We start from the raw sequence: 57671 nt of genomic DNA, 5'->3' as shown, positions 1-57671 counted from the left end.
ATAAGGTATATGGACAAGCGTTATTACCCGGCCTTGCTTATATCGATTTGATCTATCAAGTATTCCAAGAACATGGTTTCTCATACCAAGAGCTTGAATTAAAAAACCTGACCATTTTTTACCCTTTGACCGCAGACGAATCGCATGACATCGCCCTGACCATTCACGCGTCTGAAAGCAAGGAGGGGACATGGTCCATCATCATCGACGGACAAAAACAGCATGGCGAGTCGCTAACGGACAAAAGACAATATGTGACGGCTGAAATGCGTCGTAAAGAACGGACTGCTTTTGCCGAAACCATAAACCTTAATCAGTGGAAAAGTACAGCTGACAGGATTCTGAATTTAGATGATCTGTATGAACAATGCCGCTCTCAACAATTAGTTCATACAGGCATGATGAAGGCAGAAGGGCAGATTTATGAAACCAAAGAGGGTGCTTTAATTGATCTATCTGTCGGACAGGAAGCATTGCTTCATTCTGAGGCGTTTCTGTTTCACCCGACTCTCATTGACGGCAGCGGCATAGGTTCAAGCTGCCTGCTCTCAGGACAAACGATGTATCTTCCATTGTGTTATGAATCGTTTTCAGCTTCAGAACGATTACAAAAAGGATGTACAGCCCGGATCCTCTCTTCATCTGTGCGCCAGAAGAAAGAACTCACTTATATGACGGTTGAATATTTTAATTCCTCCGGACAAAAAGTGGCCGAGCTGAAACAGTTTGCAGGCAAGTCTGTACGGGAAGGGTCAGCCTTTCATTCGGCCAAAGAAATTCAAGAAGAAAGACATGCTGTCTCTCAGAATACCGGTCTGGACTATACTGCATTTGAAACGTATTTGCGACAATTGCTTGCTGAACAGCTTGAAAGGCCGGCAGAACAAATGGATATCCACGCTGGATACTATGAGCTTGGGATGGATTCACCATCTTTGCTTAAAGTAGTTCAGGAGATAGGGGCTAAGATTGGAGCGGATCTTTCGCCAACGCTGCTGTTTGAATATACAACGATTGCAGAACTAGCTGCGCATCTTGCTGAACACTATTCAATGGGAGAGGCGGACGAAACAGTCCGCCAGTCTCCTAAACCAATGCAGGATTCTTCAGACGCCGCTCCCTCTTTACGAGAATTTGGGGAAGATATCGCCATTATCGGAATGGCAGGCCGTTATCCTAAGGCAAAAAACATACAGGAATTTTGGGAAAATCTTAAGACAGGTACCGACTGCATCACGGAGATCCCAAACTCGCGCTGGGAATGGAAGGAAGACAATGGGCTGGATTCACCTTCGGGCAAGCCATTGTCAAAATGGGGCGGGTTTATCGAGGATGCTGATTGTTTTGATCCTCAATTTTTCAGGATTTCACCCCGTGAAGCGGAAACCATGGACCCTCAGGAACGCTTATTTTTAGAGACGTGCTGGGAAGCTATTGAAGATGCGGGGTATACACCAGAAACAATTGCTTCACCGCAGGGAGAAAATAAAAGGCAGCATGTCGGCGTATTTGCAGGTGTTATGCATAAGGACTACTCCCTTATAGGAGCGGAGGCTCTATCAGAACAAAATGCATTTCCTTTATCACTGAATTATGCGCAAATTGCCAACAGGGTCTCTTACTATTGTAATTTCCACGGTCCAAGCATGGCGGTGGATACAGTCTGCTCTTCTTCATTAACTGCGGTTCATCTGGCAATAGAGAGCATCCGGAATGGAGAATGTGAGGCCGCGCTTGCCGGAGGTGTTAATTTGTCACTGCATCCGGCTAAATATATCAGCTACGGCAGTGTGGGGATGCACTCAAGTGATGGCTATTGCCATACATTCGGCAAAGGTGGGGATGGCTACGTATCCGGAGAAGGTGTCGGAACAGTGCTGTTAAAGCCGCTGCGAAAAGCTGAACAGGACGGCGACCGGATCTATGCTGTCATCAAAGGCAGTGCAATTAATCATGTAGGAAAAGTAAGCGGAATTACAGTTCCGAGCCCGGTAGCTCAAGCTGATGTTATCGAAGCGTGTTTAGAGAAAACAGGAATTGATCCGCGCACCATCAGCTATGTTGAAGCCCATGGCACTGGCACCTCATTAGGGGATCCGATTGAAATACAAGGATTGGTGAAGGCTTTCAGCCGCAATACGCAGGACAAGCAATTCTGCTCAATCGGTTCTGTGAAATCAAATATTGGTCATGCCGAATCTGCAGCCGGCATCAGCGGTTTAACGAAGACTGTCCTGCAGCTGCATCATAAAACATTGGTGCCGTCATTACACTCAGAAGAGTTGAATCCATATTTGCAGCTCGATCAAACCCCGTTTTTTGTCCAGCATGAAACGAAAAAATGGGAGCAGCCATCATTGACAGAAAACGGGATGGACATCACATATCCCCGCCGTGCCGGTTTAAGTTCGTTTGGCGCTTCAGGATCAAATGCACATCTTATTTTGGAGGAATATATCCCGGCAGAGAGTTTTTCAGAGTCGGTTTTAGCGAAAAATGACCAAATAATGATTCCGTTGTCCGCGAGAAACAAAGACCGTCTGCAGGCTTATGCTCTAAAACTCCTTGATTTTCTTAGCGAGGATATCAATATTATAGCATTAGCTTATACATTGCAGGCAGGACGGGTGGAAATGGAGGAACGGGCAGCCTTCATCGTGAAGGACATAAAGGATTTAACTGCTAAACTTCGGGCGTTTGCAAATGGTGACAAAGAGATCGATGGCTGCTGGACCGGACAAGCCAAGGAGAATCAGGAGGCCGCCGGGCCAACATCGGAGAATGCGCTGAGAAACAACACGATAGCAGACAGCGAATTGAAGAAGATGGCGGAATCATGGGTTCAAGGAAAGCGGGTCATCTGGGATGAGCTATACGGTGATCGCAAGCCGCTTAAAATCAGTGTTCCGACATACCCATTTGCTAAGGAGCGCTACTGGATACCGGCTCCCGAAACAAAAAACAGCACAGTAGATCATACCTTACATCCGCTGGTGCACCGCAATACGTCAGACTTTACTGAGCAGCGCTTTAGCTCTGTTTTTACAGGCAAGGAATTTTTCCTATCTGATCATGTTGTGCAGGGACAAAAAATCTTGCCGGGTGTTGCTTATTTAGAAATGGCAAGGGAAGCAGCCGAAAAAGCTGCGGGGGATCTGGAAGGTGAACAAAGAGTTGTGTCGCTTAAGGACATCGTCTGGATTCGTCCTATCACGATAGGAAGTGAACCAAAAGAAATACATATTGGCCTTTATCCTGAGGATAACGGGGACATTTCCTTTGACATTTACAGCAGCTCTGAAAATAAAGAAGAAACCCCGATGATACACAGTCAAGGTCGTGCAGTCATTTCAGCTGAAGCGGACACTCCTGTTTTAGACCTTGCATCAATACAGACAGAATGCAGCCTGGATACAGTGACGTCAGAACAATGCTATACAGCGTTTCGAAAGATTGGGCTTGACTATGGCAAGGGCTATCAAGGGATTGAAAAAGTGCTTGTCGGACAAGATCGATTGCTTGCAAAAATCTCGTTACCTGCTTTTCTAAAAGACGGCAAGCAGCATTTTACGCTCCACCCGAGTTTGATGGATTCCGCCTTCCATGCCACGGTCGGTTTTATCGTTAGCTCAGTCAAAGCTGACGTGCAAGCCCATCAGCTGTCTCTCCCGTTTGCATTGCAGCAGCTTGACGTTTTCAGCCCGTGTCCTGAGGAGATTTGGTCTTATATTCGATACAGTTTAGACAGTAAAGCGGAGGACAAGGTCAGGAAGTACGATATTGATCTATGTGATGAGAACGGGAACGTTTGCGTTCGAATGAAGGGGGCTTCGATGCGAGCACTTGAGGGAGAACAGCAGACCAAACCTCAAGCAGCAGCTGATTCTCCGCTGACAGGGCATACAATGATGATCCCTGCCTGGGAACCGGTTTCTCCAAATGGTAAAGACAATGCTTCGTTTGTTGGGATGCAGGCTGTTTTATGCGGCGGTACTGAAGGTGAACGGATGTTAATAAAGCAGCATCATCCTCAGGTTTCATTTGTAGATATCCGGCCTGCAGATGACATTGCTGCAATAGCGGACAAGCTGCAAGCGTGCGGAGACATTGACCATGTATTGTGGATTGCCCCGTCACACCCAGAGAATATGGTTAGTGAGGGACAAGGAGAGGCTGTTCTTCAGGCATTTAAGCTTGTGAAGGCATGTCTTCAATTAGGCTATGGTGAGAAAAAGCTAGAATGGTCTTTTGTGACCGTCCAAGCGCAGCCGGTTACTCAACACGAGACAGTACATCCCGCTCATGCAAGCATTCATGGACTCGCCGGCACAATCGCTAAGGAATATCCGCATTGGAACATCCGTCTTCTTGATCTTGAAGAAGGTTGCACATGGCCGGTACATCAAATGTTTACGCTCCCTGCTGACCATCTTGGCCACACTTGGGCTTATCGGAATCAGCAATGGCATCAGCAGCAACTGATCCCATATCGCCATTCACCGTCAAATGACACGCTATATCGAACAGGCGGAGTATATGTGGTCATCGGAGGTGCCGGGTACATCGGGGAGGCATGGAGTGAGTACATGATCCGCCGCTATCAGGCGCAAATCGTTTGGATTGGACGCAGTCAAATCAATGATGCCATTCAGGCGAAAGTAGACCGTCTTTCCGAGCTTGGCCCTGAGCCTTACTATATTTCGGCCGATGCAGCGGACATGCATTCATTGCAGCAGGCTTATGATCAAGTGAAAAAGCGTCATCCTCACATTCACGGGATCGTCCACTCTGCAATGGTTTTATTTGAGCAAAGCCTGGAAAATATGACACTGGAAGAATTTGAAACCGGACTGGCGGCCAAGGTGGATGCCAGTGTCCGTACGGCTCAAGTGTTCCAACATGAACGTTTGGATTTTGTACTATTCTTCTCTTCGCTTGTAGCTCATATCAAAAACGTAAAGCAAAGCCATTATGCCTCTGGCTGTGCATTTGCAGATGCTTTTGCTCACCAGCTCTCCCAAAGCTGGGCTTGCCCTGTAAAAGTCATGAACTGGGGATATTGGGGTAACAGTGAAGCGGCCGAGGATGAACAATATGTACAGCTCATGAATCAAATTGGCTTAGGTTTAATTGAACCTGCGGAAGGTATGAAGGCGCTGGAAGCACTGCTTTCTGGGCCAGTCAGCCAAACGGCTTTCATTCATACGACAAAACCTGTCGCAGTCGAAGGTGTGAATCAGAATGAATTCATCACCCTTTATCCCGAGGACCCTTCAGCAGACGCTGAAAGCCTGAAGGAGCGCCTGCCGAAAACAGGACAAGTTCAAAGAGTTACACATGAAGAGTTGGACGATCTTCTTTACAGGTTGTTATTAGGCCAGCTGCAAACGGCCGGGCTGTTTGATGGTCATAGATTATCAGTTGAGCGCCTTCAACAATACAAGACTCGTGAATTTTATGAAAAATGGCTTCAGCAAAGCAGTGAATTTCTTCAGCAGCATGATTACCTTAAGAGAGATGGAGATTCATTGGTAATGAAGGATCAAGCAGAGGATATCGGGCTGCTTTGGCAAGAATGGAATGCGAAAAAAGAAAAATGGCTCAAAGACAGCAATACAAAGGCAATGGTTGTATTAGCAGAAACCATGCTGAAAGCATTACCGGATATTTTGACAGGGGAAGTGCCTGCCACAGATATCATGTTCCCGCATTCCTCAATGGAATTGGTGGAAGGCATTTATAAGCAAAACCAAGTGGCAGACTATTTTAATAAAGTGCTTGCCGATACGTTAATAGCTTACCTGAATGAACGGCTGAAGCATGATTCTGAGGCATCGATTCGCATTATGGAAATAGGCGCGGGCACAGGCGGCACGAGTGCCGGAATCTTTCAAAAACTGAAAGCCTATCAAAATCATATCGAAGAATACTGTTATACAGATCTGTCGAAAGCATTTTTGCTGCATGCAGAAAAGGAATATGGGGCGGAAAATCCGTACCTGACGTATCAGCTTTTTGACGTAGAAAAACCGATTGACAAGCAGGAGATCGAGGCTGGCGGCTATGATGTCGTCATTGCTGCTAATGTCCTTCATGCGACAAAAAATATCCGTCAAACCCTGCGGCATACAAAAGCAGTGATGAAAAACAACGGAATGCTGCTGCTGAATGAAATGGCGGGAAACAGCCTGTTCCCTCACATCACCTTTGGTCTCTTGGAAGGCTGGTGGCTGTATGAAGATCCTGCAGTGCGGATTCCCGGCTGCCCAGGCTTATATCCTAACAGCTGGAAAGCGGCACTAGAAAGCGAAGGCTTTGAATCTGTCTTCTTCCCGGCCGAAGCGGCCCATGATCTCAGTCACCAGATCGTTGCAGCCTCAAGCAATGGACTGGTTCGCCGTATGATGATGAAAAGTGTGGTCTCGCCAGAGAAGGATGTTTCCCCCGCGTCTAATAAAGAGCAAGCCTATACACAAAACATAGATACGCAGAAAGATGGACAATCAAATACTGCCGCTCTCAGAGAAAAAAGCACAGAATATATGAAAAAACTAATTGGAGAAACATTGAAAATTCCTGCAGGCAAGATTGAGTCATCTGAACCGCTTGAAAAGTACGGTATTGATTCTATCGTCGTTGTCCAGCTGACAAATACATTGCGTAAAGAATTTGACCATGTAAGCAGCACTTTATTTTTCGAGTATCAGACCATTGACGCGTTAGTGGAACACTTAATCAAAACAAAATCAGAAGCGCTCATGAAACTGACTGGTCTTGACCGTCAAGTTCAACAAAAGACACCAGCCGCAAGCAAAAATGAATCTTTACAAAAGTCTGGACAGGCCGCTAAAAGATCGCGGCGCTTTCGCAAGCTCGGCTTCAGCAGGGAGAAAGAAATGCCAACACACGCTCTTGCCAGCCGTGACGTTGCCGTTATCGGCATTTCCGGACGTTATCCTCAGGCTGAAACAGCAGAAGATTTTTGGAACAACTTAAAAGAAGGAAGAAATTGTATTGAGGAAATTCCGAAAGAACGCTGGGTTTGGAAAGCCTATTACGATAAAGAAAAAGGAAAAGAAGGGTCGATTTATACAAAATGGGGCGGATTTATCAAGGATATGGACAAGTTTGATCCTTTATTCTTTCAGATTTCTCCGCTCGAAGCAGAAAGAATGGACCCTCAGGAGCGATTATTTCTGCAAACCGCTTATGCAAGTATAGAAGATGCGGGATACACGCCTGACACGCTCTGTACAAGCAGAAAAATCGGCGTCTTTGCCGGAGTCATGAACAAAAATTATCCGACCGGCTACGGCTATTGGTCTATCGCCAACAGAATATCCTATTTGCTGAATTTCCAAGGCCCGAGTCTTGCCGTCGATACTGCCTGCTCATCCTCTCTGACAGCGATTCATTTAGCGCTGGAAAGCATTTATAGCGGATCGAGTGATTGCGCCATTGCCGGCGGTGTTAATTTAGTTGTCGATCCGGTCCATTATCAGAACTTATCTGTCATGAATATGCTCTCTGCAAGTGATACATGTAAATCATTCGGCGATGACGCAGATGGATTTGTCGACGGAGAAGGAGTAGGAGCTATTGTGTTAAAGCCGTTGCAGCAAGCAATAGCAGACGGCGACCATATTTACGGTGTGATAAAGGCCAGTGCGATTAACAGCGGAGGAAAAACGAATGGCTATACCGTTCCTAATCCTCATGCACAGGCACAGGTGATTAAAGAAGCGATTGAGCGCGCCAACATTCCTGCCCGAACCATCAGTTATGTGGAAGCGCACGGAACAGGCACCGCGTTAGGAGATCCGATTGAGATAGCGGGATTAACAAAAGCGTTTGAGGAAGATACGCAAGAGAAACAGTTTTGCGCGATTGGCTCCAGCAAGTCAAATATCGGCCATTGTGAAAGTGCAGCTGGAATCGCAGGGCTGACAAAAATACTTTTTCAGTTTAAATACGGCCAAATTGCGCCATCATTGCATTCTCAGCGATTGAATCCAAACATTGAATTCAACCATACGCCGTTTGTCGTTCAGCAGGATCTTGGTGAATGGAAGCGCCCGGTGATTGACGGGCAGGAGGTGCCGAGACGTGCCGGATTGAGCAGTTTTGGCGCCGGAGGGTCCAATGCCCATATGATCCTGGAAGAATATATTCCGAGAACAGAATCGCAAACTGCTGAAGCTCATCCTCCTGCGCTGATTGTGCTGTCAGCTAAAAACATGGAACGGCTTCAAGAAAAAGCGGAGCAGCTGCTCACAGCCATTCAAGAAAAAAGGTACAGCGAAACAGATCTGATCCGGATCGCCTATACCTTACAAACGGGCCGTGAAGCAATGGAGGAACGGCTGGGCTTTATAGCAGAATCATTAGAGGATCTTGAAAGAAAACTAAACGATTTTATCGAAAACAAAACAGACAGCCTCTACTTGGATCACATTGATGATAACAAAAAAGCATTAGCGGTCTTATCAGCTGATGAAGATACGGAAAAAATTATAGAGGCATGGATGAGTAAAGGGAAATACACGAAACTGCTGGATCTTTGGGTGAAAGGCTTGTCTTTTGACTGGGATAAGCTGTACGAAACCCATAAGCCGATCCGGATCAGTCTTCCGGCATATCCATTTGCAAAAGAACGTTACTGGGCACCAGGCACGGCAAAGGCCCCGGCGTCTATAGAACAGCATCGTGAACAGCAAACAGAAGAACATTTCGAGGTGATGACTTTTAAAGAAGTGTGGAAAGAAGAGCCTGCATCTCTCACATCGAAACGCTTCAAAACGCTCATCTGTTTTCTGACTGATAGAGAAAAACAAAACGCATTTGCTGCATCTGTGAAAAATGTTGATCAAGACACCAAGGTCATTTTTATTTCGCAGGGTGAGGTGTACAGCAAACAATCTCAAAACAGCTATCAGATTGTACGGCAACAACCCGCCACTTTTGAAAAAGCCTTCCAGAGCATTCAGGAAGAACATGGAGAGCCAGATGCAATCCTTTATATGTGGCCTGCGGAAGACGCGAGCTGTATAAAGGACCATTCCTTGATTGTCTATCTATTACAAGGTATGTCCGCGGCAAAGCTTCATCCTTCACGGCTTCTGCTGGCAGGACGTTTTGAAAATGGTCTTGACCGGAGCTATCTGGAATCATGGATTGGCTTCGAACGTTCACTCGGGCTTGTCCTTCCACATACAAAAGTGACTGGAATCTTTCAGCCGGCAGATCAAAAATCAATGGATGATTGGGCACGAAAGATCTGGACGGAATTACAGGCTTCAACTGAACAAACTGTTTTGTATCAGAATGGCAAACGATATGTAAGTCACATTGAACAGACAGCGATACAACCGAACAACAGCAAATTGAAGTCTGGCGGTACTTACCTGATTACAGGCGGTTTAGGAGGGCTCGGTTATTTATTCGCCAAGCATTTGGCTAAACACTATGCCGCAAACGTTATTTTGACAGGGCGGTCGCCTTTCAATGAAGAAAAGCAAAAGAAAATAAAAGAAGTAAAGGATCTAGGCGGCGAAGCCATGTATGCAGAAGCAGATGTCTCTGATCCTATCGCGATGGGAGACTGCGTGAAACGAGGGAAAGACCGATTCGGCGCTATAAATGGCGTTATTCATGCAGCAGGAGTCGAGAGCGATTCTGCTATTTTTGACAAAGAGATCGAAAGCTTCCGGCGCATCATTGAACCGAAAATCAACGGTACGATAGCGCTTGATGAATGGCTTAAAAATGAAAATCTTGATTTTGTTTGTTATTTTTCTTCATCTTCTGCGATTTTAGGAGATTTTGGCTGTTGTGATTATGCAATCGGGAATCGGTTCCAAATGGCTTATGCACAATACAGAAACGAGCTTCATAGCGGCAAAACGTTTGTCATCAACTGGCCTGTATGGAAAGATGGCGGAATGAAAATCGGTGATGAAGAAACAACTGATATGTATCTGAAATCTAGCGGCCAGCGCTTCTTAGAAGCGGATGAAGGCATCCGTATGTTTGAACACATCCTGTCTCAGCAGGATGCTCAGCATCTCGTGATAGCCGGCCAGCCCAGCCGGGTCAGCCGCTTTTTAGGAATGACTGAACCTATTCAGGAACCGGCCATTCAAGCCCCTGCTGCACAAGAAAAAAGGGACGAGATCAAAACGCTAAGCATTGAAAAGCGTTTAGAACACGATTTGAAAGAGCATATTCACGCATTACTTAAAATCTCAAAGGACAAGCTGAATTTGAACAAAAATTGGGCCGACTTCGGATTTGATTCGATCTATTTGGCTAAATTCTCGAATGTATTATCAAAGCATTTCAACATTGAAGTGACACCGGCTTTATTTTTTGGCTATTCGACTTTACAAGAATTGATCCGCTTCTTCTTAACGGATCACAAAGAGCTGATCGAAGCATTTTACCGGGATGATGCATCTGAGGCACAAAAGCCTTCTGAAGCTGATGCTCCTGTTTCTGTAGAACCAGAAACCAATAAAAAAAGCGTCCGGCAGTCTCACGCTGAGCCAATCGCCATTATCGGCATGAGCGGCAGGTTTCCTCAAGCTGATTCGGTTCATGAGCTATGGGACAATCTGAAAAACGGGAAAGATTGTATCTCTGAGATTCCGAAAGAACGCTGGGACTGGGGAAGAGCTAACAGAGATCCAGAAAAAGCAGTGCCGAGATGGGGCGCATTTTTGAAGGACATAGACCGGTTTGATCCGCTGTTTTTTCAAATATCGCCTAAAGAAGCTGAAAGCATGGATCCGCGCCAGCGCATTTTTCTAGAGGAAGCATGGCACACATTTGAAGACGCTGGCTATATGGGACATCGGATAAAAGGAAAATCCTGTGGTGTTTATGTAGGTGTGGAAGAAGGAGAATATGCGCATTTAACCGGAGATACGGATTACATTAATGGAACGCAAAACGCCACATTATCTGCGCGAATCGCATACGCATTAGATTTAAAAGGGCCTAATATGGCGTTGACAGCAGCATGTTCATCTGGACTTGTAGCGATTCATCAGGCGTGTTCAGCCCTGCGTCAAGGAGATTGTGAAATGGCTTTAGCCGGCGGCGTCAGCCTGAATATTTCTCAAATGTCTTTTGAGGCGCTGACAAGAGCCGAAATGCTTTCTCCGAACGGACAATGCAAAGTGTTTGACCAGGATGCCAATGGTTTGGTGCCAGGTGAAGCAGTAGCTGCTGTTCTCCTGAAACCATTATCAAAGGCAATTGAAGATAAAGATCATATTTATGGCTGCATAAAGGCCAGCGGTGTGAATTACGATGGCAAAACCAATGGCATTACTGCACCAAATCCTTTCAGCCAGGCGGAATTGATCGAAAACATTTATGAAAAAAATGAAATCAACCCGCTCGATATTCAATATGTGATGGCACACAGTACCGGCTCAAATCTTGGAGATCCGCTTGAGGTCCAAGCATTAACGAGCGTGTTCAGCAAATATACGAAGCAGAAGCAATTCTGCATGATGAGCTCGATTAAACCTTTAATCGGTCACACATTTGCAGCGTCAGGGGTGGTTGCTTTAATCAGTATGCTGATGGCAATGAAAAACCAGACCATTCCGGCTACTCATCACTGTGAATCGGACAACCCGTATATTCAGTTTAAAGAAAGCCCGTTCGTGCTTTGTAAAGAGAACCGTCCATGGATCAGGGAAAATCAGAAGCCGAGGATGGGAACAATCAGCACGACAGGAATCAGCGGCACCAATGCGCATGCAGTCATTGAAGAATACATCCCGGATGAGCAGCCGTTCACACAGCCACATAAAGAGCCGGCTGAATGTCCGCAGGTCATCGTGCTCTCAGCCCAAAATGACAATCGGCTTCAGGATGCTGTCAGCCGCATGATTGTGTATCTTGAGCAGAATCATAACCTTTCTTTACCTGATATTGCATATACACTTCAGGTGGGGAGAAAAGCCATGGAAGCAAGGCTCGCGATCGTTGTAAACAATCAGGAGCAATTGGTGCGAAAATTGAAGGAATATGCGGAAGCGATGAAGAATGGTGGGGTATCAGGCCAACAGGCATTCCTTTATACAGGACATACGGAAGGGATGTTAGAAGAACAAGATGAAGCTTTCCTGCAAGCTTTTGCAAAAGAGAGAAATTTGGAAAACATTGCGGAATGTTGGGTGAAAGGATATCAGATCCCTTGGGAACTCCTTCATGAAGGTGATGACGTTCGGATGCTCCCTTTACCTGGCTATCCATTTGCAAGGGAGCGATATTGGGTTTCATCAGGCAATCACCAATCAGAGTCCGTCAAACCGCATACACAAGACATGAAAACAGAGATTGACGAGCCAAATAGGAAGACACACATTCAAAAGATCATTGTTCAATTTTTAGCACGAGAGTTGGGCATATCTGAGGATCGAATCAATTTCAAAAGAAACTTTCTGGATTATGGGATGGATTCAATTCTTGGCCGAAAATTGATGCGTCATATCGAAAAAACCACGCAGATGAAGATGACTGGCCGGGAAATCCTTGAATGTCAGACTGTCCAAGCTCTATCCGCTCATTTGGCCTCGAAAGCGGAAAGACACAATCAAAGCGCGGCAGCACATCAAACAAAGGGCACGTATACAGACGAACAGATCATCGGATTAATGCAAGAGGTGGCGCAAGGAAAATTGGATTTTAAGAGTGTGCAAAACATCATAGAAGGGAGTAAATCGTATGAATCATAAAGAAATTCTCGATGCCTTCAGATCAGGAGAATTAACCATTACTGAGGTAGAAGAACATCTTCAAGGCATGAAGCGGCAGTTCAAAAGCCCGCTATCAGAAGGGCAAAAAGGGCTGTGGATGCTTCAAAAAATGTCTCCTGATATGAGTGCATATAATCTTCCTTTATGCTTTCGCATCAGCAAACCAATACATGCAGAGACGTTCAAGAAAGCCCTTCTGTTTGTACAGAAACAATATCCTGTTTTAACTAGTGTGATTCAAGAGGAGAATGGCATTCCATTTCAAACGGTTAAGTCATCTGGGGCTCTTTATTTTGAGGAAGAGGATATATCAGCAATGAAATCAGCAGAGGTATTGCCTTTTCTAAAAGAAAAAGCAAAAGAACCTTTTCGTTTGGAAGCTAGCCCGTTATTCCGCACACATCTTTTTCATCGATCAAAAGAAGAATGCATTGTGCTCATAACGATTCACCATATCATATTTGACGGGGTGTCGATGCTGACATTGATATCGGCGCTTTTCGAGGCGTATCAGCAATTGCTGAATGGGATTGAGCCCGTGCTGCAGCCATTAACAGCTGATTATTACGATTTTGTCGAATGGGAAACCCGGATGCTGAACAGCAGAGAAGGGGAAGAGCATCTCGCTTACTGGAAAGAACAGTTGTCTGGGAATCTGCAAGTTCTTGATCTTCCTGCTGACCGTCCGCGGTCTTCAGCACGAAAATTCAAGGGGCAAGCTTATAAAAGCTTGCTCCCTCATAACCTGAGGAATCAAATCAAATCGTTTGCCCGCACCTATCATGTGAATGAATCGGCTGTGTTTCTCTGCATTTACAAGGTACTGCTGCATCACTATACAAAACAAAAGGATATCATTGTCGGCGTTCCGACAATGGGACGGCCTGAAGATAGCTTTGAATCTATTATCGGATACTTTATCAATATGATGGCTGTTCGGAGCAAGAATATCGGATCCCAGCCATTCACAGCATTTATCCAGGAGCTTCAGCTGACAATGGCTGACGGTCTGGACCATGCGGCATATCCGTTCCCTGCATTGGTAAGAGAGCTCAATGTAGACCGCTCGGCTGCGGATTCGCCGGTTTTTCAAACAGCCTTTCTGTACCAAAACTTCTTTCAGACAACAGGTTTACAAAAAGTGCTTGAATCATATCAAACGCTTGGCATTGAATATATGGAGGATATTCGGCAAGAGGGAGAATTTGAGCTGGCACTCGAAATATACGAGCAAGAAAATGAAACGGTGCTTCATATTTTATATAATCCTGATCTATATGAATTGTCCTTCATTGAAAGTATGATGGAGAACTATATGAAGCTCGCGCAACACATGATGGAGGACCCGTCTTTGCCGCTTGAAACCTACTCTTTGCAGTTACATCAAGAGCAAAGCAGTTTACTGGAACAATGGAATGCGACAGGCACAAATACGCCAAATGACAAGTGTATACATCAAATATTCGAGGAAAAAGCGAAACAAACCCCAGATGCGGTTGCTGTGATTTTCGAAGACAGGTCTCTTACATATAAAGAAGTAGATGAAAAAAGCACATCTGTGGCAGTCTACCTTCAACATCAGGGGGTTGGACCTGAACACCCCGTTGCAATTTGTGCAGAGCGTTCGTTTGATATGATTATCGGTATTCTAGGAATATTGAAAGCCGGCGGAGCGTATGTGCCGTTAGATCCAAGCTTCCCGCAAGAACGGTTGGAGTACATGCTCAAAGACAGTCAGGCGTCCATTGTCCTGACCCAATCTAACGTTCATCAAAGGATCAGCGGATTAACTGGCAGCCATATAAAAGCAATCAATATCGATTTGGCTTGCCGAAACGGTTATACAGATCTGCAAAGCAGCGGTTTAAAGCGGAAAGTAAAACCGGAGCATCTCGCTTATATCATTTACACATCGGGAAGCACCGGACAGCCTAAAGGGGTTATGGTAGAACATCGGAGCATCATGAATACCCTGAATTTTCTTGAATCTCACTATCCTGTGACTGCTGAGGATGCATATTTACTGAAGACGAACTATGTTTTCGATGTTTCGATCTCGGAATTATTCGGATGGTTTATCGGAAACGGCCGCCTTGTGATTCTTCCGCCAAACGGAGAGAAATCACCGCAGCAATGCATGGATTATATTGAAACATATCAAGTGACCCACATTAATTTTGTGCCGGCTATGCTGCATGTTTTTTTAGAAACGGCGAAAGACAACAAGCAGTTAACTGATAATGGACCGCTCAAGTATATGATGGTTGCAGGTGAAGCTTTTCCTAAAGAATTAGTGAAAAAGGCGGTATCGATCTTTAAAAACTGCCGTGTTGACAATATTTACGGACCTACCGAAGCCTCCATTTACGCTGCGTATTTTGGGTGCGGAAAAGGAGATATCGCAAGTCACCATACACCGATTGGAAAGCCTCTCTCCAACGTGAAAATTTATATTGTGGACCAGCATTTGAAGCCTGCCCCAATCGGACAGCCTGGTGAACTTTGCATCGCAGGAGCCGGTATGGCAAGAGGCTACTATAATAAGCCAGGGCTTACGGCTGAAAAATTTATTGACAATCCGTTTGAACCAGGGACGAAGCTTTATAAATCGGGTGATTCAGCAAGATGGCTCCCTGACGGCAACATAGAATATTTAGGGCGGATTGACAGCCAAGTCAAAATACGCGGTTTTCGCGTAGAGTTGGGTGCAATAGAAACAAAGCTGAGTGAATATCCGGGCATTTTAGATCAGGCGGTAGTGGTAAAGCAGCTGGAAGGCCATCAACAGCTCGCTGCTTATTATACAGAGGAAAGCGGACATTCCCTTGCAGACCCAAAAGATTTGCGCCGTCATCTAAAATCCAGTCTGCCTGAATATATGATACCATCACACTTTATCCGCTTAGATGAGCTGCCGTTATCCCCTAGCGGGAAAGTGAACCGTAAAGAACTGGAAAAACGAGAGATCGTTTTCAATAGAAAGAAACCAAATCACTTGCAGTTAACGAAAATAGAGGATCAGGTGCTTCGTATTTGGGAGGAAACGCTCAAGGTCAGCGGCTTTGGGACGGAAGACGGATTTTTCGATGCGGGCGGCGATTCGCTTCTGGCTGTAGCTGTGGCTGAACGAATCAAAAAAGAACTGGACTGTGAGTTTAGTGTCACTGAGCTGTTCGAGTATTCCACGATCCGTGCGATCAGCCAATACATTTTGGAGATGAAAAACTCAGATCAAGCTGCGACTCAAAATGAAGGCAATCATGATGTCAAAAGAGATGGAAAATACCCGCAGCAGACGATTCCTCCTTATTTTGATGACAGTGTTGCGATTGTGGGGATATCCTGCCAGTTTCCGGGTACGAAAAATCATCATGATTTTTGGAATCACATCAAAGAAGGCAAAGAAAGCATTCAGTTCTTCTCTAAAGAAGAGCTTCGCGAAAACGGCGTTCCGGAAGAATTGATTCAACATCCTGACTATGTGCCTGTGCAATCGGCGATCGAAGGGAAAGATTTATTCGACCCCGGTTTCTTTCAAATCTCTCCGAAAGATGCTGAGTATATGGACCCTCAGCTCCGCCTCTTATTGCTGCATTCCTGGAAAGCGATTGAGGATGCGGGATATGTGGCAAAGGAGATTCCGGGCACAAGTGTATATATGTCTGCAAGCAACAATTCATACAGAACGTTATTGCCGAAGGAGGCAACAGAAGGGCATGAATCACCGGATGGCTATGTCTCATGGGTTTTAGCTCAAAGCGGAACCATTCCGACGATGATTTCGCATAAGCTCGGATTAAAGGGGCCAAGCTATTTTGTTCATTCTAACTGCTCTTCATCACTAGTCGGCTTGTATCAGGCATACAAAAGCTTGACATCAGGTGAATCTCAATACGCACTTGTCGGAGGCGCAACATTGCACGCGCAATCAGCGATAGGCTACGTGCACCAAAACGGGTTGAATTTTTCAAGCGACGGACATGTTAAGGCGTTCGATGCTTCAGCAGATGGAATGGCCGGAGGTGAAGGCGTAGCGGTCATCCTGCTGAAAAAAGCTGTGGATGCCGTAAAAGATGGAGACCATATTTATGCCATTATGCGCGGAATAGACATTAATAATGATGGCGCAGATAAGGCCGGCTTCTATGCGCCAAGTGTAAAAGGCCAAACAGAAGTGATACAGCAAGTATTGGATAAAACCAACATTCATCCCGAAACGGTCAGTTATATTGAAGCGCACGGAACGGGAACAAAATTAGGCGATCCTATTGAAATGTCTGCTTTAAATAAAGTGTATAGGCAATACACTGACAAAACACAATTTTGTGGAATTGGTTCGGTGAAAACGAATATCGGCCATTTAGATACAGGTGCTGGGTTAGCCGGATGCATTAAAGTTGCGATGAGTTTATACCATAATGAACTTGCACCGACCATCAACTGCACTGAGCCGAATCCGAATATTAACTTTGAAAGCTCTCCCTTTTATGTTGTCCGGGAACGAAAGCCGTTAGAGAAAAGTGAAGGTGTCCATCGGGCGGCTCTGAGCTCATTCGGTCTTGGCGGCACTAACGCCCATGCTATTTTTGAGCAATATGAAAACCACTCTGATGTGAGGGCCGAGAACGAGGGAAATCTGCTCTGCCTCATTCCTGTATCAGCAAAAAACAGAGAGCGGCTCCAAGCATATGTGAAGGAACTGCTGGTCTATATCAGTCATAACGAGCAAGCTCATATCACTTTAAGAGATATTGCATACACCTTCCAGATCGGCCGGGAAGCAATGAACAGCAGGGTCATTTTTATGGCGAACGATCTGGAAGAATGGAAACAGCAGCTGGAAGCTTTTGTGGATGGAAAGCCGCTGGAAGAAGGCTGTATCCAAGGAGAAAAAACGAGAATGACCTCCGCTGAACAGTTGCTTGGAAACGCAGAAGCAAAAGAACTGGCTGCATCACGAATGTCAAAAGGAGAATTGAAAAAGCTTGCCGAGATGTGGGCCAAAGGCTTTCACGTTGAATGGCGCAGACTTTATCAAAATACGAAGCCGCGCCGCATCAGTTTGCCGACATACCCTTTTGCTGAAGAACGGTACTGGCCTGAAAGCAGCACCAGCGAACCAAGAACAGTTGAACCATCGCGTTTACATCCCTTGGTGCACCATAATACATCGGTTCTGTCTGAGCAGCGGTTCAGCTCCATCTTCACAGGACAAGAGTATTTTATTTCCGAGCATATCATTAAAGGCATGGCGATTTTGCCGGCGGCGGTCACGCTTGAAATGGCAAGAGCCGCTATAGAACAAGGAATTGGCGGATTGGAGGATCATGAAACTGGAATCAGGCTGAAAAATGTCGTGTGGATTCGCCCGGTTGTAGCAGGGGATGAGCCGGTTCAAGTAAACATCGGACTTTATGATGAAGACGGCGGACACATTCTTTATCGGATGTATGGTGAGCCGGAATCTGCTGATGCAGAACCAGTTGTATATAACCAGGGTATAGCTGAATTGATTCAGGTAAAGCAAGAAAAATTGCTTGATCTTTCTGAGATCAAAACCCGATGTGATCAAAGCAGAATGGACGCTGCCTCGTTTTATGAAGGAATGATCGGAGCCGATTACGGTCCTGGTTACAAAAGTGTAGAGGCCGTATATAAAGGCAACGGCCAGCTGCTTGCCAAATTATCACTGCCCGAATCTGTGATGCATACGTCAGACGATTATGTTCTTCATCCAAGTGTAATGGACGGGGCGTTACAGGCTGCTGAATATTTGCAAAACGTCATCAGGGCGGAACTTTCAGACAGTGAAGACTTTAAGGCCGCACTGCCATTTGCCCTGGAGGAGCTTGAGGTCTTTCATCAATGCGTTTCTGACATGTGGGTTTATGTTCAATTCAACTCGAAAAACAAACCGGGAGATTTGATACAGAAAGTCGATATTGACCTATGCGATGAGCATGGCACGATTTGCGTGCGGATGAAAGGATTTTCGACGAGAGTGATGGAGGCAGATATACAAACCGAACCATTAAAAATGAACACTGAAACTTTATTGCTTCAGCCCGTTTGGCAAGAAAAAGAAGCTGAAGGCGCGGCAGCAAAAAAATATGCAGAGCATCTCGTGTTCCTATGTGAATATGGCAATGAGGCGAGAGAACAGATTGAAGCAGCAATCGAAGATGTCCATGTATACAGCCTAGAAGCAAGGCCTTCTTCAGTGGATGGGCGTTTCCATTCTTATACGGAACAAGTGTTTAAGAAGGTACAAGAGATCATCCGCAAGAAATCGAAAGGCGACATGCTCATTCAGATCGTAACCTCTGCAGAAGGAGAACAGCAGTTGTTTTCAGGATTGAGTGGACTGCTGAAAACTGCTGAGCAGGAGAATGCCAAGCTAACCGGCCAAATGATTGAAGTCAGCAGTGAAGAAAGCGGAGAAAGCATTGCTGGCAAACTGAAAGAAAATCAAACGAGCCCCGATTCATATATCAAATATCACAACGGTAAACGGTACATTGCTGATTGGAGTGACATCAAAAAGGAAAACTTTGACATCGGCAAGCCGTGGAAAGACGATGGCGTTTATCTCATTACAGGAGGTGCCGGAGGCTTAGGTCTTATTTTTGCAAAAGAAATCGCGGAACAAACGAAGAATGCAACAGTCATTCTGACGGGCCGCTCACCTCTTAGCGAAAGCAAAAGCAAAAAGCTTAAAGAGCTTCACGGCAAGGGGGCTGAGGTCACCTATCAGCAAACAGATGTTACCGATAAGATTGAAGTCTACCAGCTCATTGACGGAATTCAGAAAACATACGGCCGTCTGGACGGCATTCTTCATAGCGCGGGAATCATCAAAGATAGCTACATGGTCAATAAATCAGCCGAAGACCTGCACGACGTACTGGCGCCTAAAGTAAAAGGGCTTGTTTTCCTAGACGAAGCGAGCAAGGATTTTCCATTGGACTTCTTTATTCTTTTTTCATCTCTTTCAGGAAGTTTAGGAAGCATCGGTCAGTCTGACTATGCGGCAGCCAATGTATTTATGGATATGTATGCAGGATATCGAAATAGGCTTGCCGATCTCAGCCAGCGGCACGGGAAGACGCTTTCTGTAAACTGGCCGTTATGGAGAGAGGGCGGAATGAAGGTCGATCAAGAAACAGAAAAAAGGCTTGTGCAAATGGCCGGGATTGTTCCTATGACAGCAGAAAAAGGAATTCAGGCATTATATCAAGCGTTTCATTCCGAGGCAAACCAAGTAATGGTGATCGAAGGCGATGTGCAGAAAATAAAACAACACATGCTGGCAAAAAACGCCTCAGCGCCTATAAAAAAGAAGGAAACAGAAAGCATGACTGAACAAGTAAAGAACATTGATACAGACAGTTTGCTGGATAAAGTAAAGGCGATGTTAAAGCGGGAGGTCGCCAAGATATTAAAGGTCAAGCTTGAAACGATTGATGATCATGCCGAGATGACGGTGTATGGATTTGATTCTATCTCAATGACGGAATTCACGAACCATATCAACCGCACCTATAAACTAGAGCTGACGCCAACCGTCTTTTTTGACCACCCGACGATTCATGCGTTTGGCAAGCATTTGTCAGAAGAATATCAAGCGGTTTTTGCGAACACATTTGCTGTGCGCGCTGCATCGCCCCAGGTTCAGCCTGCTGCCAAACCGGAGCAAGCCTTGCATGTTAATGCTAAAAGACGCCGAAAGCAGCAAGTTATGCTGCCAAACGCCGCACAGAGTGATGCTGGGCATGAGCCAATTGCCATTGTGGGCATAAGCGGGATTTTCCCTATGGCGAAAGATGTTGATGCGTACTGGAAGATCTTAAAAGAGGGCAAAGACTGCATGACGGAAATTCCGAAAGACCGCTGGGATTGGCGTGAATATGAAGGTGATCCAACGAAGGAAGTCAATAAAACGAACGTAAAATGGGGCGGTTTTATTGACGGAATTGCCGATTTTGATCCATTATTTTTCGGCATTTCCCCGCGTGAAGCTGAACAAATGGAACCTCAGCAGCGCTTACTATTGACTTACGCCTGGAAAGCGATCGAAGATGCAGGATATTCGGCGAAAAGTCTATCTGGCACAAAAACAGGCGTCTTCATCGGAACGGGAAATACTGGATACAGCTCCCTTTTGTCGAAAGCCAACTCGGCAATAGAAGGCTCGGCGGCTGCCAATACGAGCCCGTCAGTCGGTCCGAACCGGGTCAGTTATTTTCTGAATCTGCATGGGCCAAGCGAACCGATTGATACAGCGTGTTCAAGCTCATTGGTGGCTATCCACCACGCGATCTCTTCAATTGAGGAAGGCACTTGTGACATGGCATTAGCCGGCGGCGTGAATACGATTATCCTTCCTGAAGTGTATATCAGCTTTGATAAAGCGGGTGCACTAAGTAAAGAAGGAAAATGCAAGACGTTTTCAAATCAAGCCGATGGTTTCGCTCATGGGGAAGGGGCCGGCATACTGTTTCTGAAAAAATTAAAAGCGGCTGAAGAAGCGGGAGACCACATTTACGGAGTCATAAAAGGCAGCGCAATCAATCATGGCGGCCGTGCACAATCTTTAACAACTCCTAATCCGAAGGCGCAGGCGGATGTCGTTCAGTCGGCATACAAAAAAGCGGGAATTGATCCGAAAACCGTGACCTACATTGAAGCGCACGGAACCGGGACGGAGCTTGGTGACCCGGTTGAAATTAACGGATTGAAATCAGCCTTTAAAGCACTGGGTGTGAATGAGGGGGATGCATCAGCCAACCCTTATTGCGGACTGGGGTCTGTAAAGACAAACATTGGCCACTTATCGCTGGCAGCCGGTGCAGCAGGGATCATTAAAATATTATTGCAGCTTAAGCACAGAACCTTAGTGAAAAGTCTTCACTGCGAAACCGTGAACCCGTACATTCAGCTGAAAAACAGTCCGTTCTATATCGTACGGGAAACGGAAAAATGGAAAGCGCTGAAAAATGAACGGGGAGAAGAACTGCCTCGCCGAGCAGGTGTCAGTTCATTTGGAATCGGCGGCGTAAACGCCCACGTGATTATTGAGGAATATATTCCAGAAGCAGCCGATGAGAATATACCGTCCATCACGCCTGAACATCCGGGTATCTTCATTTTATCAGCCAAAAATGAAATGCGGCTAAAAGAGCAAGCACAGCAGCTGGCAGCTGCGCTTGATAAGGAAACATATAGAGATGTAAATCTGACCCATATTGCCTATACACTGCAGGCCGGACGAGACGCGATGGAAGAACGCCTTGGGATTATTTCCGGTTCCATTGAGGATTTGCAGCAAAAATTAGAAGACTTTGCTGCAGGCAAAAACAATGTGGAGGATGTATTCAGAGGCAGGATTGATAAAGGCACACTGCAAATGCTGACAGAGGACGAAGAGATTCAAGAAGCCGTCGAAAAATGGATGGAACGGGGAAAGTACGCAAAACTGCTTGAATTATGGGTAAAGGGGCTTGATGTAGACTGGACGAAACTGTATGGCGAGAATCTACCAAAGCGCATCAGCTTGCCGACGTATCCTTTCGCAAAAGACCGTTATTGGATCTCTGATCATATTGAAAAAAGCGACAGCCCTAAAGCGAACAAAGCAGCCTCCCGACTTGGCGGAACCGTGCTGCATCCATTAATGCATCAAAACACATCGAACCTCTCGGAACAAAGGTTTAGCTCCATCTATACGGGAGAAGAGTTTTTCCTTGCCGATCATGTTGTCAAAGGCCAACGGATCTTGCCGGGGGTGGCGCATCTTGAGTTGGCGCGGGCTGCCGTTGAACAGGCTGCAGAGCTACAAGATGTTCCATGCACCATGAAGCTAAAGAACGCGGTATGGGTGCGGCCTATTGTTGTAGAGGACAAGCCGCAGCAAGTACACATCAGGCTTTTACCGGAGGAAAATGGTGAGATCTCTTATGAAATTTACGGTAATCCAGACACTGCAGGCGAACAGTCAATCGTCTACAGTCAAGGCAGCGCAGTATTGAATCCTGCTGAAAATCTCCCGGTGGTTGATTTGCAATCCTTGCGGGAGCAGTGTCAGGAAAGCCATTTCAGCGTTAACGAAGTATATGACACCTATCAAATGATCGGTTTTGAATATGGTCCTGCTTATCGCGGTGTGGAAAAAATCTATACAGCTGAACATTTTGTTTTGGCAAGATTGTCATTGCATCCGTCTGCTTTAGATACACTCAGCCAATACAAAATGCACCCGGGGCTGATGGACTCTGCTTTGCAGGCGTCAAGCATTTTGACAGGCGCGGGTGATAACCAGCTGACACTGCCTTTTGCGGTACAAGAGCTTGAAGTCTTCGGAGCTTGCTCGTCAGAAATGTGGGTATACGCAAGATACAGTCAAGACAGCAAGGCAACTGATAAGGTACAAAAGCGAGATATTGATATGTTAGATGAGAATGGCAATGTTTGCGTACGGATAAAGGGATTGTCTTTCAGAGCAACGGAAGGCGGCTCTGGATCGGCAGAACCTGATCAAACACTGGAAACCCTGATGTTTGAAGAAAAATGGGTTCCTAAGGATGATGAAAAAGAAAGTCCTGAGCCTCATTATGAACGGCACATTGTCATGCTTTGTAATATGAACGGACTCTCAAAAGACAGTCTTGAATCAAGACTGAAAGGCGCCGAATGCATCGTTTTGGAGTCTGACCGCGAAGGACTTGCAGAGAGGTTCCAAGATTATGCCGAACAAGCGCTTGAGACGGTCCAGGGCCTTCTCAAAAGCAGACCTCAGGGCAATGTTCTGATCCAGCTGCTTACCTCTGCACAAAGAAAGGAGTACTCATTCTCAGGGCTATCGTCGCTCCTTAAAACCGCCGGCCTGGAGAATAAAAAACTGATAGGCCAGACGATAGAAATTGATTCAAATGAAAACATTGAAAGTATGATAGAAAAACTGAACGAGAATAAAAGACACGCAGAAGATCAGCACATCAAATATGAAACGGACAAACGGTATATCAATGAATTACGCGAAATGCAAATGGCTGATCAGGAAATAAGCCTGCCGTGGCGAGATAAGGGTGTATACCTCATTACGGGCGGTGCAGGAGGACTTGGATTTATTTTTGCAAAAGAGGTTGCTCGTCAAACCGAACAGTCTGTGCTCATTCTGACAGGCAGATCTGCGCTGAATGCGGATCAGCAGGCGCAGCTTAACGAGCTTCAGCACTTGGGGGCTCGCGCAGAATACAGGCGGGTTGATGTGACACAAGCGGAAGCAGCCTCCGCGCTCATCACAAGCATTACGTCTGATTATGGAGACTTGCATGGCGTCATTCACAGCGCAGGGCTGATTAAAGATAATTATCTCATGAACAAAACCAATGAAGAGCTGACACAAGTTCTCGCTCCTAAGGTAAAAGGGCTTGTGAATGTGGATGAGGCAACCGAGCATCTTGCTTTAGATTTCTTTATCCTCTTTTCTTCAATATCAAGTGTCGCCGGCAGTGCGGGGCAGGCAGATTATGCGATGGCTAACGCATTTATGGACAGTTATGCAGCTTATCGAAATGCGCTTGTGACCGCCATGTACAGGCACGGAAAAACATTGTCGATCAATTGGCCGCTCTGGAAGGAAGGCGGCATGCGCGCGAATAAAGAAATTGAAAACATGACTTTGAAAAACACGGGTGTGACTCCAATGCGGACCGAGACCGGCATTCAGGCACTGTATAAAGGTTTGGCATTTGGCAAAGATCAAGTCATCGTCATGGAAGGCATTAAAGACATGATGAGGGAAAAGATGACTCAAAAGCCGTCTTCTGATGATGCTCCAATGAAAACAACGCAAGCATCGATGCCATCTGAGGAAAAAATGGGCCAAGACAGTTTGTTTGACCACATTCAAGAAACTTTAAAGCAAACAATCTCTCAATTGCTCAAAATCAAACCTGAAGAGATTGACCCGGATATGGAGTTTAATCAATATGGATTTGATTCGATTACGTTGACTGAATTCGCAAATACACTGAATGTGCAGCACAAGCTGGATCTGACGCCTACGATCTTCTTTGAGCACGCAACTGTTTATGCATTTGCAGCGTATCTGTCAAAAGAATATCCAAATGCATTTACAGCCCAAACGCCTGCCAAAGCTGAGCAGCCTTTACAGCCTGCACAACAAAATATAAAAAACATAGCATTTTCAACTGAGAACCGCTTTGTAAAACCATCGGTTCCGCCAGTGCAAAAGGCAGCTGATCACGTGCCTGAGCCTGTTGCGATTGTCGGGATGAGCGGGGTGTTCCCGAAGGCAAAGGACATCGACGAATACTGGAAGAATCTGAAATTGGGGGCAGATTGCATTACAGAGGTTCCAAAAGACCGCTGGGATTGGCAGGAGTATTACGGAGACCCTCTAAAAGAAGCGAATAAAACAAACGTCAAATGGGGCGGTTTTATTGATGAAGTGGCTGACTTTGATCCATTATTCTTCGGCATATCTCCGCTGGAGGCCGAGCAGATGGAGCCTCAGCAGCGCCTGTTAATGACCTATGCGTGGAAGGCGATAGAAGAAGCGGGATACTCAGCGAGAAGCCTGTCAGGAACCAAAACGGGCATCTATATCGGGACTGGAAACACGGGGTACAGTTCGCTGCTGTCAAATGTAGATATAGAAGGCTCAGCAGCTGCGAATATGAGTCCTTCCGCCGGGCCGAATAGGGTTAGTTATTTCCTGAACATTCATGGACCGAGCGAACCGATTGACACTGCATGTTCAAGTTCTTTGGTCGCCATTCATCATGCTGTTTGCGCAATTGAAAACGGAAACTGTGAAATGGCGATTGCAGGAGGTGTCAACACAGTCGTAACACCGCAAGGTCATATCGCCTATGATAAAGCCGGGGCGCTGAGCAAAGAAGGAAGATGCAAAACATTTTCTGATAGAGCTGATGGGTTCGCAGTCAGTGAAGGTGCCGGCATTCTCTTCCTGAAAAAACTGACAGCGGCCGAACGAGATGGAGATCATATTTACGGTGTCATCAAAGGAAGTGCGGTAAACCACGGAGGCCGCGCAAACTCTCTGACGACTCCTAATCCGAAGGCTCAGGCGGATGTCGTAAAAACAGCATATGAAAAAGCGGGAATCGATCCAAGAACTGTGACCTATATTGAAGCGCATGGAACTGGAACAGAGCTTGGTGATCCAGTAGAAATCAACGGCCTGAAAGCGGCATTTAAAGAGCTGTATGAAAAAACGGGAGACCCAGCTGTTCATGGTAGTCATTGCGGACTCGGATCTGCAAAGACAAACATCGGCCACTTATCGCTGGCGGCCGGTGTGGCGGGAGTCATTAAAGTGTTATTGCAGCTAAAGCATAAGACGCTTGTAAAAAGTTTGCATAGTGAAACGATCAATCCGTATATCAGACTGGAAGACAGCCCGTTTTATATTGTGCAGGAACCGAGAGAGTGGAAGACGCTGCAAGATGAATCCGGCCGAGAGCTGCCGCGGCGCGCGGGCGTCAGTTCATTTGGCATTGGAGGCGTCAATGCCCACGTTGTCATTGAGGAATATATTCCAAAAGAAACAACTGATCCTGCACAAGCACCAGCTGTGACAGAACAACACCCGGGCATCTTTATCTTGTCGGCAAAGGATGAAGATCGCCTGAAAGACCAAGCCCGGCAATTAGCAGACTTTATCAGCAAGCAATCTACCACAGCGCATGATCTCACTGATATTGCCTATACACTCCAAGTGGGGCGTGATGCAATGGAGGAGAGATTAGGGATTATCGCTGTTTCGGCAGAGGACTTGCTGGAAAAACTGAACCTCTTTATAGCTGGACATGCAAGTGCGAAGTACATGTCAGGCAGAGGAAACAGAGGGATCGTACAGACATTGAGATCAGATGATGAAATACAGAAAACGCTCAAAAGCAGCTGGGAGCCCGGAATATATGAAAGGCTGCTTGATTTATGGATAAAAGGCATGGAAATAGATTGGAGTAAACTGTATGGAGGCAAACAGCCGAAACGCATCAGCCTCCCAACCTATCCATTTGCAAAAGAACGCTACTGGATAACGGATATGAAAGAGGAAGCATTCGCACATCATGCAACAACTATTGTCGAAACAGCAGCTTTGCACCCATTAGTACAGTCCAACACATCCGATTTGTCAGAGCAGCGTTTCAGCTCAACCTTTACAGGTGCTGAGTTCTTTTTCACCGATCATAAGGTGAAGGGAAGCCGGGTCATGCCGGGTGTTGCATATCTTGAGATGGTTCATGCTGCCGTTACTAGAGCAGTGAGAGGAATCAAAGATACACAATCTGTTATTCACATTAAAAATGTTGTGTGGGTACAGCCGATTGTGGCGGACGGCCAGCCAGTTCAAGTCGATATCAGTCTAGATCCTCAGCAGGACGGTGAGATTGCCTTTACCATCTTTACAGAGGATGCGCGCAATGGGCGAAAGATACACTGTCAAGGCAGTGCATCAATCAGCGAAGCAGGAGACATTCAAGTTCAGGATATCAGCGTGCTTCAAGACCAATGCAACCTAAGCACACTTTCACACGAACAATGCTATGAATTATTTAAGGCGATCGGTATAGATTACGGACCTGGTTTCCAAGGAATAAATCGGCTTTATATCGGCCGCAATCAGGCCTTGGCAGAACTTTCACTGCCTCCTGGTGTATCCCACACGCTGGACGAATTCGTTCTCCATCCAAGTATGGCAGACTCTGCGTTACAAGCGTCGATCGGGCTGAAGTTGAATTCAGGTGACGAGCAGCTTTCCCTGCCTTTTGCGCTGCAAGAGCTTGAAATATGTAGTCCGTGTACAGACAAAATGTGGGTGTCTATCACATCTCGTCCAAATGAGGACAGAATACAGAGACTGGATATTGATCTGTGTGATGATCAAGGTCGAGTGTGTGTACGAATCAAGGGTATTTCCTCAAGGGTGCTGGAAGAAGACATACAGCCGCAAGATGAGCCGACATCACCAGATATCAAGGCATCTCTTGATGAATCGCTTCTTATGGCGCCGGTATGGGATCAAGTGAAACAGGAGAAGAACATCATTCCTCCTGCAGATGAGCGTATTGTCATCCTCGGAGGGGATGACAACAGCAGAAAAGCTGTTCAAAGACAGTTCCCGTTTGCCAAAGAGCTGCACATTGAACCGAACGCATCGAATCATGAGATTGCAAACCAGCTTGAAGCACTCGGACCGTTTGACCATATTGTGCGGCTGTCTCCTTCTCGTGTGACAGAAGGGGAAGTCGGCGATGACATGATTGAAGCCCAAGATCAAGGCGTGATTCAAATGTTCAGGCTCATTAAGGCAATGCTCTCTTTAGGCTATGGTGAAAAAGCCATAAGCTGGACGGTCGTGACGGCGAACACGCAATGTGTTGATCAGGATGATGTTGTCGACCCATCTGATGCCGCTGTGCACGGCCTGATCGGTTCGATGGCAAAAGAATATCCAAATTGGCAGACAAAGCTAATCGATGTCAAGAACCATGAGGACTTGCCGGTGTCTGAGATCTTTTCCCTGCCTGCTGATCAAGAAGGGAATACTTGGGCCTATCGAAATCAGCTTTGGCATAAACTGCGCTTGATTCCAGTACACAACAATCAACCGGTGCACACGAAGTATAAACACGGAGGCGTTTATGTCGTGATAGGCGGCGCAGGCGGAATAGGCGAAGCCTGGAGCGAATATATGATCAGAACATACCAGGCGCAGATCGTTTGGATTGGCAGAAGAAAAATGGATGCAGCTATTCAAAGTAAGCTGGACAGACTTGGGCGTCTGGGGCCTGCCCCGTTTTACATTCAAGCTGATGCGGCGAACCGGGAGGAATTAGAGCGCGCTTATGAAACAACGAAACAAATGCATCTAGAAATCAACGGCATTATTCATTCGGCCATTGTCTTGCAAGACCGAAGCCTGATGAATATGAATGAGGAATGTTTCAGGAACGTTCTTTCTGCAAAAGTTGATGTCAGTGTGCGAATGGCTCAAGTTTTCCGGCATGAACCACTCGACTTTGTTTTATTTTTCTCTTCCGTACAATCGTTTGCGAGAGCTTCCGGACAAAGCAATTACGCTGCCGGCTGCAGCTTTAAGGATGCTTTTGCACAACGGCTTTCTCAAGTATGGCCTTGTACAGTAGCCGTGATGAATTGGAGTTATTGGGGAAGCGTCGGTGTGGTTTCCTCACCGGATTATCAGAAGAGAATGGCTCAGGCAGGCATTGGCTCTATTGAAGCCCCTGAAGCGATGGAAGCATTAGAATTGCTGCTCGGGGGACCGCTGAAGCAGCTAGTGATGATGAAAATGGCAAACGAAACGAATGATGAAGCGGAACAGACAGAAGAAACTATTGAAGTTTACCCGGAAACTCACGGCTCCGCCATTCAAAAGCTGCGAAGCTATCACCCGGGTGACAGCACAAAGATTCAACAACTGTTATAGGAGGGGAAGCGCCAATGCTGAACACAGAAGACATTCTCTGTAAAATGCTTTTCGCACAATTACAGTCCATAGGGTTTTTCACAGAAAGTAAATCCCAGCCGGTATTGGAGAATTTCTATGGCAGATGGTTTGAAGAAAGCCAATCGATTTTAGAACGGCATCAATTTCTCAAGCGAACGGAGAACGGACATGTTCCAACACGCTCAATAGGCACCATGAGTGAGCTGTGGAAAGAATGGAATGAACAAAAATCTGACCTGCTTCAAGACAATAATATGAAAGCCATGGTGACATTGGTGGAGACAGCACTGAAAGCCTTGCCGGATATTCTGACCGGCAAGGCGTCTGCCACCGATATCCTGTTTCCGAATTCATCTATGGATTTAGTAGAAGGGGTCTATAAAAACAATCAAGTCGCAGACTATTTTAATGATGTGCTGGCGGACACGTTAGCGGCCTACCTGCAAGAACGTCTGAAGCAAGAGCCTGAGGCGAAGATTCGAATATTAGAAATCGGAGCCGGGACCGGCGGTACAAGCGCGGCTGTTTTTCAAAAATTGAAAGCATGGCAGACACATATAAAAGAATATTGCTATACAGATCTGTCTAAAGCATTTTTAATGCATGCAGAAAATAAGTACGGTCCGGACAATCCGTATTTGACATATAAACGATTTAATGTGGAGGAGCCGGCATCTGAACAGCATATTGATCCGGGGAGCTATGACGTGGTCATTGCAGCGAATGTGCTTCATGCGACGAAAAATATCCGGCAGACATTGCGAAATGCAAAAGCAGTTTTGAAAAAGAACGGGCTGCTCCTATTAAATGAAATAAGTGATCATAATATATATTCGCATTTGACGTTCGGCCTTTTAGAGGGCTGGTGGCTGTATGAGGATCCTGACCTCCGTATACCGGGCTGCCCGGGTCTGTATCCGGACACTTGGAAGATGGTGCTTGAGAGTGAGGGATATCGCTATGTATCCTTTATGGCTGAACAATCACATCAGCTCGGCCAGCAGATCATTGCTGCTGAAAGTAATGGAGTCGTCCGGCAAAAGAAGAAAACTGAGACAGAAGAAGATACAGGCCATTTACAAATAGATGCTGAAAAAGATCATTCACAAGAAAATGCTTCTCTCATTGAACAAACGGCACAATTTGTGAAGCATACGCTGGCAAAATCAATAAAACTATCACCAGAGCGTATTCACGAAGATACGACATTCGAAAAGTATGGAATCGATTCGATTTTGCAGGTCAATTTCATTCGTGAATTAGAAAAAGTGACGGGGGATCTTCCAAAAACCATTTTATTTGAACATAACAACACGAAAGAACTCGTCGATTATTTAATTAAGGAACACGAAAGCAAGCTTCGGACAACATTGTTAAAAGAAAAGAAACAGCCTGCAAAAAATGAAGCGCCTCTTCAAACAGAACGTACAGCTCCTAATAAGCCGTTTACTTTTAACACGCGCCGCTTTGCCGAAGAGCAGCAGGTCAAAGAAACTCAGCAAGCATCAAATAACGAGTTGAAAAAGGAAAAGACAAGCCATTTCCAAGTGGTGCAGACGAATGATCCTAGTATAGAAGATATCGCAATTATCGGGGTCAGCGGACGCTATCCGATGTCTGATAGCTTAGAAGAGCTATGGGCGCATTTAATCGCTGGAGACAATTGTATTACAGAGGCTCCGGAATCCAGATGGCGCACATCGTTATTGAAAACATTATCAAAAGATTCAATACAGCCGGCAGATCAGAAGCGTTATGGCGGTTTTTTACAAGACATAGAATCGTTTGACCATCAGCTTTTTGAGGTGGAGCAAAGCCGAGTAATGGAAATGACGCCGGAACTCCGCTTATTTTTAGAAACCGCCTGGGAAACATTTGAGGATGGCGGCTATACCCGAACCAGGCTGGATGAACTGCGGGATGGAGACACCGGAGTGGGCGTTTTTATTGGGAATATGTATAACCAGTATTTTTGGAATATACCATCATTAGAGCAGGCAGTCCTCAGCTCAAATGGGGGAGACTGGCATATCGCAAACCGCGTTTCCCATTTTTTCAACCTGACCGGACCGAGTATTGCTGTGAGCTCAGCATGCTCCAGTTCATTAAATGCCATTCATCTTGCCTGTGAAAGCCTGAAATTGAAAAGCTGCTCTATGGCAATTGCAGGAGGGGTCAATTTAACACTCGATCTCTCAAAGTATGATTCTTTGGAGCGAGCCAATCTGCTGGAAAGCGGAAATCAAAGCAAAAGTTTTGGCACAGGAACCGGGCTTATTCCCGGGGAAGGCGTTGGAGCTGTTCTGTTAAAACCGCTTTCGAAGGCAATTGAGGATCAGGATCATATTTATGCTGTGATCAAAAGCAGCTTTGCCAACCATAGCGGCGGAAGACAGATGTATACAGCTCCAGACCCGAAGCAGCAAGCAAAATTAATTGCCAAGTCGATTCAGCAGTCGGGCATTGATCCGGAGACTATCGGCTATATTGAATCAGCGGCAAATGGTTCAGCGCTGGGTGATCCTATTGAAGTGATTGCCCTGACAAATGCGTTTCAGCAATACACAAATAAGAAACAGTTTTGTGCGATTGGCTCTGTCAAATCCAACCTGGGGCATTTGGAGGCGGCTTCCGGCATCTCTCAGCTGACAAAAGTGCTGCTGCAGATGAAGAAGGGCACGCTGGTGCCGACAATCAACGCAACACCTGTCAATCCAAATATTCAACTGGAAAACACGGCTTTTTATCTTCAGGAACAATCGGAGCCATGGCATCGCTTGAATGATCCTGAAACCGGAAAGAAATTGCCTCGCAGAAGCATGATCAATTCCTTCGGAGCGGGGGGAGCCTATGCCAATCTCATTATAGAAGAATATATGGAGAGGGCCCCTGAGAAACACATCGCTTCCCGCCAGGAGGAATTTACAGCCGTTTTTTCAGCAAAAACAAAATGGAGCCTGCTCAGCTATCTTGAACACATGCAATTGTTTTTAGAGAAGGAAGATGCTCTGGATATTGAACCAATTGTACAGGCTTTACACAGGAGAAACCACGATTTAGAGCATAGGGCTGCATTTACAGTAACATCGACTCAGGAACTGATTGAAAAACTAAAGGTGTTCCGAACATCAAAAGAAAGTTCACTCCAGCAAGGTATTTATACATCATTCGATTTACAGCCATGCGCGGAATCAGCCCATAAGGAAAGAAAAACAAGTGCAGCAGAGCAATGGGCAGCAGGGGCATCCATTGATTTTAAAGAAGCTGCTCAAGGGAACCGATCCGGCTGGGTTCATCTGCCTCACTATGCATTTGATCATCATACAGCATTTCATTTCGATGTTCCTGCAGGTGATGGGAAAACATCGGCTGTCGAAAGCAATATCAATCATCCGGTCAAAGACCAATTCACATATGATGAGCCTTACGTGCAGGGCCACGCGCTCAACAATGAACGGGTGCTTGTCGGTGCAACATACAGCAGTCTGGCCATTGATGCATTTTTTAATTTGTTTCCTGAGGAAAACAGCGGCCGTATCAGCAAATTAAGCTATATCAATCCAATTGTCATCAAACAAGGCGAGACCATTGAACTGCAGGCAAAGCCGTTTCAAAAGGATCATGTCATAGAATTACACATCATGTATCGCGAGATGGCCTCTGATATATGGAAGCCCGCCGCAATCGGACAATGCGGAAGAAGTTCTTTTGATCCAAAAAAAGTCAATATCGAGAGCTTAAAGCATTCATTAACCGAGCTTCATCACATCGATCAGATGTATAAAACTGGAAACGGGCCTGAGTGGGGAGAGCTATTTAAGACGATTACTCATCTTTACAGAGACAATATGTCGATACTGGCAAAAATTCGCCTGCCTCAAAGCGGTCTGGCAAACGGGCATCATTACACTGTAAGCCCATTGATGACAAACAGCGCCTACTTGGCTATCCTCAGTTTCTTAGAGCAATTTGACATTGAGGGCAGTTTCCTGCCATTTGGAATCAATGATATTCAATTTACAAATCATACGATACAAGAGGATTGCTGGCTTCTGATTACATTGGTTAAGAATACAGGTGACATGCTGCTGTTCGATGTAGATGTGATCAATGAATCGTCAGAAACGGTGCTGCACTATTCGGGGTACTCGTTAAAACAACTGCGTGTTTCAAATCAATTCAGCAATGAAAATCAGAACCGCGGTTTAAAAGATCGTATCAGAAGCTATGTAACAGATAAACTGGCAGTAAACATGGCCGACCCGTCAAAACTGTCTCTTTCAAAAGCTCATATTATGGATTTAGGAATCGATTCTTCTCAATTGGTTGCATTAACAAGGGAGATGGAATCAGAGACAAAGATCGAATTAAATCCGACGTTGTTTTTTGAATATCCGACTGTTCAAGAGCTGACCGATTTTTTTGCGGACAAACATGAAGCATCATTTGTTCAAATGTTTGGTGAAGTTAATCAGCAGCAGGAACGCTCAGCTCAAATCGAAAACCAAATGAAACAAATACCGGCTTATGAGATGAAGACGGATAAATCAACCGAACTTATGGCCGACGGTATGGCGATTATTGGCATGTCGGGACAGTTTCCGAAAGCAAACAGTGTAACGGAATTTTGGGATAATATCATTCACGGAAGGAACTGTATCTCTGAAGTGCCAAAAGAACGCTGGGACTGGCGTAAATTTGCCTCAGCTGATAAAGAGGGACCATCAAGTCTTCAATGGGGCGGATTTATTGAAGGAATAGGTGAGTTTGATCCGCTGTTTTTTGGCATTTCACCTAAAGAAGCGGCACATATGGATCCGCAGGAGTTTCTGCTCTTGATACATGCATGGAAGGCGATGGAAGACGCAGGCTTAACAGGACAGGCCTTATCCGGCCGTCCGACAGGAGTGTTCGTCGCAGCCGGCAATACGGATACAGCTGTGATTCCTTCCTTAATTCCAAACCGTATCTCCTATGCACTGGATGTAAAAGGGCCAAGCGAATATTACGAAGCTGCCTGCTCATCAGCTCTTGTGGCTTTGCACAGAGCCATACAATCCATCCGAAATGGCGAATGTGAGCAAGCCATTGTCGGGGCTGTGAATTTGCTGCTTTCACCAAAAGGCTTCATTGGCTTCGACTCAATGGGATATTTGAGTGCGGAAGGACAGGCCAAATCCTTTCAAGCAGATGCGAATGGCTTTGTCAGAAGTGAAGGAGCAGGGGTTCTCATCATTAAACCTTTGCAAAAAGCCATAGATGATTCTGATCATATTTATTCGGTTATTAAAGGTACAGGTGTATCGCATGGCGGCAGGGGAATGTCACTTCACGCGCCAAATCCGGTTGGTATGAAGGATGCAATGTTTAAGGCTTATCAAGGAGCGCAAATCGATCCAAAAACAGTAACCTATATAGAAGCGCATGGGATCGCCTCTCCATTGGCAGATGCGATAGAAATGGGTGCGTTAATTTCAGGATTAAGCCAGCTTGAATTGGAACTTCCACAAGAAGTACAGGAGGAAGCGCCATGTTATATCAGCAGCTTAAAGCCAAGCATTGGACACGGTGAACTGGTCTCCGGCATGGCTGCTCTTATGAAAGTCAGCATGGCGATGAAGCATCAAACAATACCAGGCATATCCGGATTCTCTTCTTTGAATGATCAGGTGTCAATGAAGGGCACCCGTTTTAGAATGACTGCAGAGAACCAGCAGTGGGAGGATATAAAGGACGGCGCTGGCAGTAAAATCCCGCGCAGAGCGAGTATCAACAGCTATAGCTTTGGAGGCGTAAATGCGCACGTCATTTTAGAAGAATATATTCCTTCACCAACAGCACCGGCTAATATGAATGAGAATGAAGCATACATGATCGTCCTTTCTGCAAAGAGCCAGGACAGGCTAAAAGCCGTTGTTCAACAGCAGCTAGATTATGTGAACAAACAACAAGAACTGTCATTCCAACATTATGCTTATACACTTCAAACCGGGCGAGAGGAGATGGGTGAACGGCTGGCGCTGGTCGTCCGCAGTAAAAAAGAACTCGTAATCGGCTTGCAAGACTGGTTAACAGCTGCGGAAAAAGGCGAAAAGCCGAAAAGGTCTGTACCCGTCTTTAGCGGAAATGCAGAAGAGGGCTCATCAGATATCGAAACTTTGCTTGATGGTCCATTAAGAGAAATGGTAATAGAGACACTGTTGTCTGAAAACAACCTTGAAAAGATTGCATTTTGCTGGACAAAAGGGGTGCAAATCCCGTGGGAGCAGCTTTATCAAGGAAAAGGTGCACGAAGAATACCGTTGCCGACCTATCCATTTGAAAAGAGAAACTGCTGGAATGGCTTTCAAGCAATAGAGAATACGCTCTCTGTATCACACGATGAGCACATCAACAGCAGCGATCATCACATGTTAGCTGATGTATTAGGGATGGCTCCAGAAGAACTGCATCCTCATAAGCCATTGCAGCATTACGGATTTGATTCGATTTCTTGCATACAGTTATTACAGCAATTGCAATCAGAAGTTGATCCTTTCATCACCTTGCCGGAGCTGCAAGCATGCCAAACCGTGCAGGATATGACGGACTTGATCGCAAAGAAACAGGAGGATTCATCCATACAAAACGAGCACACTCGTACATTTCCGGAATTGATACCGTTAAATGACGGCAAGCGGGGGCGCCCTGTATTTTGGTTTCATGGAGGAGTAGGAGGCGTTGAAATCTATCAGCAATTTGCACAAAAAAGCCAGCGACCTTTTTATGGAATTCAAGCAAGGGGATTTATGACTCAACATGCTCCTTTGCATGGAATTGAACAAATGGCTTCCTATTATATAGAGATCATTCGAGCCATACAGCCGGAAGGCCCTTACGATGTAGGCGGATATTCCTTAGGCGGAATGATTGCATATGAAGTCACACGCCAGCTCCAAAGCCAAGGCCTCACTGTCAAAAGCATGGTGATGATTGACTCTCCATACAGTTCTGAGACGAAAGAGCATGAGGCTTCTATGAAAACGTCAATGCTGCAAACAATCAATACAATGCTGGCATCGATTGCGAAGCCGGATAAACTTACTGACGTTCTCATCAGCCGCGAAGAGGTAGACACAAGCAGAGAGGATGAAGAATTCCTGTCTGAGCTGATCGATTTGGCAAAGAAACGGGGATTAAACAAACCGGAGAAGCAAATACGTGCGCAGACTCAGCAAATGATAAAAACACAGCGTGCCTATGATTTTGAAGTGTACACTGTACAGCCTCTGCCTGATCCTGAGGCGGTAAAATGTTATTACTTCCGCAACAAAAGCAGGTCTTTCTTTGGTGATTTAGACATTTATTTCACTTTCTCAAATGAAAAAGCACCGTTCGATCAAGCTGCCTACTGGGAGGAATGGGAGCGTCAAATTCCCCAGTTCAATCTGATAGATGTCGATTCAAGCAACCACTTCATGATATTAACGGAACCAAAAGCGTCCAGAGCCATGTTAGAATTTTGCGAAAAGCTCTATTCAAACAAGGGAGTAGTGAACGCGAATTTCCTTAAGGCTTTCCGGAAAAAACATGAAGCAAGAGAAGAAAAGGAAGATGAATTGGTGAAGCGCTGAGAAACACAAAAGCCCCCTTTTGAAGGGGGCTTTTTGAATATGTTATTTTGAAAGTGAGACAGGGAGACTTTCTAACCCTCTTAAAAAGACATTTTTTCTCCATTGGATTTCATCAGGCGCTGCCGCGAGCTCAATATCCGGAAATCTCTTTAGAAGTGCGTTGAATGCAACGTGGCCTTCCAGCCTGGCAAGCGGCGCTCCTAAGCAGAAATGAATGCCAAAGCCGAAAGAAATATGTCTGTTCGGCGACCGATTGATATTTAAAATTTCAGGGTTCTCAAAAAAGTTTGGATCGCGATTGGCAGATCCAATGCCTATAAAGATCATGTCTCCTTTTTTGATTAAATGCCCCTTGTATGTAAAGTCCTCGATGGCCCACCGATTTGCCATCATCACGACAGGCGAGGTGTAGCGCAGCAATTCTTCAACCGCAGTAGCAATCATTTCAGGATGCTGCATCAGCTTCTCACATTCCTCCTTGTGCTGAAGCAATGCGAGGGTGCCTGATCCGAGTAAGTTAACGGTCGTTTCAAGACCCGCTACGACCAGCAAGAACAGCATCGAATAAAGCTCTTTTTCGCTTAACTTGCTGCCGTTTTCTTCAGCATGCACAAGTTTACTGATTAAATCGTCTTTTGGCTGTATCCTTCTGTCATGGATCAGCTTGGCGACATAGTCTTTGAATTCACGAAGGGCTTGATTTGTCAGCTCTCTATTGCCTTCAGAGGTATCAACCATCGCATTGGTCCAGATTTGAAACTGTGCCCGATCCTCTTTAGGAATTCCCATCAATTCAGATATAACAATAAAAGGCAAAGGGGATGCGAAGGATTTCATGATATCCGTTTTGTTTTCTTTTTCCATTTCATCTAAAAGCTGTTCAGAAATTTGTTCGATGCTGCTACGTAGATTTTCAATGGTGCGTGGAGTAAATGCTTGATGAACAAGTGATTTCAAGCGGGTATGGTCAGGTGTGTCTTTTGCCAGCATATGATCGGATACAAAATCGATATCCTCGCTGACGTTGAGCATTTTGATTTGTTCTTGGCTCATCACGTTTTTTACATCTCTTGTAATTCGATTATCTTTTAGAAAGGCCATACAATCATCGTAACGGGTGATTAACCAAGCCGGATATGTGCCGCCGAACCGTTTTAATTCAAATCGGTGAATGGGATCTTCCTCTCTAAATCGGCCCAAAACTGAAAAAGGATCGTGATGAAATTCTTTTCCGTGCGGATGAAACATCAATTTTTCCATGTGCATTCTCCTCGCCTAATAGGGTAAATAGATGACATTCTGTTAAACAAGTTGTAGTAAAAAACGGAATTGTTTGAAACTTAATCCTGTCTCTAAAACTATATATCTATTTTAGGCGGCATTCAATAGGGTGAAGAACGAAAAAATGAAAAAGTGGGTCCATGTAAAGCAGCGCCTTTGAATGGTGCTCAAAGGCGCTAAGCTATATTATTTTGCTTCGAGTGACTGTCAGCTGTGCTGAACATCAATTGTGTATACTGCACGATCTGTTACAACCTTTAATCCTTCGTTTTCTTGGTGAATATGAATATCACCTAATAAAGGAATCTCATAGGCATTTTGCGGAAGCGGTACGTCCCCATCCTCAGTATAAGTTGTTCCTTCGCCTTCTAAAACAAGTTCTTCTTTTGCAACATAGTCATCAGGATGATTCGTGCTTCTTATACCCACTTTTTGAAGGTGGAGAACAATCTGATCCAAATCTGAAACCTCTTCATCATGGGTCAATTCGCCTTTTCTAATATCAAGCGTCTGGCCGACTTTGGATTCCAGCCATTGAGATAGCTGTGTATTCGTGTATGCCATCAATATTCCTCCTTTTGATCTACACGATACTATTCCCAATTGCTGCATCTTTTACACGCATAAGAACCGCCTCGCCCCTTATGTATGAAACAATTCGCTGTTCAGAGCCTTGATATAACGTACGGCAGAACGCTGGACGGCTTCGCCGGCATTTTCTCTGACAACTTTAGAAAAAGCGTTGTAAAGCCGGTTGAATTGAAGCGGTTTCATTTTGGCTGCTATTTCCTCAACTTTGGAAGCGGGAAGGGGAATGAGATTTGGATAGCTGTACATAAAGCTGACCCAGTTCCGATCCGCCGCAACCGTAATGATATCCCCGGTCAATAGACAGCCTTTCCCTTCATTGCCTTTGCTCCAATGGAGAACAGCACCGCCTTTAAAATGTCCGCCCAGGCGGTAGAGGTCCAGTCCCGGCTTCATCTTGAGAGTTTCACCTGACCAGAAATGAATGTGATTGCTTGGCCTTGCCACCCATTCTTTGTCATCCTCATGAATATAGATCGGGGCCTGAAACGCTTCAGCCCACTCAACCTGAGCAGAGTAATAATGCGGATGAGACAAAGCGATGGCTTGGATACCGCCTAATTCGTTGATTTGGTCAATTGTCTTTTGATCAAGATATGAAATACAATCCCACAGCACGTTAAAGCCATTATGCTGGATAAGAAATGCTGTCTGTCCGATCGCAAACTCTGGTTCAGTTTTGATGCTATAAAGTTGTTCTTCTTCCTTTTTGAGGATGTTTTGAAGGTTTCCTTTTTCACGCATGTCTTCAAGGGTTGTCCAAGATTGTCCATCCGGATGAATATACTGCCTTTCTTCATCGCAAATCAGACATGAGTTAGGCGGATTTACAGTCTGCGCATGTTGTACACCGCATGTGTTGCAGATATAATATGGCATTTTACCCACTTCCTTCATCCATTTTCTATTATTTTATCTCATTATTATGAAAATTCAAAACATAAAACCGGCAACTCTGCTGAGAGAGATTTGCCGGCTTTATGATGCTGTCTAATGGCCGGGAACGGAATTTTCTGCGTTTACAGCGCCCGCTCCGTAAACATTCGGATCTTCATCTTTCCATTTGTCTGTGCCATTTTTTAGCAGCTCTTTCACTTCATCAGGTGTAAGGTCAGGATTTTGTTGAAGGATTAAAGCTGCAATTCCTGCACAGATTGGTGTTGCCATCGATGTTCCTGACATTGAAAAATACTGAGATCCTACACGGCTTGACTTTTGAAGCTTATCGATATAAGAATTCGGAGAGCGAAGGGAAATAATATTAACACCGGGCGCTAATATATCAGGCTTTTCTTTCCCGTATACTGTCGGCCCGCGGCTTGAGAAGGAAGCGACTGTATCATCATCGCTGCTTGCGGTATTGTTATCGTCAAGCGCACCTACTGTAATCACCTTTTCGCTCACGCCCGGACTTGCAATCGTTTGTGGATCAGGCCCTGAGTTTCCGGCAGCGACACAGACGACAATCCCCGCGTTCCACGCTTCTTCAACCGCTCTGACTAACGGGTCTTCCAGTTCATTATCATATCGAAGCGCATCGCCCCCGAGCGACATACTGATAATATCAATCGGTTCATTCGGGTTGTCCTCATTGTATTGAATACACCACTCTACACCTTCAATAATATCCGCTAACGTTCCTGAACCTTGCTTGTTTAACACCTTCACACCGATTAGGTTGGCTTCCGGTGCAGGTCCGCGGTATTGGCCGGAAGAGGACGCGCCGCTGCTTGCAACATCACCTGCACAGTGTGTGCCGTGACCATTATCATCATAAGGCTCGGTTTTTTGATTGACCATGTCCGCGAATCCGACAATCCTGCCTTCTAAATCAGGGTGCGGGTAGATTCCTGTATCGACAACAGCGACGGTAACGCCTTTTCCTGTCAGGGTTTGCCCGTTTCTAACGACTTCCTTCGCGTGGCTTGCTTCGGTTGCCGTGTCTAGAAGCGCTTTGACTTCTCGGTTTAAATACACTTTGCGGATATCGCCGCATTCAGAAAGAAGAGAATGTAACGCTGAAGGAGTAACCTCCGCGCTGCAGCAATTGATTTTGTTGAAGCGGCTTTTTAGCTTGCTGCGTTTTTCTTTTTGCAGTACCTGTCCAGCCGTTTGGAAGCCGGTCTCGTGACAGCCTTCCTCAAATTCAATAATGACTGACATTTTTTTTCTGTTTTTCAATTTGGTTTCGAAAAATTGATGCAAGAAGCAAGGAGTCCATTTGAAGGGCTTGTAAAGCTGCAAGACGCTTTCCCGTAACGGCCAATCTAGCTTATGAGCATTTGCTCTCACCATTTGTACCATAGAGTACCCAAACATGTATTTTCCTCCTATTATAAGGTTCTCTGTATACTCTATGAACAGATGATAGGTTTGGTAAGTTTGTTTGTCCTTTATAAGAGGCAGACATGAGTTGGTTTTTATGAACCTTTCGAATCAGATACGAAAGATTCATAAGTCGTGGCAATCATTGGACATTGAAAAAGAACGTTTGTTCGTATTATAATGTTGTCATATTAAACAGGCAGGAAGGGTGCAGCTGGATGAATTTCTTCTTACATCGGTCTTTGGAAAGCCAAATGCCAATCAGCATTATATATATGAAGAAAGACGGAACGATAAGCAAAAGAACGATTATTGTAAGACAGAAAAGCAAAACGCAAATCAAAGCTTTTTGTTTTTCGAAACAACAGATCAGAACGTTTTTGTTAGACTCTATTCTCTCCTGTGACTTTGTGAGAACAAATAAGCAAAATTTCTATTTTGCAGGACGATAACAGGCTGTCCGTTTCTGTATACCGGGCAGCCTGTTAATTGGAAAAACCCTCCTTAAACCTCTATACATTTAATTACCAAGTGAGGTTGTTCCTACCTTTTTTGCCTTTCCTCTCAATCTTTTTTCACTCATATTTGAAATGAACCGCTATTAACTGTGACATTCAATTGATTTTTTGAAACCGGGAACTTTTTCACTGATGATATAGTGTATACAATGGTAAGATAAAACCTATTGGCTAAACCTCATATAATGAACCGTGCCATTCTTATGAAAGGAGTTAAACATGAGAAGATTTATACTAAATGTCATATTAGTCTTAGCCATTGTCTTATTCCTAAGATATGTTCATTACTCATTAGAACCTGAACCATCTGATCAGCCAGATACATATTCAAATTTCAGCAGCTTGGCAGAAAATGAGAGCCCAGCCGATTATGATATTTCTTATAATGAAAAAAAGGGAAGCAATGTCTTAATTATGTCTCCGCACGGCGGAAGAATTGAAGGCGGAGTAAGCGAGCTTGTGCGGTATTTCAATAATGAATACTCTACATACCTGTTTGAAGGGCTGAAGTCACACGATAACCAAACGCTGCACATTACAAGCACCAACTTTGATGAGCCATTGGCTGCAAAGAAAATCAAGGAGCACCAATATGTTGTGGCTTTTCACGGATATAAAGGGGAGAACAAGAATACACTTGTTGGAGGCACAGACCGAAAGCGGGCGAAAATGATCGTAAGAGCCCTTGAGAGAAGAGGATTTTCGGCTGAGCTAGCGTCGTCTAAAAGCGGTCTCGCTGGATTGAGTGCCGAAAACATTAACAACCAAGGGGAAACAGGGCTGAGTATCCAGCTGGAAATCAGCCGCGAACAGAGAGAAGCATTTTTCGATGATTTTTATTATAAAAATAGGAAATACACAAAGAACAGTGAATTTTATGCTTATGTTCGTGCGATCAAAAGTGTCCTTGAAAAAGAGTATTCGTAACAAGCAGATCTGAAGACAAAATAAGAGAAGATCAGTAGACTGAAATAGGATCATAAAAGGAGGCAAAACATACGATGGCAGATCATCATTTTTATTTAAAAGCGAACTGGCCGGGAAACCGCAATGACGTCGGTACGATCGAAAGCGGAAACCTCATCACATCTATTTCTATTCCTAAAGAAATGGATGGACCGGGAGAGGGGACCAACCCAGATGAAATGCTTCTCGGGGCGGCAGCGACCTGTTACATTATTACACTTGCTGCGATGATGGAAAGAAGCGGGCTGGAAAAAGAAGACTTGCAGATGGAGTCAGAAGGTATTGTCGACGTCACAAAAGGAGTCTTTACATACAAAAAGATCATTCACCGTCCCTCCGTCATGCTCAAACATGATGCTTCACAAGAAGACATTGCATTGGCGCACAAGCTTTGTGAAAAGGCGGAGTCGTCATGCATGATTTCACGCGCAGTTCAAGGAAATGTCGAGCTGCAGCTTGAGGCCACTGTAAAACGGGCTGGTGAATAAAAAAACAGACGGTCACTCACAGACCGTCTGTTTTTTTTCTTTAGCAGGGGCTTTTGACTGATTTAACACGACGACGCCTGCAATGACAAGCGTGAGCCCGAACACTCCCTTTAAACTGATGGTTTCGCCAAAAAGCAAAAATCCGACAATGGCTGTAAGCGCCGTTCCAACGCCTGACCATGTCGCATACGCACTTGATAAGTCAATTGTTTTTAAAGAAAAGCTTAGAAAGGTAAAAGCAGAAAGAAACCCGGCAATGACTCCGATAATGGGCCAGGCTTGTGTAAATCCTTCTGAAAGCTTCAGCATCGTGCTCCCGAAAACCTCAGATACAATGGCAAGAGCCAAATAAAGAAATCCTTTCATGATCATCACTCCTTACTGCCAGTTAAGTAACACAACCCCTGAAATTAATAAAAGGATTCCAATTAGTCCTTTCACGTTCAGTTCTTCCTTGAACCATTTCACTCCGATCACTGCCGTCAGCACCGTGCCCACACCGCTCCATGTCGCATATGAGAGACTCAGGGGGATATGGTTTAAGGTCAGCGACAGCATGTAAAAGGCGAGGGAATAGCCAATCACGACCAGGGCGCTTGGCTTCCATTTTTTGAAGCCGTTAGACACTTTCAGCATGGCCGCTCCTATCGATTCCGAGCATATGGCAATCGTGAGGAATATGTATCCTATTAACATTGTAAATTCTCCTCACTTCAAATATGTTTTTAGGTCATAAAAATCTCAGCTAGAAAAATATTAGTGTATGCCTAAGTATGAGTCAAGAGATTCATTTTCACTGACATAAAAAAGACCCCTTTTTTAAGAGGTCTGTTGTGTTTAATAGTAATAAGGATATGGAGGAAACGGATAATAGGGATATCCGCCATAGAAATAAGGATTAAATAAAGCGCTTCCTACAAGCCCGCCTACAAGGCCGCCGAAAAAAGGCCCCCCGTAAAATCCGAATGGACGGCCAAATCCAAACCCGTAGCCAAATCCAGGTCTTCCAAACCCAAAAGGTCTTCCAAATATTCTTGTATCTTCAGCAGTGAAATTCTCTATCTCGTTCATTTTTTATTTCCTCCTGTAATAAATTGTAGATGATGCAGTGTATTCAGCCTACCCAGATTTGATTGGGCGTTTGATGAAAAAGAAGGGATGTGATCACATTGGGCCTGTATCCGTCTGACTGGTTAAAAGCGCCGCCTCACGCACATGCTTATCATGTCAAAACAACCAAAGAACAGGGACATTATCATCTCATTGAAGGATTTACTCAGCCGGCTAATGGATCGAATACCGATCAGCATACACACTACTTTACTGGGATTACGTCTTTTGAAAGCGGTCATTTCCACCGGTATTACGGAGTCTCGGGCCCTGCGATTCCCTTAGCAGACGGCACTCATTATCACGAAATCGAAGAAACGACGTATCTGGCCTATAATGAACCGATTGAGATCCGGTACGGAGGCGTTGTGTATGATCCGAAAGATGACGGAAGAAAAACGCATCGGCATGCCCTGAAAGGAAGGACGAGAGAAATCGTCGGCAATGAGCCGCTCGGCTGGTAGCAGGATGTTTACCGGTGCAAAAAAAGGGCAAAATGGATAGGTGGTTGTACATGATGAATGCTATAATGGGGGGAGATTTATAAAAGAGAGTGATACATATTGAATAATACGAAGCAGCCCGTTGTCATTTTAGTCGGACCGACGGCAGTGGGGAAAACAAATTTAAGTATTCAGCTAGCTAAATCCTTGAACGCGGAAATTATCAGCGGAGATTCGATGCAGGTTTATAAAGGGATGGATATTGGAACAGCTAAAATCACCGAACAGGAGATGGAGGGAGTGCCCCATCATCTGATTGACATTTTATATCCCCAAGATTCCTTCTCCACCGCCGATTATCAAGGCTTAGTGAGAAACAAAATCAGCGAGATTGCCAAAAGAGGAAAGCTTCCGATGATTGTCGGCGGTACAGGGCTTTATATACAATCTGTGCTGTACGATTATACATTTACGGAAGAGGCGAACGACCCTGCTTTTCGACAAAGCATGCAAATAGCTGCGGAGCGGGAAGGCGCTGACTTTCTTCATGCCAAACTTGCTGCGGCAGATCCTGAGGCAGCAGCTGCAATTCATCCGAATAATACAAGAAGAGTCATTCGTGCGCTGGAAATTTTACACACGTCTGGAAAAACGATGTCTCAGCATTTGAAGGAGCAAAAACGAGAACTCTTGTACAATGCAGTGTTAATCGGACTGACAATGGACAGAGACACGCTTTACGCTAGAATTAATCAGCGGGTCGATATGATGATGGAGGCAGGTCTTCTTCCGGAAGTGAAATGCCTCTACGACCGGAATGTGAGAGACTGTCAGTCGATACAGGCGATAGGCTATAAGGAGCTATATGCATATTTTGACGGTTTTGTGACACTTTCTGATGCTGTCGATCAGCTAAAGCAGAACTCAAGACGGTATGCGAAACGCCAGCTGACGTGGTTCCGCAACAAAATGCAGGTTACCTGGTTCGATATGACACCGCCCGTTGATATGGAGCTGAAAAAAAAGGAAATTTTCACACATATAGCAGGAAAACTCGAACTTTAATCGAAACTGTATGATATAGAGAATCAAGGAGGACGAAACATGAAACCGATTAATATTCAGGATCAGTTTTTGAATCAAATCCGGAAAGAAAATACGTATGTCACTGTTTTTTTGCTGAATGGCTTTCAGTTGCGTGGCCAAGTGAAAGGCTTTGATAACTTTACCGTATTGCTGGAATCGGAAGGGAAGCAGCAGCTTATATATAAACATGCGATCTCAACGTTTGCGCCGCAAAAAAACGTCCAGCTTGAACTCGAATAGATTACAAAAATACCATGTCAACGCATGGGGAGGCTGTCGGGGGAATCTCGGCAGCCATTTTTAAAATGAACCAAGTTGTTCTGTAAGCTGACCATGCCAAGGCACGGTCTTTTTTTATGAGATCAACATATGTAAGGCTATAACGAATATCATGTAAAAATCTGAATCTGGGAGTGACGCGATCTTGTTTGAAAGTGAAGCAGAACTGAGACGAATCAGGATTGTGCTTGTGTGGATAGCTGTATTTTTGCTGTTCGGGGCGTGCGGGAACCAAGAAACCATCATTGAAACAGACAGCGGCAATTCAGATGATGATACGCCTCAGCCAACCTCGTTCCCGCTTGAGCATAATCATTTTGGGGTTATGGAGGACGGCTATATTAAAATTTATGAGTATAATGAGTCCCGCAATGAGGTAAAGCTGAAGAAAGAATACGCGGATGATGAGCTTGAATAAAATTCACAAGCATCCGATTTTACAAAGAGGATGCTACCCGCTAAACTAAATACAGACACAGATCAAGCAGAGGGTGAAAAAATGAAGCATAAAGTGATCGTGAATCATTGGGAAGAAATTTGCGAAGATGATTCTTGCTATGAATACGGAACAAGCATCATTGTGAACGGAAAAGAATTAATCAGAGAAGCGTCAATTATCAGCGCTTTGAAGGCGGTTTTAGAAGAGATCGGTGCGGATGTTGAAATAGAAGAAACAGTAGAGAGCGAAAAATGCTGTGATAGCTTAAGAAAAAAAAATCTAGACTACTAAGCAGTTTTTTTTCATGTTATGATATACATCGGCTTAAAAACGACACCCTGAGTAGGACGAGAGATGATTCTCGTTCTGCTCTCTTTTTTGGGCCCTAATGAGTCTGCCCATTTGCCTGATTTGATCAAAATATGAATTTTTCATAAAAACAAATCTATATATTGTGTTTTTGCTAGAGGGTAGTATACTATATATAGTGTTAGTGATGAGAGATTCATATTTTTTGATAGGTCGTGATAAAACGTGGTACAAATCATATTTGATTCAAAAACAGGGAATGTTCAGCGGTTTGTGAACAAAATAGGCTTTCAGCAGATACGCAAGGTGGACGAAATTGACCACCTGGACACTCCGTTTGTTTTGGTCACCTACACGACAAACTTCGGTCAGGTACCGGCATCAACACAATCATTTCTCGAAAAATACGCCCATCTCTTATTAGGAGTCGCTTCGAGCGGCAATAAAGTATGGGGCGATAACTTTGCAAAAAGCGCCGATACCATTTCAAGACAATATCAGGTGCCGATCTTGCACAAATTTGAACTCAGCGGCACATCTAAAGACGTTGAATTGTTTACTCAGGAGGTAGAAAGAGTTGTCACAAAATCAAGTGCCAAAATGGATCCAGTTAAATAACGAAATTATGATCCAAAAAGATGGAAAATTCCAGTTTGATAAGGATAAAGAGGCTGTACATAGCTATTTTGTAGATTATATCAATCAAAACACAGTTTTCTTTCACGATTTAAAAGAGAAGCTGGATTATTTGATTGAAAACCAATACTACGAAGAGGAATTCTTAAGCCTTTATTCTTTTGAAGACATTAAAGCAGTGTTTAAGACAGCTTACGCTAAGAAGTTTCGTTTTCCTTCCTTCATGAGTGCGTTTAAATTCTATAATGACTATGCTTTGAAAACGAATGACAAGAAAAAAATCCTCGAGCGTTATGAGGACCGGATCTCAATTGTCGCGCTGTTCTTCGCAAACGGCGACACTGAGAAAGCAAAAGAATATGTGCGCCTGATGATCAATCAGGAATACCAGCCGAGCACACCGACATTTTTGAACGCCGGCAGAAAACGCCGCGGTGAACTGGTGAGCTGCTTCTTACTCGAGGTCAATGATTCATTAAACGATATTTCAAGAGCGATCGATATTTCCATGCAGCTTTCGAAACTGGGCGGCGGGGTTTCTCTTAACCTGTCCAAGCTTCGCGCGAAAGGTGAAGCCATTAAAGATGTTGAAAATGCCACAAAAGGTGTTGTAGGCGTCATGAAGCTTCTTGATAACGCGTTCCGTTACGCTGACCAAATGGGACAAAGACAGGGATCTGGCGCGGCGTACTTAAACATTTTCCACCGCGATATCAATGATTTTCTCGATACGAAAAAGATTTCTGCCGATGAAGATGTGCGCGTCAAAACGCTTTCTATCGGTGTTGTCATTCCGGATAAGTTCGTTGAGCTTGCGCGTGAGGACAAAGCGGCTTACGTATTTTATCCGCACACGATTTATAAAGAGTACGGCCAGCACATGGATGAGATGGACATGAACGAAATGTACGACAAATTTGTCGACAACCCTCGGGTGAAAAAGGAAAAAATCAACCCGCGGAAATTACTTGAAAAACTGGCGATGCTTCGTTCTGAATCAGGCTATCCATACATCATGTTCCAAGATAACGTGAATAAAGTGCATGCGAATAACCATATTTCCAAGGTGAAATTTTCTAACCTTTGCTCTGAAGTGCTGCAGGCATCTCAGGTTTCTTCATACACAGACTATGATGAAGAAGATGAAATCGGTTTGGATATTTCCTGCAACCTGGGCTCGCTTAACATTCTCAACGTCATGGAGCACAAATCAATCGAAAAGACAGTTAAGCTTGCGACAGACTCTTTAACACACGTGTCTGAAACGACTGATATCCGCAATGCGCCTGCTGTAAGACGGGCAAACAAAGCGATGAAATCAATCGGTCTCGGCGCTATGAACCTTCACGGCTACCTTGCGCAAAACGGCATTGCGTATGAAAGTCCGGAAGCGCGTGACTTTGCAAACACGTTCTTTATGATGGTGAACTTCTACTCCATCCAGCGTTCTGCAGAAATCGCAAAAGAGAAGGGTGAAACGTTTGATCAATATGAAGGATCAACCTATGCGACAGGTGAATACTTCGACAAATACGTTTCAACTGATTTCTCACCGAAATACGAAAAAATCGCCAACCTGTTTGAAGGCATGCATATCCCAACGAAAGAGGACTGGGAAAAGCTAAAAGCATTTGTGGCTGAACACGGCATGTATCACAGCTACAGATTATGCATTGCGCCTACAGGCTCTATCTCATACGTTCAATCAAGCACGGCGTCTGTCATGCCGATTATGGAACGGATTGAAGAAAGAACATACGGCAACTCAAAAACGTACTACCCAATGCCTGGGCTTGCATCTAATAACTGGTTCTTCTATAAAGAAGCCTACGATATGGACATGTTCAAGGTTGTAGATATGATCGCGACTATCCAGCAGCACATTGATCAGGGAATCAGCTTCACATTGTTCTTAAAAGACACAATGACGACTCGTGATTTAAACCGAATCGATCTGTATGCACATCACAGAGGAATTAAAACCATTTACTATGCAAGAACGAAAGATACTGGGCAAGACAGCTGCCTTTCTTGTGTTGTTTGATTAAAGGAGAGTTTATAGTGACAAAAATTTATGACGCAGCAAACTGGTCAAAGCATGAAGACGATTTTACCCAAATGTTCTATAACCAAAACGTGAAACAGTTCTGGCTTCCGGAAGAGATTGCTTTAAACGGCGATCTCCTCACTTGGAAGTACCTCGGAAAAAACGAGCAGGACACTTATATGAAGGTACTGGCCGGACTTACTCTTCTTGATACAGAGCAGGGGAATACGGGAATGCCAATCGTGGCTGAACACGTAGACGGTCACCAGCGGAAAGCGGTGCTGAACTTTATGGCAATGATGGAGAACGCTGTCCATGCGAAGTCGTACTCTAATATTTTCATGACCCTGGCACCGACTGAAACGATTAATGAAGTATTCGAATGGGTTAAACAAAATAAATATTTGCAGAAAAAAGCGCAAATCATCGTCGGACTTTACAAAGCCATTCAAAAAGATGACGAGATTTCTCTGTTCAAAGCGATGGTTGCTTCCGTCTATCTGGAAAGCTTCCTCTTCTACAGCGGTTTCTATTATCCGTTATATTTCTACGGACAAGGAAAACTGATGCAAAGCGGTGAAATCATCAACCTGATCCTTCGTGATGAAGCGATTCATGGCGTCTATGTGGGTCTCCTTGCTCAGGAAATCTATAATAAGCAGACAGAAGAGAAAAAAGCAGAGCTTCGCGACTTTGCGATCGACCTTCTGAATGAGTTATATGAAAATGAGCTTGAGTATACAGAAGACTTGTACGATCAAGTCGGACTCTCACACGATGTAAAGAAATTCATCCGCTATAATGCCAATAAAGCGCTGATGAACCTTGGATTTGATCCATACTTTGAAGAGGAAGATATTAATCCGATCGTTTTAAACGGATTAAATACAAAAACAAAATCACATGACTTCTTCTCTATGAAGGGGAACGGTTATAAAAAAGCGACAGTTGAGCCGCTCAAAGACGATGACTTTTATTTTGGAGATGAAAAAGAGCAGATATAATATCTGCTCTTTTCGCTTGAAGGTTAAATAAGGAGGACGCAGTAACCATGGGAAAGATGGATGAAATGATTTTGGTCGCCCCACGCGACGACGTGTTTAAGAAAGAGAGCTTAACCTTTCAGGGCGTGAACAGTGAAAATAGCAGAGTAGCAGAAATCATGGCTCAGATCGAAGAAGCCTATCGTGAAATGAGAAGGGGAGACGCAGAAGAAGATCCTCATTACAAGCAGCCGATTCCCTATGTCGTCATTAAGCGCGAAGATGAAGTTTTCCTTTATGAGCGGCTGGCTGGCGGCGGAGAATCACGTCTGCACAATAAGCTTTCTCTCGGCTTTGGAGGCCATATGAACGCCATCGAAGGAGCAGCCTCATTTGCTGAAGTCTTAAAGCTGAACACAGACCGTGAGCTTGACGAAGAACTGCAAATACATGAAGAGGATAAACAGGCGATTGTCACACTTGGACTCATCAATGATGATGAAAACAGTGTCGGCAAAGTGCATATCGGTATTCTTTCTGCGCTAGAGTTGAAGCCTGGCTCAAAAGTGGAAGTAAAGGAGAAAGAACAAATTGCGGGTAAATGGATGAAAGTCTCAGAATTAAGACAGGACGACATCTATAACCGTCTGGAAACATGGTCACAATTTGTTGTTGATATTCTTGAATAAAAAAACCCGGTTTCTCGTGATGAGGAGCCGGGTTTTTTATGAAACGCTCGTCCGCGTCTAGACTATGATTCTAGAAAGACAATTGCGTCAAATCCGGCATTCTCCGCTCTGGCAGCAAGAGCGTCCGCATTGTCTTTGGACGAAAATGCGCCAATCTGCACTTTGTATAATCCGTCCTTTAAAACGACAATCGTGTCAAAGCCTTTAGCTTCGGCACTGCTAGCGAGTGAGTCCGCATTCGCTTTTACTTTAAATGCGCCGATTTGAACCTTATATAACCCTGAGCTGGATGTTTTTTTAAGGTTAAAGGCTTGCTCCAGCCCGTTTACATGGCCTCTCGCTAAGCTTTGAATAAAGCTGCTTGTTTTAAGCTTATTTGCATCAGCAACGGTATCAATGAATCCGTTCTCGGTCAATAGGGCAGGCATTGCCGACTCCCTTAGGACGTGGAAGTTTGCTGTTTTTTTGCCGCGGTCGGCGAAGTCGACAGCTTGTATCACTGCAGAGTGAACTGCAGATTGGTAAGTTGTTGTCGGAGCTCCTACACCCGGGTAAATATAGCTTTCAAAACCTGTGCCGCCCCCGGAATTAATGTGAATGGACAAAAAGAAATCTGCTCCCCAGTTATTTGCGGCATTTGTCCGGTCACTTAAGCTGACATATTGGTCGCTTGTCCGGCTCAGCAGCAAAGAAACTCCTTCATACTCATTTGTCAATATTGTACGTAAAGCTAAAGCGATTTGCAGGGTTAACGTTTTTTCTTGAAGGCCATTTCCTGTTGCACCTGGATCAGACCCGCCATGGCCAGGATCAATAAAAATCTTAACCATTCTTCATCACCTCATTACAGGATATGAAAAAACACGGCTTCTGCTTGTACGAGTATCATCTGTCTGAAAAATGAGGAAATAACCCTTACGCATGCGGAAATTATTTCTCGGGAAAGCGCACAATTCAACATGAAGCGACAGCAGATTCCATTCGAATAAAAAATATAGACATGTCATTTGTTTGTGGGTATTATGGGTTCGGCTTTATTTTACACTGATTCCGTCTCGTTTTAGTCTTTGTGTTCTAATTTTGAGCAGACATTTGGAACGTAAATTTACAAGCGGAGCACCTTTCATATGCTAAGAAAGGGACGAGTCGTTAAAGACATCTCTTTATAAATAGAAGAAAGAGAATGTGTCAGTATCTTAGGTGAATGAGGCTGGCAAATTAACTACGAATATATGCTGACAGGTGTGAGTGTCCTGTATTCTTGGATTGGATCTGTTCAAAACCGAAAGCCGCACGCCAAACCGGGGTACGTTATGAACAAAGAACACGGTATCGTCGGAAGTTTCCGCTCGGGCTTCGTTTAAGTGAACTGTCCGACAAGGTTATAGAAAGAATAAGGGATTTCATATCGATGCTTCTTGCTGATACTTGAGAAAATAATGATAAAGAGGTTGATACATCCAAAGAAATATCACCATTTTTATAGCTCAGTGTTCTGACAAAATGATTAAAAACAAAATCTCTTGGTTTGTCCACCCCATGTCCGTGAATACAATAAGAAATAAAGTATTTCTCGGGAAAGCGCAAGATTCCTTATCGTTCCCGAAAAAAGCAATTGTTTCGACACATGATAGGCGTTTGTCACAAACGGCATCCGCTTGAATATCATATAGAGAGAACAGAGAGGTGAAAATGTTGGAGCGCGCTGTGACTTATAAAAACAACGGACAGATCAACATTATTCTAAACGGGCAAAAGCAAGTGCTGACAAATGCTGAGGCTGAGGCGGAATATCAAGCCGCTTTGCAAAAAAACGAAGCGAAGCACGGCATTTTGAAGGAAATAGAAAAAGAGATGAGCGCACTGGTTGGGATGGAGGAAATGAAACGCAACATCAAGGAAATATACGCTTGGATTTTTGTGAACCAAAAACGCGCGGAGCAAGGCTTGAAGGTGGGGAAGCAAGCGCTGCATATGATGTTTAAAGGAAACCCGGGAACAGGAAAAACAACCGTTGCACGGCTGATTGGCAGGCTGTTCTTTGAAATGAATGTCCTGTCAAAAGGCCATCTGATAGAAGCAGAGCGGGCTGATCTGGTCGGGGAATATATCGGCCACACCGCCCAAAAGACGAGAGATTTAATCAAAAAGTCATTAGGCGGCATTTTGTTTATAGACGAAGCCTATTCGCTGGCAAGAGGCGGCGAAAAGGACTTTGGGAAAGAAGCGATCGACACACTCGTAAAGCATATGGAAGACAAACAGCATGAGTTTATTTTGATACTCGCCGGATATTCTCGGGAAATGGATCATTTTCTCTCATTAAATCCAGGTCTCCAATCAAGGTTTCCCATCTCCATTGATTTTCCGGATTATTCTGTAACCCAGCTCATGGAGATTGCAAAACGAATGATCGCTGATAGGGAATACCAGCTCAGTCAAGAAGCGGAATGGAAATTGAAAGATTACTTAATGACAGTCAAAAGCACAACAAGTCCCATTAAATTCAGTAATGGACGTTTTGTCAGAAATGTGATCGAAAAATCGATCAGAGCGCAAGCCATGAGGCTTTTAATGGGCGATCAATACTTAAAAAGCGACTTGATGACTATTAAAAGCCAAGATCTTTCCATTAAAGAAGAAGCGTCTGGCTCTGTATAGACCTCTCAGTTTTCGAGAGGTCTGTTTTTTGCTGTATTTCTTGCTTTTCAAAGCAATCGATTTGTGGTATACACATGCAGGGTTTGGTATGATAATACTACTGCCCAATATGCAAAAGAAAGGAACATCCATTTGAACGAACAGGAAACAAGACAGGAAAAAGCTATTTTAGTCGGATGTCAGCTGCCGCATATCACGGATGAGCATTTTGAAAATTCTATGGAAGAGCTTGCATCTCTGACAAAAACAGCAGACGGAAAAGTATTGACCAGCGTCACACAAAAACGGAACAGGGCTGACGCCGCTACATATATAGGAAAAGGGAAGGTAGAAGAGCTGAAGGCACTGGTGGAAGAGCTTGAAGCTGATCTCCTTATCTTTAATGATGAGCTGTCTCCAAGTCAGCTGAAGTCGTTGGCCACAGCGATTGAAGTGAAGATGATTGACCGTACGCAATTGATATTAGATATTTTCGCAAAGCGGGCAAGAACGCGAGAAGGCAAACTTCAGATTGAACTGGCTCAGCTGCAATATGCACTTCCGCGTCTGACGGGGCAAGGGATCAATCTCTCCCGGCAAGGCGGAGGAATTGGGGCGAGAGGTCCCGGGGAAACGAAACTGGAAACCGACCGCCGCCATATCAGAAATCGCATTCATGAAATCAACACACAGCTTTCAACTGTCATTCGCCATAGAAGCCGATACCGTGAAAGAAGAAAGAAAAACGGTGTGCTTCAAATTGCGCTTGTCGGATATACAAACGCAGGGAAATCAACATGGTTCAACCGCCTGACAAGTGCTGACAGCTATGAAGAAGACCTCCTGTTTGCCACACTGGATCCGATGACCAGAAAAATGGTCCTGCCAAGCGGCTACAGCGTGCTTCTGTCAGATACAGTAGGATTTATTCAGGATCTTCCGACGACACTGATTGCTGCATTCCGGTCAACCCTTGAGGAAGTAAAGGAAGCGGATTTGATCCTTCATTTGATTGATTCCTCAAATGAGGATTACGTGGGACACGAAAAAACGGTGCTTCGTTTGCTTGAAGAGCTTGAAGCAGATGACATCCCGATGCTGACAGCTTACAATAAACGTGATCAAAAGCTGCCTGATTTTATACCGTCCGCCGGAAGGGATCACATTATGGTCAGTGCGAAATTTGAGGAAGACGCTGAAACGTTTAAAGAAGCGATTCAGCGCTATTTGCGCCAAGAGCTGTTAACATCTTTTGAAGCGCATGTGCCGGCAAGTGAAGGTAAGCTCCTTTCGAGAATCAAATCGGAAACGATGGTTGACCGCTTCTATTTTAATGAAGAAAATGAACGGTACGACATATCAGGCTATCTGCAAGAAGAGCAAAGCATCATCGGTGAATTAAAGAAGTATATGTAGGAAGGAAATTCAAAGACATGTTTGACACATTAACACACGGAGAATTATTGAAAAAAACGGCAATGGAAGTGGAATCAGACATTGCCGGCGTTCATAAACAAATAGAAGAAATCAGCGAGCGCAATGAATGGAGGGTGCTTCAAAGCTATAGAAAACACAAAGTAAGCGACACTCATTTCACACCGTCTACAGGATACGGCTATGATGATATCGGAAGAGACACGCTTGAGAGCATTTATGCGGATGTGTTTGGCGGAGAAGCGGGGCTTGTAAGGCCGCAAATTATCTCAGGCACCCATGCCATCTCGATTGCTTTGTTCGGTGTGCTCAGACCGGGGGACGAGCTCCTTTATATAACGGGCAAGCCATATGATACGCTAGAAGAAATTGTGGGCGTCAGAGGCGGAGAAAACGCTGGATCATTAAAGGATTTTCAAATCGGCTACAATGCGGTTGATCTGACAGAAGACGGAAAAATAGACTATGATGCAGTCGCCGCAGCGATCAATCCGAAGACGAAAGTAATCGGCATTCAGCGCTCAAAAGGATATGCAAATCGTCCTTCTTTCTTAATTAGTGAAATAAAAGAAATGATCCGTTTTGTAAAAGAAATCAATAAAAACCTGATCGTCTTTGTGGACAACTGTTACGGAGAATTTGTGGAAGAGCTTGAGCCTTGCCATGTCGGAGCCGATCTGATGGCGGGATCTCTCATTAAAAATCCCGGCGGCGGTCTTGCGAAAACAGGAGGCTATCTCGTCGGAAAAGCGAAATGGATTGAAGCTTGCTCATACCGTATGACGTCACCTGGCATCGGCAGAGAAGCAGGAGCATCTCTTTACTCGCTCCAAGAAATGTATCAAGGCTTCTTTTTGGCGCCTCACGTTGTGTCTCAGAGTTTAAAAGGAGCGGTGTTTACAGCGAGATTCCTTGAAAAACTGGGCTTCACTTCAAACCCGAAATGGGATGCGAAAAGAACAGATTTGATACAATCCGTTGAGTTTTCTGACAGAGAAAAGATGATTGCCTTTTGTCAGGCGATTCAATTTGCATCGCCGATCAATGCCCACGTGACGCCTTATCCGGCCTACATGCCGGGATATGAAGATGATGTCATTATGGCAGCAGGCACATTTATTCAGGGAGCAAGCATCGAATTATCAGCAGATGGCCCTATCCGCCCGCCGTATGTAGCGTATGTTCAGGGAGGATTAACCTATTCGCATGTGAAGAATGCCATATGCAGTGCAGTGGATTCACTCATGGAAAAACAATTAATTTAAATTTTTTAAAAATTTCACTGAATTTCATGTTAAGAATCCTTACATCGTATTGACACAAAATATAACATCACCTATAATGAAACTAAGTTAAGAAAAGGAGGAAATTGAGATGAGTGATAATATTCGCCGCTCAATGCCTTTATTTCCAATAGGAATTGTCATGCAGTTAACTGAATTATCAGCAAGACAAATTCGATATTATGAGGAAAATGGACTAATATTTCCAGCTAGAAGCGAAGGAAATAGACGATTATTTTCATTTCATGATGTAGATAAACTGTTAGAAATCAAGCACCTGATAGAACAAGGTGTAAATATGGCAGGAATCAAACAGATTCTGGCGAAAGCAGAAGCCGAGCCGGAGCAAAAACAAAATGAGAAGACGAAAAAACCAATGAAACATGATCTGTCCGATGACGAGCTGAGACAGCTCCTAAAAAACGAGCTCATGCAAGCCGGCCGTTTTCAAAGAGGGAATACATTCCGTCAAGGCGACATGTCCCGCTTCTTTCATTAATCCGTTAGCAACTGTTTTGCTATATACATTTACCTTTTAGAGGAGGAGTTTTACGAAATGGCAAAGTACACTAGAGAAGATATCGTAAAATTAGTAAAAGAAGAAAACGTCAAGTATATCCGTCTTCAATTTACTGACATTCTTGGGACGATCAAGAATGTTGAAATTCCTGTAAGTCAGCTTGGAAAAGCGCTAGATAATAAAGTCATGTTTGACGGTTCTTCTATTGAAGGATTCGTTCGCATCGAAGAGTCAGACATGTACCTGTATCCAGATCTAAATACATTTGTTATCTTCCCATGGACAGCTGAAAAAGGTAAAGTAGCACGTTTCATCTGTGATATCTACAATCCGGATGGCACACCTTTCGAAGGTGACCCGCGAAACAACTTAAAACGGATTTTGAAAGAAATGGAAGACCTAGGCTTCAGTGATTTCAACCTCGGGCCTGAGCCTGAATTCTTCTTATTCAAATTAGACGAAAAAGGCGAGCCGACGCTTGAACTAAACGACAAAGGCGGATATTTCGACTTGGCTCCAACTGACTTGGGAGAAAACTGCCGCCGCGATATCGTACTTGAGCTTGAAGAGATGGGCTTTGAAATCGAAGCGTCTCACCACGAAGTAGCGCCTGGCCAGCATGAAATCGACTTTAAATATGCTGGTGCAGTCCGCTCTTGTGACGACATCCAAACGTTTAAACTGGTTGTCAAAACA

General features: G+C 44.7%; 28 protein-coding genes (2 of these 28 running past the window's edge). 20 read left to right on the top strand and 8 right to left on the bottom strand.

All coding sequences use genetic code 11. The features are described 5' to 3' along the window. The 3 genes from CVV77_RS03630 to CVV77_RS03620 all read left to right on the top strand — a co-directional run. A protein-coding gene (locus CVV77_RS03630; protein ID WP_100274669.1) for an SDR family NAD(P)-dependent oxidoreductase crosses the window boundary here: on the top strand, positions 1-12752 show its 3' portion. 52 nt of this gene lie to the left of the window's left edge; 12752 of the gene's 12804 nt are visible here — the last part of the coding sequence; its start codon lies beyond the left edge, outside the window; its stop codon occupies positions 12750-12752. Positions 12753-12819: 67 nt separating this feature from the next. Next, entirely contained in the window at positions 12820-29277 is a 16458-nt protein-coding gene (locus CVV77_RS03625; RefSeq protein WP_100275135.1) for a non-ribosomal peptide synthetase, read from the top strand. A gap of 14 nt (positions 29278-29291) precedes the next feature. Further along, positions 29292-36911 carry a beta-ketoacyl synthase N-terminal-like domain-containing protein gene (locus CVV77_RS03620; protein ID WP_100274668.1) on the top strand — a complete coding sequence of 2540 codons (7620 nt, stop codon included), beginning with the start codon at positions 29292-29294 and terminating at the stop codon, positions 36909-36911. Between the two features lie 42 nt (positions 36912-36953). On the opposite strand, the gene CVV77_RS03615 is transcribed toward CVV77_RS03620, so the two are convergent. The 4 genes from CVV77_RS03615 to aprX all read right to left on the bottom strand — a co-directional run bounded on the left by CVV77_RS03615 (position 36954) and on the right by aprX (position 41099). Further along, a complete protein-coding gene (locus tag CVV77_RS03615; protein ID WP_100274667.1) occupies positions 36954-38171 on the bottom strand; it encodes a cytochrome P450 family protein in 1218 nt (405 codons plus the stop codon). A 228-nt stretch (positions 38172-38399) separates the two neighbouring features. Continuing rightward, complete coding sequence (ymzB, locus tag CVV77_RS03610) at positions 38400-38756, bottom strand: protein YmzB (RefSeq protein WP_019258463.1); 357 nt, start codon at positions 38754-38756, stop codon at positions 38400-38402. Positions 38757-38834: 78 nt separating this feature from the next. Further along, on the bottom strand, positions 38835-39659 hold the full coding sequence (locus CVV77_RS03605) for an MBL fold metallo-hydrolase (protein WP_100274666.1): 825 nt from the start codon (positions 39657-39659) through the stop codon (positions 38835-38837). A gap of 111 nt (positions 39660-39770) precedes the next feature. Further along, entirely contained in the window at positions 39771-41099 is a 1329-nt protein-coding gene (gene aprX, locus CVV77_RS03600) for a serine protease AprX (protein ID WP_100274665.1), read from the bottom strand. Positions 41100-41323: 224 nt separating this feature from the next. Here aprX and CVV77_RS22300 point away from each other — a divergent pair, with 224 nt between their 5' ends. The 3 genes from CVV77_RS22300 (at position 41324) to CVV77_RS03585 (ending at position 43077) form a co-directional block, all read left to right on the top strand. Continuing rightward, on the top strand, positions 41324-41557 hold the full coding sequence (locus CVV77_RS22300; RefSeq protein WP_003238371.1) for a hypothetical protein: 234 nt from the start codon (positions 41324-41326) through the stop codon (positions 41555-41557). A gap of 285 nt (positions 41558-41842) precedes the next feature. Beyond that, positions 41843-42550, top strand: coding sequence for a poly-gamma-glutamate hydrolase family protein (locus CVV77_RS03590; RefSeq protein WP_100274664.1), 708 nt, complete (start codon positions 41843-41845; stop codon positions 42548-42550). Positions 42551-42624: 74 nt separating this feature from the next. Continuing rightward, positions 42625-43077 carry an OsmC family protein gene (locus tag CVV77_RS03585; protein ID WP_084992385.1) on the top strand — a complete coding sequence of 151 codons (453 nt, stop codon included), beginning with the start codon at positions 42625-42627 and terminating at the stop codon, positions 43075-43077. A 12-nt stretch (positions 43078-43089) separates the two neighbouring features. Here the strand turns inward: CVV77_RS03585 and ebrB are convergent, their stop codons facing one another. The 3 genes from ebrB to CVV77_RS03570 all read right to left on the bottom strand — a co-directional run bounded on the left by ebrB (position 43090) and on the right by CVV77_RS03570 (position 44148). Next, a complete protein-coding gene (gene ebrB, locus CVV77_RS03580; RefSeq protein WP_019258468.1) occupies positions 43090-43443 on the bottom strand; it encodes a multidrug efflux SMR transporter subunit EbrB in 354 nt (117 codons plus the stop codon). Between the two features lie 12 nt (positions 43444-43455). After that, a complete protein-coding gene (gene ebrA / locus CVV77_RS03575; protein WP_032732040.1) occupies positions 43456-43773 on the bottom strand; it encodes a multidrug efflux SMR transporter subunit EbrA in 318 nt (105 codons plus the stop codon). Positions 43774-43914: 141 nt separating this feature from the next. Beyond that, positions 43915-44148 (bottom strand): hypothetical protein, encoded by a 234-nt coding sequence (locus CVV77_RS03570; protein WP_003238366.1) that lies wholly within the window; start codon positions 44146-44148, stop codon positions 43915-43917. A gap of 89 nt (positions 44149-44237) precedes the next feature. On the opposite strand from CVV77_RS03570, the gene CVV77_RS03565 reads away from it, so the two are divergent. The 9 genes from CVV77_RS03565 (at position 44238) to CVV77_RS03525 (ending at position 51098) form a co-directional block, all read left to right on the top strand. After that, entirely contained in the window at positions 44238-44651 is a 414-nt protein-coding gene (locus CVV77_RS03565) for a YmaF family protein (protein WP_100274663.1), read from the top strand. A 99-nt stretch (positions 44652-44750) separates the two neighbouring features. Continuing rightward, positions 44751-45695: a tRNA (adenosine(37)-N6)-dimethylallyltransferase MiaA gene (gene miaA, locus CVV77_RS03560; protein ID WP_100274662.1), complete on the top strand. Its 945-nt coding sequence runs from the start codon at positions 44751-44753 to the stop codon at positions 45693-45695. Between the two features lie 39 nt (positions 45696-45734). Beyond that, on the top strand, positions 45735-45956 hold the full coding sequence (gene hfq / locus CVV77_RS03555) for an RNA chaperone Hfq (protein ID WP_003221097.1): 222 nt from the start codon (positions 45735-45737) through the stop codon (positions 45954-45956). Positions 45957-46140: 184 nt separating this feature from the next. Next, positions 46141-46413, top strand: a complete 273-nt coding sequence (locus tag CVV77_RS03550) for a YmzC family protein (RefSeq protein ID WP_100274661.1) — start codon at positions 46141-46143, stop codon at positions 46411-46413. An 81-nt stretch (positions 46414-46494) separates the two neighbouring features. Continuing rightward, the gene (locus CVV77_RS03545; protein WP_003238362.1) at positions 46495-46725 is read left to right on the top strand and encodes a hypothetical protein; all 231 of its coding nucleotides are present in this window, start codon (positions 46495-46497) and stop codon (positions 46723-46725) included. Positions 46726-46968: 243 nt separating this feature from the next. Beyond that, on the top strand, positions 46969-47361 hold the full coding sequence (gene nrdI, locus CVV77_RS03540; protein WP_100274660.1) for a class Ib ribonucleoside-diphosphate reductase assembly flavoprotein NrdI: 393 nt from the start codon (positions 46969-46971) through the stop codon (positions 47359-47361). Further along, on the top strand, positions 47321-49423 hold the full coding sequence (gene nrdE / locus CVV77_RS03535) for a class 1b ribonucleoside-diphosphate reductase subunit alpha (protein WP_003238357.1): 2103 nt from the start codon (positions 47321-47323) through the stop codon (positions 49421-49423). The genes nrdI and nrdE overlap by 41 nt, the downstream gene beginning before the upstream one ends. Positions 49424-49440: 17 nt before the next feature. After that, positions 49441-50430, top strand: a complete 990-nt coding sequence (nrdF, locus tag CVV77_RS03530) for a class 1b ribonucleoside-diphosphate reductase subunit beta (protein WP_003238355.1) — start codon at positions 49441-49443, stop codon at positions 50428-50430. Between the two features lie 47 nt (positions 50431-50477). Further along, entirely contained in the window at positions 50478-51098 is a 621-nt protein-coding gene (locus tag CVV77_RS03525) for a hypothetical protein (protein ID WP_019258472.1), read from the top strand. 62 nt (positions 51099-51160) lie between these two features. Here the strand turns inward: CVV77_RS03525 and cwlC are convergent, their stop codons facing one another. Further along, positions 51161-51928, bottom strand: a complete 768-nt coding sequence (gene cwlC / locus CVV77_RS03520) for a sporulation-specific N-acetylmuramoyl-L-alanine amidase (protein ID WP_100274659.1) — start codon at positions 51926-51928, stop codon at positions 51161-51163. Between the two features lie 862 nt (positions 51929-52790). Here cwlC and spoVK point away from each other — a divergent pair. The 5 genes from spoVK to glnA form a co-directional block, all read left to right on the top strand. After that, positions 52791-53759: a stage V sporulation protein K gene (gene spoVK / locus CVV77_RS03515; RefSeq protein ID WP_019258474.1), complete on the top strand. Its 969-nt coding sequence runs from the start codon at positions 52791-52793 to the stop codon at positions 53757-53759. A 132-nt stretch (positions 53760-53891) separates the two neighbouring features. Further along, on the top strand, positions 53892-55154 hold the full coding sequence (gene hflX / locus CVV77_RS03510) for a GTPase HflX (RefSeq protein WP_019258475.1): 1263 nt from the start codon (positions 53892-53894) through the stop codon (positions 55152-55154). A gap of 17 nt (positions 55155-55171) precedes the next feature. Next, the gene (locus CVV77_RS03505; RefSeq protein ID WP_019258476.1) at positions 55172-56437 is read left to right on the top strand and encodes a methionine gamma-lyase family protein; all 1266 of its coding nucleotides are present in this window, start codon (positions 55172-55174) and stop codon (positions 56435-56437) included. A 109-nt stretch (positions 56438-56546) separates the two neighbouring features. Next, on the top strand, positions 56547-56954 hold the full coding sequence (glnR, locus tag CVV77_RS03500) for a transcriptional repressor GlnR (RefSeq protein ID WP_003238341.1): 408 nt from the start codon (positions 56547-56549) through the stop codon (positions 56952-56954). A gap of 57 nt (positions 56955-57011) precedes the next feature. Beyond that, on the top strand, positions 57012-57671 hold the start of the coding sequence (gene glnA / locus CVV77_RS03495; protein WP_003238339.1) for a type I glutamate--ammonia ligase. The gene runs 675 nt beyond the window's last position; only the first 660 of its 1335 coding nucleotides appear in the window; the start codon lies at positions 57012-57014; its stop codon lies beyond the right edge, outside the window.

The organism is Bacillus sp. SN1 (assembly GCF_002796895.1).
GTDB classification, from domain to species: domain Bacteria; phylum Bacillota; class Bacilli; order Bacillales; family Bacillaceae; genus Bacillus; species Bacillus inaquosorum.
Note: the sequence above shows the minus strand (reverse complement) of the source record. Positions and strands in the feature narration are given on the sequence as shown.

Coding starts and splice junctions, on each gene's coding strand:
- CVV77_RS03625 (WP_100275135.1), top strand. CDS start 12,820: ATGAAGCGGCAGTTCAAAAGCCCGCTATCAGAAGGGCAAAAAGGGCTG.
- CVV77_RS03620 (WP_100274668.1), top strand. CDS start 29,292: ATGCTGAACACAGAAGACATTCTCTGTAAAATGCTTTTCGCACAATTA.
- CVV77_RS03615 (WP_100274667.1), bottom strand. CDS start 38,171: ATGGAAAAATTGATGTTTCATCCGCACGGAAAAGAATTTCATCACGAT.
- ymzB (WP_019258463.1), bottom strand. CDS start 38,756: ATGGCATACACGAATACACAGCTATCTCAATGGCTGGAATCCAAAGTC.
- CVV77_RS03605 (WP_100274666.1), bottom strand. CDS start 39,659: ATGCCATATTATATCTGCAACACATGCGGTGTACAACATGCGCAGACT.
- aprX (WP_100274665.1), bottom strand. CDS start 41,099: ATGTTTGGGTACTCTATGGTACAAATGGTGAGAGCAAATGCTCATAAG.
- CVV77_RS22300 (WP_003238371.1), top strand. CDS start 41,324: ATGAATTTCTTCTTACATCGGTCTTTGGAAAGCCAAATGCCAATCAGC.
- CVV77_RS03590 (WP_100274664.1), top strand. CDS start 41,843: ATGAGAAGATTTATACTAAATGTCATATTAGTCTTAGCCATTGTCTTA.
- CVV77_RS03585 (WP_084992385.1), top strand. CDS start 42,625: ATGGCAGATCATCATTTTTATTTAAAAGCGAACTGGCCGGGAAACCGC.
- ebrB (WP_019258468.1), bottom strand. CDS start 43,443: ATGAAAGGATTTCTTTATTTGGCTCTTGCCATTGTATCTGAGGTTTTC.
- ebrA (WP_032732040.1), bottom strand. CDS start 43,773: ATGTTAATAGGATACATATTCCTCACGATTGCCATATGCTCGGAATCG.
- CVV77_RS03570 (WP_003238366.1), bottom strand. CDS start 44,148: ATGAACGAGATAGAGAATTTCACTGCTGAAGATACAAGAATATTTGGA.
- hfq (WP_003221097.1), top strand. CDS start 45,735: ATGAAACCGATTAATATTCAGGATCAGTTTTTGAATCAAATCCGGAAA.
- CVV77_RS03545 (WP_003238362.1), top strand. CDS start 46,495: ATGAAGCATAAAGTGATCGTGAATCATTGGGAAGAAATTTGCGAAGAT.
- CVV77_RS03525 (WP_019258472.1), top strand. CDS start 50,478: ATGGGAAAGATGGATGAAATGATTTTGGTCGCCCCACGCGACGACGTG.
- cwlC (WP_100274659.1), bottom strand. CDS start 51,928: ATGGTTAAGATTTTTATTGATCCTGGCCATGGCGGGTCTGATCCAGGT.
- spoVK (WP_019258474.1), top strand. CDS start 52,791: ATGTTGGAGCGCGCTGTGACTTATAAAAACAACGGACAGATCAACATT.
- CVV77_RS03505 (WP_019258476.1), top strand. CDS start 55,172: ATGTTTGACACATTAACACACGGAGAATTATTGAAAAAAACGGCAATG.
- glnR (WP_003238341.1), top strand. CDS start 56,547: ATGAGTGATAATATTCGCCGCTCAATGCCTTTATTTCCAATAGGAATT.